Here is a 57,671-nt window from a genome sequence, read left to right on the forward strand (position 1 = left end):
AGATTATGCTGATCCGCTGATGGTGGGTGTGAACACGTTCCGCACTTATGTGGAAGGGTGGTACGACGGTTCGCTGCAAGCGGTCATCTATTACGACAAACCCAACGCCCGTATTAAGCAGATGATCTGTTCGATTCTGGCCGGTTATGCGTGGGACACCAAAAATCCTTATGTGAAAGATTCTCGTCGCCGTTTAAGCAGCTTGGCTGAATTGATTCGCGACGCTCAATAACTCACGATCGCAGCGCTCATTCATCGTCAGTGAGCGCTGACTTCCTTCTTATTGCTGTTTTCCCTTTCTCCCTCTGGCCGTGCGGGCGATGTGCCGCAACTGTGCAGCGCTGACCATCCTAGTGCAACAGGTGATTGCCTTCACAAATCCTGTCATCTGACGAGTGGATCATCACTTTCAATTAGACGCCCATTACACTAAATGTTAAATTTTTGAGTAATTTCTAGCATAAGATTCTATAAATGCAATCTTAGTTAGATGAAATGGCACTTTGGTCTAAGCGTAAGTTGTTCTTTGTTCTAATAATCTGGCCAATAGAACAAGGTTGAAGTATTACGCTGATTATTGAAGTTGGCGCAGAAGATATTCAGTTTTTGCTACAAATTTATGGCAAATTACTTCGATGATTGCTAATGTGTGCCGCACTCTCTGTATGGGTTTAGGTTTTTTTAGTTTAGTTTTTGCACTAAGCAACCTAAGTGCTAGACGCTCCGTTCTAGAAGCTCTTCAGAGAAGTCATGGATGCAAAATGAAAACTTGGAGTTTATGCATGTATAAAAATAAGATCACACAAGCCCTTCTTCTAGGCGCTAGCCTTGCAGTGGCAACCACTTCTTTCTCAACTCTCGCTGCTGTCGTTCCAGCAGGCACTAAACTTGCCGATGTACAGGAATTCGTTCGTGGCAACGGTACTGAAGTGGCGTCTATCGATCCACACAAAACCGAAGGTGTGCCAGAGTCTCACGTGATTCGTGATCTGTTAGAAGGTCTGGTGAACCAGGATGCGAATGGTAATACCATTCCTGGTGTTGCTGAAAGTTGGGAAACGACAGACAACAAAACATTTATTTTCCACCTGCGTAAAAATGCGAAATGGTCGAACGGCGATCCTGTGACGGCGGAAGATTTCGTCTACAGTTTCAAACGTGCAGTCGATCCAGCAACGGCATCTCCGTACTCTTGGTACCTTGAGATGACCACGATGGTGAATGCAGCAGACATCATCGCAGGGAAAAAAGACAAAGAAACTCTGGGTGTGAAAGCATTGGATGCGAACACGCTAGAAGTGAAACTGGAAACGCCAGTACCATACTTTGTGAAAATGATGGGTCACACCACCGTGAAACCTGTTCACCGTGCAACGGTTGAAAAATGGGGCGATCAGTGGACCAAACCTGAACACTTTGTGGGCAACGGTGCTTATGTTGTCGACAAGTGGGTAGTGAACGAGCGACTGGAGCTGAAACGTAACCAGAACTACTGGGATAACGAACACACCGTCATCAACAAAGTGACTTACCTACCGATTGAAAACCAAGTTGCGGAAATGAACCGCTTCCTGTCTGGTGAAATTCAAATGACGTATGAATTGCCGCTTGAGCACTTCAAACGTCTGCAAAAAGAGTACCCAGAGTCAGTGAACGTGAAAGGCAACTTGTGTACCTACTACTACGGTTTCAACAACCAAAAAGCACCGTTTAACGATGTTCGTGTTCGTAAAGCGCTGTCTTACGCGATTGACCGTAACATCATCACCGATGCGATTCTTGCGCAAGGTCAGAAACCTGCGTACTTCATGACGCCTGAAATCACCGCAGGTTTCCACCCAGAAATGCCAGCTTACGGCAAGATGACTCAGAAAGAGCGTGTTGCTGAAGCGAAGAAACTGTTGGCGGAAGCGGGCTATGATAAATCAAACCCGCTGAACTTCACGCTGCTGTACAACACTTCAGAAAACCACAAGAAGATCGCCACGGCGATTCAATCGATGTGGAAAACAACACTGGGTGTCAACATCACGCTTGAAAACCAAGAGTGGAAAACCTTCCTAGATTCTCGTCGTCAAGGAAACTATGACGTCACGCGTGCTGGCTGGTGTGGTGACTACAACGAAGCATCAAGCTTCCTGTCACTGATGCAGTCAAACAACAGCTCAAACGACCAGAAATATCACAATGCAGAATACGATGCAGTGATGGAGAAAGCGTTGACAGCGAAGACGGATGAAGAGCGTGAAGCGTTGTACGTTCAAGCAGAGAAACTGCTGGCGCGTGATATGCCAATCGCACCTATCTATCAATACGTTACTTCTCGTTTGGTGTCACCAACACTTGGCGGTTACCCAGAGAACAACGCAGAAGATAAGATCTTCTCTAAAGATCTTTACATCAAAGCTCAGTAAATCCTGAGCAAATAAAACTATAAATATATAGACACTGTATGTGCAGCGCACATACAGCGTCTTTTCATTTCCTATTGTCACAGACTGAAAGAGTGAGTTTATGATTAAATTCATTGCAAAAAGGATATTTGAAGCGATTCCAACCCTGTTGGTGCTGATCACAATATCTTTCTTTCTGATGCGTTTTGCACCAGGTAACCCATTTTCTTCTGAGCGTCCTTTGCCGCCGGAAGTGATGGCCAACATCAACGCGAAGTACGGCTTGGACAAACCTGTGTCCGAACAGTACCTCACCTATTTGACCAACATCCTGCAAGGTGATTTTGGTCCATCGTTCAAATATAAAGACTATTCAGTGAACGAATTGATCGCCAGCGCACTGCCTGTGTCGGCGAAAGTTGGTTTTGCTGCGTTTGTCTTTACCGTCATCATGGGGGTCGGGGTCGGAACCATTGCCGCTCTGAAACACAATACCTGGGTCGACTACACGATCATGTCGACCGCCATGCTCGGGGTGGTGATGCCATCCTTTGTGTTGGCTCCCGTACTGATTTACATCTTCTCCATCAATCTCGGCTGGTTCCCCGCCGGTGGGTGGCAAGATGGCTCCTTCCAATACATGGCGTTGCCTGTGATTGGGATGTCACTGCTGTACGTTGCAACGTTTGCGCGTATTACCCGTGGTTCAATGATTGAAACCCTGAACAGTAACTTTATTCGTACCGCTCGTGCCAAAGGCTTGAGCTATAGCTACATCGTGATCCGACATGCGTTGAAGCCTGCGCTGCTGCCAGTTGTATCGTACATGGGCCCTGCGTTTGTCGGCATCATTACCGGTTCTGTGGTTATCGAGACGATTTTTGGTCTGCCAGGGATTGGTAAGCTGTTCGTTAACGCTGCATTTAACCGTGACTACTCACTGGTGATGGGTGTAACGATTCTTATCGGTTTCCTTTTCATTCTCTTCAATGCGGTTGTGGATATTCTGCTCGCGTATATCGACCCTAAAATTCGCTACTAATTGGACACGGATATTATGTTAACCAAAAAAGAAAACTTAGAAGCGATCGAAAAGTTCACGGAGAACTTGGAAATTGAAGGTCGCAGCTTATGGCAGGATGCGCGCATTCGTTTTATGCGCAACAAAGCAGCAATGGTTAGCTTGTTCATTCTGACATTAATTACATTGGCCGTGATTTTTGTGCCGATGTTCTCTGCTTACACTTATGAAGACACGGACTGGTACGCCATGCACGCGGCACCAACGGCTGAGCACTGGTTTGGTACCGACGCTTTGGGTCGTGACCTGTTAGTACGAACTCTGGTCGGTGGCCGTATCTCGCTGATGGTGGGGATCATGGGCGCGCTGGTTGCGGTGCTGATTGGTACGCTGTATGGCGCGGCATCGGGTTTCATCGGCGGCCGTACTGACCGCATCATGATGCGTGTGCTGGAAATCCTGTATGCGATTCCGTTTATGTTCCTGGTGATCGTGCTGGTGACTTTCTTCGGTCGTAACATCATTCTGATCTTCGTTGCCATTGGTGCGATTGCGTGGCTGGACATGGCGCGTATCGTGCGTGGTCAGACGCTGAGTTTGCGCAGCAAAGAGTTTATTGAAGCTGCCCACGTTTGTGGTGTGAGCAAATGGCGAATCATTACCCGTCACATCGTGCCAAACGTACTGGGCATCGTCGCAGTGTACTCCACGCTGCTGATCCCAAGCATGATTCTGACTGAATCTTTCCTCTCATTCCTTGGTCTGGGTGTTCAAGAACCGATGACGAGCTGGGGTGCACTGTTGCAAGAAGGTGCAAATACGATGGAAGTGGCCATTTGGCAGCTTCTATTCCCTGCCGCATTCATGATCATTACCCTGTTCTGTTTTAACTACGTCGGTGATGGCCTGCGCGACGCGCTCGATCCAAAAGACAGATAATCAGAAAATTATAAGATTAAGGAAGCAATGATGAGCTTATTAGATGTCAAAGATCTGCGCGTCGAGTTTACCACGCAAGATGGTACCGTCACCGCAGTCAACGATTTGAACTTCTCACTCAATCAAGGTGAGACATTGGGTATCGTGGGTGAATCCGGTTCAGGTAAATCACAAACGGTATTCGCAATCATGGGCCTATTGGCGAAAAACGGGATCATTTCCGGAAGCGCCAAGTTCGAAGGCAAAGAGATTTTGAATCTGCCTGAAAAAGAGCTGAACAAAGTCCGTTCTGAGCAGATTGCCATGATCTTCCAAGACCCTATGACGTCGCTGAACCCGTACATGAAAGTCAGCGATCAGTTGATGGAAGTATTGATGCTGCACAAAGGCATGGGCAAAGCACAAGCCTTTGAAGAGTCGGTCCGCATGTTGGAAGCGGTGAAAATTCCGGAAGCGCGCAAACGTATCACCATGTATCCGCACGAGTTCTCGGGCGGCATGCGTCAGCGTGTGATGATTGCGATGGCCTTGTTGTGCCGTCCGAAACTGCTGATTGCCGATGAACCAACCACCGCACTGGATGTGACCGTTCAAGCGCAGATCATGGATCTGCTGAACGAACTGAAGCGTGAATTCAACACCGCCATCATCATGATCACGCACGATCTGGGCGTGGTTGCGGGATCGTGCGACAAAGTGCTGGTGATGTACGCCGGTCGTACCATGGAGTACGGCAGTGTGAACGACATTTTCTACAACCCAAGTCATCCCTACGCGGAAGGCCTGCTGAAAGCGATTCCTCGATTGGATACCGAAGGCGAAATTTTGCCAACCATCCCGGGCAACCCGCCCAACTTACTGCGTCTGCCGGTGGGCTGCCCTTATCAAGAGCGCTGCCATCGTGTGATGGACCGTTGTAAGCGTGAAGCACCGATTCTGACGCCATTTGGTGACGCGCGTCAGCGTGCTTGTTTTTCTGATTGGGAGGCTTGGACAAAATGAGTGTCAATAAACCTGTATTGTTAGATGTCAAAAACCTCAAGGTTCACTTTAGTATCGCAGCGAAATCCGCGTGGCCATGGACAAAACCATCCACATTGAAAGCTGTTGATGGCGTCAATGTCCGTCTTTATGAAGGCGAAACATTGGGCGTGGTGGGGGAGTCTGGCTGTGGTAAGTCCACCTTTGCTCGCGCGATCATCGGTTTGGTGCAATCGACGGAAGGCGAAGTGGTGTGGCTGGGGCAAGATCTGACCCGCATGCATGAAGTCAAACGCCGCAATACGCGCAAAGAAATTCAGATGATTTTCCAAGATCCCTTGGCGTCACTGAACCCACGTATGACGGTGGGCGACATCATTGCTGAACCGCTGCAAACCTTCTACCCAGAGTTGTCGAAGCAGGAAGTCAAAGATCGCGTGAAAGAGATGATGGCCAAAGTGGGTCTGTTGCCGAACGTGATCAACCGTTATCCGCACGAGTTCTCTGGTGGCCAGTGTCAGCGTATCGGTATTGCGCGCGCGCTGATTTTGAAGCCAAAGATGATCATCTGTGACGAACCGGTCTCGGCACTGGACGTATCGATTCAGGCGCAGGTGGTTAACCTGCTCAAAGAGCTGCAAAAAGAGCTGGGCTTGAGCCTCGTGTTCATTGCGCACGATTTGTCGGTGGTCAAACACATTTCGGATCGTGTCTTGGTGATGTATTTGGGCAATGCGGTGGAATTGGGCGAAGCACACGAACTGTTTGCAAACCCGCTGCATCCGTACACCAAAGCCTTGATGTCGGCGGTGCCGATTCCGGATCCAAACTTAGAGCGCAACAAAACCATTCAGATGTTGGAAGGGGACTTGCCGTCACCGATTAATCCACCATCCGGTTGTGTTTTCCGTACGCGTTGCCCACAAGCGACGGCGGAATGTGCGCAAACCAAGCCACAAATCGAAGGCTCGGATACCCACTCGGTCTCTTGCCTGCACGTCAGTGCCTAAATTCAGCCTGTGACGGGCTTAAGCGCGGCTCTCTTGTGGGGTCGCGCTTTTTTTGTCTCTGTTCATCCTCATTTGGGGGTTAATCTCAGCTTACATTTGCCATTTCTTGAATATCAATAATACTCAGGTTATTGAAAATCATCATGAAAGGTAGATGTGATGCGGCGCAGTGCGTTGTGGCAAACTCTCATCATCAAGCTGACACTGTGGTCGCTGATCATTTTCAGTTTCAATGTGTTCATTCCCCGCAATCAGGTGCTGCTGATTTACGATTCCAAACGTCTGGTCGTCTGTTTGTTGATCATGCTGTTCGCCGTTGGGTTACTGTGTTCGGCACGATTACGGCAATCGGTCATTGCCCTGTATCGATCGCTTGAGCAACCGACTCGAACGTTCGCACTCGGTTTCATCGCATTGAGTCTCATCGCGACGTTACTCAGTGACTATCGCATCAGCGCGCTGACGCACTGGTTTTACCTCGTTGGGTTGTTTTTGCTCCTTAGCGTCTTTTTTGACTACTTTCGCGTGGCACGCGCGAACCTCATGGGCTTGGCGCTGCTGCTCAACGGCCTGCTTTTCTTCAGTGTCGCCAGTGCGTTTTGGTTGCTGCTTTATCATCGTGAGGCGGTCAGTAACTCCACGTTTTTTGGATTTGCCAATCCGCGCTTTATCAATCAAGTGCACGTTTGGCTGGTGCTGCCCATGGCGTATTTGGCCGTGCGCGCTCGCAGACGAAACCGGCGTGCGCTGCTCCCCCTAATATCCGTCGCGATGGCATTTTCAATTGGTTTTACCCTCAATGGTCGCGGGGTCACGCTGGCGCTTATCACCGGTTTTATTTTGATGGCGCTGGTGGACAGGACGTTATGGCGTCAGTGGCTCGCGACTTTGCTCATCACTGGGGGCTTGGGCGCATTGATCTCATTTGCGTTGTTTAATCCGTTGCCTTCTTATCTCTTGGGGATAGACAGCGACGCCATTGCGATTCGAACAACATCATCAGGCAGGTTAATTTTATGGTCACAATCGATCGAATTTGCTTCCTTTTGGGGACAAGGTGGCGGTGCATTCGCTTGTCAACCTTTTGCAAATGGTCGCCCGCATAACTCGGTGCTCAATGTGCTGGTGCATTGGGGATGGGGCGGTGTGCTTTGTTATGTGTCGCTTTGTTTGCTGCTGTTGTACAAGGTGGCCATCTCCAGATCTCGAATCACACAAGTCTTGGGGGCGAGTGTGTTGACTGGGCTGCTGTACAGCTTGGTCTCCGGTGTGCTGGATTCGCCGATGAGTCAACTGCTGGGCATCATGTCGCTGGCTGCTTTTTGGGCGTCGTTAAACCCTTTACGGCGTTCGGAGATGGGGTCATACCGTGTTGGCCTTGTCAGCCACGGCCTTGTCAGCCACGTAGTCGTGTGGATGCTGGCGCTGGGCGCCATCATGGCGTGTGGCTATCGAATTTACGAGCGTGTGTCACATTATCCTCAACAGTTCGATGAGATTGTCGATGTCAGAGCGCTGGGCATGAAAACCCAATTTTGGGTCGGGCACAATTGCTTAGAGAAACCGGAGATGCCTTAAGTGCACAATGTTGGCTAGTTCAAATTTTTCGAATAACTAAGCCAGAACTCTCCGGTTATATCCAATTTTTCAATATCTATAATGGACTTAAATACAGCATGATTTGAATAAAAACGAGGTGATTCATGGGTAAACTGGTCGAAGGCGTGTGGCAAAACGTTTGGTACGACACGAAAAGCAGCGGCGGACGCTTTGTGCGCGAAGATGCGGGCTTTCGAGGTTGGATCGACAATGATGCAGATGCTCAGTTTGCGCCTGAGCCGGGTCGTTATCATCTCTACGTGTCGTTGGCGTGCCCGTGGGCGCACCGCACCTTGATTTTTCGTGCGCTAAAGCAGCTTGAGGCGTACATCGACGTCACCATTGTGTGCCCGGATATGATGAGTGACGGTTGGCAGTTCGGTATTCCTGAGCCGCTGTTTGGCCATACGAAATTGCATCAAGTGTATACGCAAGCCAAAGCCGATTACACTGGTCGTGTGACGGTGCCTGTGCTGTGGGATAAGAAAACCGATACGATAGTCAGCAATGAATCGTCAGAAATTATTCGCATGTTTAACTCAGCGTTTAATGCACTCACGGGGAACGAGGAGGATTACTATCCTGAGCATCTTCGTGCGCTGATTGATGAGTGGAACGAATACATCTATCCCAATATCAATAACGGGGTTTACCGTTGTGGCTTCGCGACCACGCAGGAAGCGTATGAAGAAGCCTACGAATCCTTATTCGCGGCATTGGATAAAGTGGAAAGCCATCTTGCGACGCATCGATACTTGGCGGGCAATGTGATCACTGAAGCCGATTGGCGGTTGTTTACCACCTTGATTCGTTTTGACGCTGTGTATGTTGGTCACTTCAAATGCAATAAAAAACGCATCGCCGATTACCCGCATTTAAATGGCTATTTGAAAGAGCTGTATCAAGTACCGGGCGTGAAGGAGACCACCGACTTTTATCACATTAAACGTCACTACTATTTCAGTCACACCACCATTAACCCAACACAAATTGTGCCGGTTGGCCCAGATCTGGATTTGGAATCTGCGCATGGCCGAGACACACTGTAAGACTTGAACCAACACTCTATTGCAAAGCGCAGTCTGAGGCTGCGCTTTTTTGTGTGCTGATTGAATGCGCTGAAAAATAATCACAATTTCGCTCTGCTCACGGATTCATACGCCAATTCGCATACACTGAAATGAAGCGGGGTGGATGGGAGAGGGCGATGGATTTCAGTGACATCATGGCCGGCCAGAGCGTGATCTGGAATCTATTGGTGGCGCTGCTGTTGGGCGCCATTGTTGGCACGCAGCGCGGTTGGGTGAACCGCAATCATGTGGAAGGCAGCCGAGTGGCTGGCATTCGCACTTTCTCGCTGGTCGGCTTATACGGCGGCTTGTCTGCGGTACTGGCGACCCATTTTTCGCCGCTCATCCTTGGTTTTGCTTTGTTGGCGTTGGTCGCGCTGGCCAGCATTGCGTTCATCATGAAACAGCGAAACAGTCAGGACGTCAGTATTACCGGCGTGGTCAGTTTGTTGGTCACGTTTGTGATGGGCAGTTTGGCGGTTGCCGGAGAACCGGTATTGGCGGCTGCGTCTGCGGTGATCACCGCCGTGGTGCTGGATAACAAGAAAGAGCTTCATCAGGCCTTGCAGAAGTTGCAAGAGTACGAGCTGGATGCAGCGCTGCGGCTGATGTTGATTTCGATTGTGATGCTGCCTTTGTTGCCCAACCAAAGCTTTGGCCCATGGCAGGCATTAAACCCGTACGAAATTTGGTGGATGGTGGTGTTGATTGCCAGCATTTCGTTTTTGGGTTACTTCGCCATCAAGATTGGCGGTGCGAAGCGGGGTGTGCTGTTTACTTCGGTCTTTGCAGGGTTCAGTTCTTCGACGGCACTGACACTGCAATTTTCCAATCTGTCGCGTGAGCAGCCGTCGATCAGTCCGCTCCTGGCTTCTGGCATTCTGCTCTGTTGTGGCACCATGTTCCCCCGTTTGTTGATTGTTGCTTCTCTCATTAATACCGAGTTAACGCCAATTCTTTGGCCGGTGATTGGAGTGATGATGATTGGGCTCTATCTGCCGGCATGGTTTATCTGGCGTACCACCCAAGTTGATTTTACCGAGGAGCAGACGGGCAACCATAAAAACCCGTTGGCCTTGCAGTCGGCGCTCTGGTTTGGGGTGATTCTGGCAGTGATTATGCTGCTCTCTCATGCGTTGTCGGATTGGTTCGGCCAGGTGGGGACCTTGGTATTGTCGGCGATCTCTGGGATCACGGATGTGGATGCAATCACTTTGGCGTTGGGGCGACAAAGCACACACACCTTGGATGCTTATACAGCGGCGATGGGGATCATCATTGCCGCATCGGTGAACACGTTGGTCAAAATGGGCTTAGCTATGGGCATTGGTGGAAAAGCGCTGTGGATTCGCGTCGCGCCAGCGATGTTGCTGTCGGTGGTCGCGGGCTTGTTCACCCTGTGGTGGATGCATTAATTCAGTCACTTGTTTAGGCTGTATTTTCAAGCGATAAAACAGGATTCGGCGCCAATAAAAAAGCCTTCGGAATCCGAAGGCTTTTTGACTCGAACGAAGAGCGATTATTTTTGCTCTTGGTCTGCTTGAATCGCAGTCAGAGCGATGGTGTAGACGATGTCGTCAACCAGCGCGCCGCGAGACAGGTCGTTCACAGGTTTACGCATGCCTTGCAGCATTGGACCGATTGAAACCAAGTCTGCTGAACGTTGTACCGCTTTGTAAGTGGTGTTACCTGTGTTCAGGTCTGGGAATACGAATACAGTTGCTTTACCTGCAACTGGAGAGTTAGGTGCTTTAGAAGCTGCCACGTTCTCCATGATCGCTGCGTCGTATTGCAGTGGACCGTCGATGATCAGATCAGGACGTTTTTCTTGTGCGATACGTGTTGCTTCACGCACTTTATCAACGTCTGCACCTTTACCTGATGTACCGGTAGAGTATGAGATCATCGCTACGCGTGGGTCGATACCGAATGCCGCTGCAGAATCTGCAGATTGGATTGCGATTTCAGCCAGTTGCTCAGCTGTTGGATCTGGGTTGATTGCACAGTCACCGTAAACCAGAACTTGGTCAGGCAGCAGCATGAAGAATACAGACGATACGATCGATGCATTCGGTGCTGTTTTGATGATCTGGAATGGGGGAACGATGGTGTTTGCTGTGGTGTGAACCGCACCAGAAACCAGACCGTCCACTTCGTTCGCTTCCAGCATCATGGTGCCTAGGAAAACGGAGTCTTCCAGTTTTTCACGCGCCACAACCTCAGTCATGCCTTTCGCGCCACGTAGTTCAACTAGGCGAGCCACGTAGTTTTCACGAACTGAATCTGCATCGATGATTTCTACGCCAGCGCCCAGCTCAACACCTTGTTGCGCAGCAACACGGCGGATTTCATCTGGGTTACCTAGGAGCACACAAGTCGCGATACCGCGTTCAGCACAGATGGCTGCCGCTTTAACTGTACGTGGTTCGTCGCCTTCAGGCAGCACGATACGTTTGTTGGCACGACGTGCAAACTCAGTCAGTTGGTAACGGAATGCTGGTGGGCTCAGACGACGCGTACCTTGAGTACCTTCAGTCAGAGTTTCGATCCAAGCGCCTTCGATGTGGCTTGCAACGTGGTCACAAACAAATTCGATACGCTCTTTATCGTCAGCAGGCACTTCTAGGCTGAAGCTTTGCAGGTTCAGCGATGTTTGCCATGTGTTACCTTGTGCTTTGAAGATTGGCAGGCCAGTTTCAAACGCTGGTTTACACAGGCTCACGATTTCTTCTGGAATATCGTAGCCGCCAGTCAGCAGTACGGCACCGATTTCAACGCCGTTCATCGCAGCAAGAGATGCTGCCACGATCACGTCTGGGCGGTCTGCTGAAGTCACCAGCAGTGAACCTGGACGGAAGTGCTCAATCATGTGCGGGATTGAACGCGCACAGAATGTGATGCTCTTGATACGACGTGTGTTGATGTCGCCTTCGTTGACTACGTCAGCATTCAGGTGTTTTGCCATGTCGATCGCACGTGTTGCGATCAGGTCAACATTCCAAGGCACGCACCCCAGAACACGGATTGGGCTTGAGTTGAAGATCTGCATCACTTCGATGTTGGCTTGTTTTGCGCTGTCAGAATCGTCAAAGATTTCAGACAGGTCTGGACGGGTACGGCCAGCTTCATCAACCGGTGCGTTCAGTTTGTTGATGATCACACCAGAAATGTTCTTGTTCTTCGTACCGCCGAAGTTAGAGCATGCCACTTCGATACGCTCTTTCAGCTGCGCAGGGTTGTGCGTGCCAGGCGTTGCGACGAACACAATTTCAGCACCCAAAGTTTTTGCGATTTCCGCGTTCACTTGGTTGGCGAATGGGTGTTTACGAGTTGGAACTAGACCTTCAACCAGCGTCACTTCTGATGAGTTGATTTGGTTGTAACGTTCAACCACTGTTTCCAGCAGAACGTCCATTTTTTCGCCACCGATCAGCGCTTCAGCAGACGACATTGACATTGGCTCACCAATTTTCATGTCGCTGTTGTGACCGACGATCGTTGAAGTCAGGTCGGGTTGGTCGCCACCGCTGCGAGGCTGTGCGATTGGCTTATAGAAAGAAACGCTTACACCTTTACGCTCCATGGCGCGCAAAAGACCCATGCTCACGCTGGTCAAGCCAACGCCAGTACTGATAGGGATAAGCATAATAGTACGGGACATTCGTAAAGTACCTCAACACTATTGATACAATCTAAGGGGTTTAGATTGAAAGGAACAAAGCCCAACGGCGTATTCGAGAAGAATAGGAGTTGAGCCCCTATAAAACACTGGCTAACTTTGCAGTTAGCCAGATGAATTTGATTAGATGTTGGTTAGACGCGCTGTGTCTTCAGCGATAACCAATTCTTCGTTGGTTGAAATGGCCATCGCAGGAATGTTGCTGTCTGCTGAAGTGATCACACCTTCGCCGCCGAAGCGTGCTTTCAGGTTCGCATCGCTATCGACTTTGATACCGAAGATAGACAGACGGTTCAGCACCATTTCACGGATTGGTGCAGAGTTTTCGCCGATACCGCCTGTGAACACGATTGCGTCCAGACGACCGTCCATGCTGGCAGTGTAACCTGCAACATATTTTGCTAGACGGTGACAGAACACGTCCATTGCGCGAGTTGCTTCTTCTTTAGCACCGTAGTTGTCTTCAACGAAACGGCAGTCAGAAGTCACTTCAGTCAGACCCAGAAGGCCAGACTCTTTGGTCAGCATCTTGTTGATGTCTGCCACTGAGTAACCCAGAGTATCGTGCAGGTGGAATACCACAGCAGGATCGATGTCACCACAACGTGTACCCATCACCAGACCTTCAAGCGGTGTCAGACCCATTGATGTATCAACAGATTGGCCGTTCTTGATTGCACAAACCGATGCACCGTTGCCTAGGTGGCAGTTGATGATGTTCAGTTCGTTTGCTGGTTTGCCCAGGCGTTCAGCGGCTTCACGCGCGATGAACAGGTGAGACGTACCGTGTGCGCCGTAGCGACGAACACCGTGCTCTTTGTACAGTTTGTATGGCAGTGCGTACAGGTACGCTTCTTCTGGCATAGTTTGGTGGAAAGCGGTGTCGAATACGGCAACGTTCTGTAGCGCAGGGAATGCTTTTTGTGCTGCTTTAATTCCCACGATGTGCGCTGGGTTGTGCAGTGGTGCGAAGCTTGCTGCGTCTTCGATACCTTTCAGAACGGTTTCGTCGATCAGTGCTGATTGAGTGAACTGCTCACCGCCGTGTACAACACGGTGACCGATGGCTTTCAGTTGCTCTGCCAGTTCTGGCTTAGAAGCAAGAATAGTTTCAACGATAAAAGTTAACGCTTCATCGTGTGCAGCGCCTTCACCCAGTTGTGCTTCGTGCTTGCCATCAAGTTTCCACTTGATTCGTGCTTCTGGAAGGTGTAGACATTCAGCAAGACCTGAAAGAAATTCGTCGCCATTTTGTGCATCAACAATAGCGAACTTGAGTGAAGAACTACCGCAGTTTAAAACTAAAACTAGCTTAGACATGAGTAACTACCTGTAATAGTCGGTTAGGATAAAAATCAACCACAAGAATAGCCGAACTGCCAAAGAGTGCGTACTAATCTTGGTCAATAAAACTTTAATTTCCGTATCGTAAGACGTGACAGTGTTAGTGAAATCGTCGGTGCATTCCGTGCAGCATTCGCCTCGGAGTTGCCTAATTTGTAAATAACGGCAACAATGAGATTGAGAGTTCGCAAAGGATAGCGATAATGGGCCAATATAACAAAAAAAATTTGAAACAATATTAGCTTTTGTCAAATTTTTACGCCATTTGTTGAATCATTCAACTATTTTTTAGGATGAATGTTCGCCAGAGAGTGAGGGGAATGGTATGAGTAATAGAGCCGGAATCGTTCTTAGCTTAAAAGATGGCCAGAGATACATGGATACATGGCCAATGCGCAAAGAATTGAACCTTCTTTTCCCGGAACAGCGCATTATTAAAGCGACGCGCTTTGGGATCAAAGTGATGCCAGCCGTTGCCGCAATCAGCGTGCTGACCCAAATGACATTTCAGAATGTGCAGGCGATGCCTCAAACGATTATCATCGCATTATTCGCCATCAGCTTGCCGTTGCAAGGTATCTGGTGGTTAGGCAACCGCGCCAACACACAACTGCCGCCAGCATTGGCCAGTTGGTATCGCGAGTTGTATCAAAAAATTGTCGAGACTGGATTTGCCTTGGAACCGATCAAATCCAAGCCTCGCTATAAAGAGCTGGCGATGGTGCTTAACCGAGCGTTCCGTCAACTCGACAAAACCGCGCTGGAGCGCTGGTTTTAAACAGCATAAAAAGGCCGTTCTGAGTAGTTCAAGACGGCCTTTTCTTCAAGTGAAAAAGCGTAAATAGTGAACTCCTCTTGATTTTGCGCTAAGTACCATATTCCCATCTCTCTTTTTGTTACTTTCCTGTTAAATCTTGCTTCCCTTTCCCCAAACTTACTGGTAATAATGTCGTTAGCTGCACGTTCCGTGCGCAATAAAAACAAACAACACACAACATCAAAAATAATAATGCTTTAAATCAAGGAGTTAAGATGAAAGCAGGCAAAGCTATAGCTACCGCCGTTCTAGCCGGAGCTGCATTACTCTCTTCCCATACGGTGTTGGCAAATACTGCCAAAGTCGCCGTGTCACAAATCGTTGAACACCCTGCGTTGGATGCAACCCGTCAGGGACTTTTGGATGGCTTGAAAGCAAAAGGCTATGAAGAAGGTAAAAACCTTGAGTTTGATTTCAAAACCGCGCAAGGGAACCCAGCGATTGCAGTACAGATTGCACGTCAATTTGTCGGTGAAAACCCAGACGTATTGGTTGGCATTGCCACGCCAACTGCTCAGGCATTAGTTGCTGCGACCAAATCTATTCCCGTCGTTTTTACAGCAGTAACTGATCCGGTCGGCGCCAAACTGGTGAAGAAGATGGAGCAGCCGGGCAAAAACGTCACAGGCCTGTCCGATCTGTCTCCTGTTGAGCAACATGTTGAGCTGATCAAAGAGCTGATGCCAAACGCCAAATCGATCGGTGTGGTGTACAACCCAGGTGAAGCGAACGCTGTGAGCTTGATGGAACTGCTGAAAGTCTCCGCGAAGAAAAATGGCCTGCAGCTGGTGGAAGCCACGGCGCTGAAAAGTGCGGATGTGCAATCGGCGACTCAAGCGATTGCCGCGAAATCAGACATCATCTACGCACTGATCGATAACACAGTTGCCAGTGCGATTGAAGGCATGATTGTGGCAGCAAACCAAGCGAAAACGCCGGTGTTTGGCGCTGCGACGTCTTACGTTGAACGTGGTGCAGTGGCGAGCTTGGGCTTTGACTACTACCAAATTGGTGTGCAAACCGCAGATTACGTGGCTGCGATTCTTGATGGGGCCAAACCGGGTTCTCTGGACGTGAAAGTCGCGAAAGGGTCGGATTTGGTTATCAACAAAACTGCAGCGGACAAACTGGGTATGACGATTCCTCAATCCGTTTTGGATCGCGCAACCAGCGTAAAATAATAAGGGATTAATTATGCCGGTGTGATCTCGCGCCGGCGTATTTAAGCAGAAAGGGAGTTTGTATGTCTGCTTTTGCGTTTTTTGGGGCACTTGAAGTAGGTCTCATTTATGGGTTGGTCGCGTTGGGGGTTTACCTGACATTCCGCGTCCTTGATTTCCCCGATCTTAGTGTTGATGGTAGTTTCCCCATGGGCGCTGCTGTAGCGGCGACAGCCATTGTTGCCGGGATTAATCCATGGGTTGCGACAGGGATGGCCATTCTTGCGGGTGCTGCCACCGGCTGGGTGACGGCCTTTCTGACGGTACGTTGCGGTATTCTTCATCTTCTTGCGTCGATCTTGACCATGATTGCGGCGTTTTCTATCAATATCCGCATTATGGGGCGTCCTAACTTGGCGCTACTCGGCGAAGACACCATTCTGACCCCATTCGAAGCGATGGGCGATTCAATGTATGTTCGTCCGCTAGTCGTTGCGGTTCTGGTGCTACTCTCTGCGTGGTTTGTGATTCGTCTGCTGAACAGTGATTTTGGTTTGGGCTTGCGTGCGACAGGCGTCAATGCGCGCATGGTTGCGGCACAAGGTGCAAGCACCGCGTTTTACACCTATTTCTGTCTCGCCTTGTCAAATGGCTTCGTCGGCTTTGCGGGCGCACTGTTCGCACAAACCAACAGCTTTGCGGATGTTACCTCCGGTGTCGGCACCATCGTGGTGGGTCTGGCAGCGGTGATTTTGGGGCAAACCCTTATTCCCGGGCGAAAAATTTGGGTCGCCGTGACGGCAGTGATTGTCGGTTCAGTGTTGTACCGTTTAGCGGTCGCATTTGCGCTCAGTACGGGCATGTTTGGTCTGCAAGCGTCGGATCTCAACCTCGTGACGGCCGTGCTGGTGGCACTGGCGCTGATCATGCCGAAAATGAAAAGGAACCTAAAGTTAAAAAAGGGTAATGCACCTGCTCAGAAAACAGTGGTATCTCAGCAGGGGAGTGAAAAAAAGGATAAGCAACAGCGTCAGTCGTCAGGAGAAGCCGTATGATCCGTTTAGAAGATATTCAAGTTACGTTTAACCCTGGCACGATTCTGGAAAACCGAGCGCTGAAAAGCGTCTGTTTGGAAGTGCCGGAGCATCAATTCTTAACGGTGATTGGCTCGAACGGCGCGGGTAAATCGACTTTGCTGGGCGCGGTGACCGGTGAAACCCCAATGGTGGGCGGTCAAGTGCTGATTGATGACATCGACGTGACGCGCCAAAGTGTCGATCAGCGCGCCAATGTGTGTGCGCGCGTATTCCAAGACCCGCTGGCGGGCACGTGCGGTGCATTGACGATTGAAGAAAATATGGCGCTGGCGTACATGCGCGGCAAACGTCGCAGTTGGACGCATGCACTCTCTTCCAGCCGTCGTAAACTGTTTCAAGAGCGAATCAGCATCCTGGGACTTGGTTTAGAAGACCGTTTGGGCGATAACATCGGATTGCTATCTGGCGGTCAACGGCAGGCTGTGAGCTTGGTGATGGCGACCTTATCGGACAGCAAACTGTTGCTACTCGATGAACATACGGCGGCGCTGGATCCACGTATGGCCGCGTTTATCATTGACCTCACCAAAACGATCGTCAATGAATTCAATTTGACGGTCATGATGGTGACCCACTCGATGAAAGATGCGCTGGCATGTGGCGATCGCACTGTCATGTTGCACCAAGGGCAAATTGTTCTTGATGTCGCGGGTGAGCAGCGTGCGACCATGCAAGTGCCCGACTTGCTGGAAATGTTCTCTAAAGTGCGTGGTGAAGAATTAAGCGACGACAGTCTTTTGTTAAGTTAAGTCTGTATAAACGCTCTAAAACCTCCTGTTTGAAATTCAACCTACAGGAGGTTTTTTTATGTCTTTGGCTTTTGACTTTATCAATATCATGTCAACAAATCGTCGGTTTGGTTAGGATTTAGCGAAATCTAATGTACATAACGCAGTCAGGATTAGCTTGTGTTATGGATTTTTTGGCATAATCTTTCTGGTACACTCATACGCCTGCATATCACAAGGCGCAAAGTCACCTTAATTCACGTTGATACTGATTAATGAAAAAGCATTACAACACCAAAACGGTCTTTCTAGCCCCTTTGTTTGTTGCCCTCATTCTGCTGATCGCGATGATCTCTTCCTACATGCGGATCTTGAACAGTGATATCGATGATGAGTACCGTAACGCCAACACCATGATGATGCGTGCCGGCAAGATTGTGGTTGCACTCGATTACGGTTTCACCAATTACTTTGAATCACCATCCATCATGTCGACCGGGTTTGTAAAGTCAGTGGCAGACGGGTTATGTCGCATTGTGCCCAAAGAGTCGATGTTACTGACTAACAAGAAAGCCAGCTCTTCGCCGCCGATCAGCATCAGCTACATGATGGTGGGCGATGAGTCCCTGTGTGATGAAGCGCATCCACTGTATGACTTGATGCGCCGTAAAGTGTCGTTGGCCCCCATCATCTCGTTTCTCAATGATTTAGATAACTACATTATCGGTGTGCACTACATCGACAATGCGGGCTATATCATTTCTGCGCCCGATTCGGTGCTCAAAGACGTCACCAAAGAACGCTTGATGACGGTCAAGTTGCGAGAGTTTTGGCAAAAAGCCGCAGATAACCCAGACATTATTACCGTGACTGGCCCAAGCGCATTCAGCGAAGTCCTGCATCAAAAGAACACCATGACGTTGGCGATGCCGGTGTATATGGAATCGAATTTCATTGGCGTGGTGGCGCTGGATATTAGTGTTGATCGCTTGATTGATGATTCGTCACGCCTGACCGATAAAATTCGTCTGGTGCGTTCAGAAGAGCTACCAAAAGATGGCAGTGTGTACCGTCCGCACAAGTTGGATATCAGCTACACCAAAATGGATCACTACTTGTATTACCAATGGAACTGGGCCGCTGAAATCAGTCGCTTCGTCAAAGAGAAGCAAACCAGTGTGTATGCCTTGGTACTGGCTTATCTGGTCTCCGTGGTCGGTATGTTCTACTTCAACACCCGCATCGAAAAATCCTATTACGAAAACCTCGCGTCTCGAGATCCAATGACGGGCCTGCTCAATCGCCGAGGGATGGAAGAGTTTCTGCAAGTGAAGCAACACAGCCGCTATTTGTCGGTGGCGGTGTTAGATATTGATAACTTCAAGTCGATTAATGACACCTACGGGCATGATGTCGGGGATGACGTGATCTGCTATGTGGGCGATCAGATTGAATGCAATATCCGTGAAACCGATGCCGTCGCTCGCTTTGGTGGGGAAGAGTTCGTGGTGTATTTGACCAGCCCGGATCCGCTCCAAATCGAAGCGGTGATGCAACGGGTCAAAGAGGCCATTACGCGCGATTCAACCCGTGTGGTACCGAATGGCTTTACGATTTCTGGCGGTATTCAAGTGATTGAAAGCCATCAGGAATGGGACTTTGATAAGCAATTCAAACTGGCGGATGAAAAACTGTATCTCGCGAAAACAACTGGGAAAGATAAGCTGGTGTTTTAACACCAGCGCTTCACTTTAGGCTAGGGAATCGCGGTAGCGCTGAAAATGACTCACGATCGGGTCGACTTCCGTCATGGTACGAATCTCGCGGAACAGGTCGGCCGCTTGTGGATATGCTTGGCGTAAATACGCAAACCACTGTTTGACGCGGTTCGGGTAGTATTTACCTTTGTCACCGCGCACTTCATACGCTGAGTATTCCAGCAGCAAATCGACCACCTCATGCCAAGGCATGGCGCTGTGGTTGTGTTTGACGATATTGCCCAAGTTCGGCACATTCAATGCGCCGCGGCATACCATCAACGAGTCTATGCCCGTGGTATCGATACAGGCTTGCCCATCGGCATAATTCCAGATCTCGCCATTGGCAATCAGGGGAATGTGAGTCTTTTGGCGAATTTGGTTAATGTAATCCCATTTGATTTCACTGGCTTTGTAGCCGCCCGCTTTGGTGCGCGCGTGGACCGTTAATTCATCGGCACCGGCTTGCTGCACGGCATCGACAATTTCAAAACAGTCGTCGGGATTCTCCCACCCCAAGCGAATTTTGGCGCTGACCGGAATGTCTGCTGGCACCGCGTCGCGACACGCTTTGATCACCTGATAAATCAGCTCAGGATGTTGCAGCAGCGCCGCACCGCCTTTGCTTTGGTTCACCATTTTCGCCGGGCAACCAAAGTTGAGGTCGACACCGCATGCGCCCAGTTCTGCGGCGCGAACTGCATTCTCTGCCATCCAGTGCGGCTCTTGACCCAGCAACTGAACTTTCACCGGAACGCCAGCTTTGGTGCGCGAGCCTTGTTTCAGCTCCGGGCAAAGACGGTAAAACACATGGTCCGGAAGGGGCAAGTTGATCACACGGACAAACTCTGTCACACAGAAATCGTAATCGTTAATCTGTGTCAGCATCTCACGCATCAGGTGATCCAGCACGCCCTCCATCGGGCCTAAAATGACTCGCATACTCTGTTCTTGTCTTCGCCAAATAAAATTGAGGCGAGATTGTAGATGGAAGTCGGCGCGATGTCTCGAGGGCTTATTGCGCGAATGTCGGGCTTTCCGTGGTCACGCGAGTCTCACCGGTGAGCGGCGCGTAATAGAGGATGGGCAGCTTGTCTGTGGTGCTGTAACCGGCGGTGTAGTAGTAATAGCACTCGTTGCTGCTGGTGTACCAACTGACGATATCGCTCTCGGAAGGCAATACGTACCCGGTATCCATCTGCGATTGAATGGTGAGATCCGTCGTGAGAAGGGCTGGCCACAGCGCCACGCAGTCTTCACCGCGAATCGCGTTGCCGTCTTGATACGGGATTTGGTCGACCGACATCGGGTAACCTGCCGCCGACGGATAAATGTTCCCTTGTCCATAACCGACGGCTTGGGAAATCACCGGTTCGCCATCGACAAGCCAACGCGTGTTGTAGAGCGTCACCGCTGAGCGAAAACTTGCAAATGCCGCGGCAGCACGCTTTTCATGCGCATCGCGTTGAAGATTAAAAAAGCGAGGTGCAGCCGTAACGGCGAGAATGCCCAGAATAACGATGACGACAACTAACTCGATTAAAGTAAAGCCAAAGTTACGTTTCATAGTGATTATTCGTAGTGATGTGATTTTGGCTGAAATAATGCTCCAGTGAATAAGTTTTTTAAAGCGAAATCTATCACAGTTATGATTTTTGCCAGCAAACTCGCCAAATCGACAGGCTGGGGTATAATGGCCGGCTAATCTGTCGTATTGATAAAGAGATTTCATGAGTTACCCGCTAGTGAATTTGGCTCAGATTGAGTGCAATGAATCCCCGTTGTTTATCGAAGGTGCGGTATATGCCGCCAACTTGGCGACCCAACCTTTGGAACCCGAAGCGTGGATTTCAGAGGTGTTTGGCGAGCATGCAGCGGCGCTTGAGCCGTTGATCGTGGCTCAAATCCATGCGCAGTATCATCAACTCAAACGCAGCGAATATGCGTTGCTGGCACTGCTTGCTGAATCTTCCATGCCGCGCGAAGACGCGCTGGCCGATTTCGCCGAAGGTTTCATGAGTGTATGGCCGCAGGTAGAATCGCAGTGGCAGTCGGTGACACTTTCTGATGGCTCGATGCGAATGCTTCAAGCGTTGCTCACGACGTTGATGCTGGCGATTGATGAAGAACAAACGCATGCCCAAATGAAAGCGGCTGGATACGACGCTCTGCCAACACTGGCGGCGATGATTGACCAACTGGATCTGATGGTGCAAGAAGTGGCGCTGGCGGCCGATGAAGCAATGCTGGGTAACAAAGCGCAAAGCGTGAACCCGTTTAAAGACATTGGCCGCAATGACGCGTGCCCATGTGGCAGCGGCAAAAAGTTCAAACAGTGTTGCGGGCAGTAACTTTCGCGCCAAATTATCGAACTTTTCCCACACAGGATTGACACACTTAGGAAGTGAACAGCCTATAACTTCCTTAACCCCAATTGCTAGGAGCAGTAACAGAATGAAGAAATGGTTCGCACTGTTTTTTTGTAGCTTTTCCGTATTCGCGACGCCAAAAGAGACGCTGAGCGAACGTTTGGCGCTGACCGATGGTTTCAGCGCGAAGTTTGAGCAGCAAGTGATTAGCCCTGATGGCGATGTCGTCATGGAAGGCAATGGCGTGGTCGATATTGCTCGCCCGAGTCTGTTCCGCTGGGAGACACTGGCCCCAGATGAAAACCTGCTGGTGTCGGATGGTCAATCCCTGTGGTATTACAGCCCATTTATCGAACAAGTCACGATTTACAACCAAGAGCAAGCGACAGAGCAAACGCCGTTTGTCCTCCTGACTCGTAATCGCGCCAGTGACTGGGATGCCTACCAGGTTGAAGAGAAAGGCGATGTTTTTACTCTGACGCCAACAGCAGTCGATTCGAATCAGGGTCAGTTCCAGATCACCATCGACAGCAAAGGTGTGGTAAAAGGTTTTAATGTTATTGAGCAGGATGGACAGAAGAGTCTGTTCACGTTTAATGATGTGAAACAACAAAAGCCGCAGGCAAGCCGCTTTAAGTTCGATGTTCCTGACGGTGTGGAAGTCGACGACCAACGTAATTAAATCGGGTTACACATACCCGGTAAGTGAGTACCGTGAGCAACTACAGTTTTGATTTTGCCGGGGACGAAGATTTTCGTCCCCTTGCTGCGCGAATGCGCCCACAAACCGTTGAACAATATATTGGTCAGCAACACGTTCTTGGCCCGGGTAAACCGCTGCGCCGGGCGCTGGAAGCTGGTCACATTCATTCGATGATTCTGTGGGGCCCACCCGGCACCGGTAAAACCACACTGGCTGAAGTTGCCGCGAACTACGCCAATGCGGAAGTGGAGCGCGTCTCGGCAGTCACTTCAGGCGTGAAAGAGATACGCGCCGCGATAGAGAAAGCACGTGAAAACAAGCTTGCTGGCCGACGCACCATACTGTTTGTCGATGAGGTCCACCGCTTCAACAAATCGCAGCAGGATGCTTTTCTGCCACACATCGAAGACGGCACGGTGACCTTCATTGGTGCCACAACTGAAAACCCCTCTTTTGAACTCAATAACGCACTGCTGTCCCGTGCGCGCGTGTACAAACTGACGTCACTCAGCCAGACGGAAATTCGTCAGGCGTTGGATCAGGCCATTGAAGACACCGAGCGGGGTTTGGGTAAACAAGTCGCGCAGTTTCATGACAATGTTCTGGATCGCCTGTCCGAGTTGGTCAATGGTGATGCGCGCATGTCGCTCAACTATCTTGAACTGCTGTATGACATGGCAGAAGAGAACGAGCAGGGCGAAAAGCAGATTACGCTCAGCCTGCTGGCGGAAGTTGCGGGCGAAAAAGTGGCGCGTTTTGATAACAAAGGCGACATTTGGTACGACTTAATCTCAGCGGTACACAAATCGATTCGTGGTTCGAACCCGGATGGTGCACTGTATTGGGCCGCGCGCATGATCTCAGCGGGCTGCGATCCGCTCTATATCGCTCGTCGTCTGCTGGCGATTGCCTCTGAAGATGTCGGCAATGCCGATCCTCGCGCTATGCAGGTGGCGATGTCGGCGTGGGACTGTTTCACTCGGGTTGGTCCGGCAGAAGGCAATCGCGCGATTGCCCAGGCAATTGTCTATCTCGCTTGCGCGCCAAAAAGCAATGCGGTGTATACCGCTTGGAAGCAGGCATTGAGTGATGCACAGAATTTGCCCGAGTATGAAGTGCCCGTGCACCTGCGTAATGCGCCAACCAGTTTGATGAAAGATCTTGGCTATGGCGCAGAGTATCGTTATGCCCATGATGAACCCGGCGCGTATGCGGCGGGTGAACGCTATCTCCCACCTGAAATGACCGGAACTCGCTATTATCAGCCGACGAATCGGGGCTTAGAAACCAAGATTGGTGAAAAGTTAGATTATCTGGCGGATTTAGACGCAAAAAGCCCACAAAAGCGCTATGAAAATTAGCGGCTTTTCGTTATCGTTGACGGGTTAAATTTCTATACGCGTGGCTTTGATTAAAAAGGAAGCACACGCGTTTTTTCGCAACTCTTAAAGCATAGGATTAGCAATGCTGGATTCTAAATTACTTCGTACTGAGCTGGATGAAACAGCTGCAAAACTGGCGCGTCGCGGTTTTAAACTCGACGTGGACACAATTCGTACACTTGAAGAACAACGTAAGTCCATTCAAGTAGAAGTTGAAAATTTACAATCCACGCGTAACTCCATCTCCAAGCAAATTGGCCAACTGATGTCGAAAGGCGACAAAGAAGGCGCGGAAGAAGTGAAGAAGCAGATCGGTACTCTGGGTGACGATCTGGACGCGAAGAAAGTGGAACTGGATGCGATTCAAAGCCAGCTTGACGCGATCACTCAAAGCGTGCCAAACCTGCCTGACGATTCTGTGCCAGACGGTAAAGACGAAAACGACAACGTTGAAGTGTCTCGTTGGGGTACACCCAAAGAGTACGATTTCGATGTGAAAGATCACGTTGACCTGGGTGAAATGGGCGACGGTCTGGACTTTGCGAGTGCAACCAAAATTACTGGTGCACGTTTTGTGATCATGAAAGGTCAGTTCGCTCGTCTGCACCGTGCTATCGCGCAGTTCATGTTGGATCTGCATACTGAGCAACACGGTTACACTGAATTGTACGTGCCTTATCTGGTCAACTCAGACACGCTGTTTGGTACTGGCCAGCTACCAAAATTTGGTAAAGATCTGTTCCATACTGAACCTCTGGCAGAAAAAGCCAGCGATGAAGAACCTCGTCGTCTGTCTCTGATCCCAACTGCTGAAGTGCCGGTAACGAACCTGGTTCGTGACACCATCACGGAAGAAGCGGATTTGCCACTGAAAATGACCGCGCACACACCATGTTTCCGTTCTGAAGCGGGTTCATACGGTCGTGACACGCGTGGTTTGATTCGTATGCACCAGTTTGACAAAGTGGAATTGGTTCAGATCACTAAGCCTGAAGACTCAATGGCGGCACTGGAAGAACTGACGGGCCATGCTGAGAAAGTTCTTCAGCTGCTTGAGCTACCATACCGCAAAGTGGTTCTGTGTACTGGCGACATGGGCTTTGGCGCATGCAAGACTTACGACTTGGAAGTTTGGGTTCCGGCTCAGAAGACTTACCGTGAAATCTCTTCTTGTTCAAATATGTGGGATTTCCAGGCTCGTCGCATGCAAGCACGCTTCCGTCGTAAAGGCGAGAAAAAACCTGAACTGGTTCACACGCTGAACGGCTCTGGTCTGGCGGTTGGTCGTACCATGGTTGCGATTCTGGAAAACTACCAGCAAGCTGACGGTCGCATCGCAATCCCAGCGGTACTGCAAAAGTACATGGGCGGCGTGACTCACATCGGCTAAGCCAATCTGAGTGAACAGGTACAAAAAAACGGAGTGTGTAAACACTCCGTTTTTTTATGTGCTGAACACAGCAAGGCAACGTTACTTTCAGCCGCGTTGCCCAATCAATGGTCGGGCAGGCGGGGCAGAGAGCGCTTGTTAGCTCTCTGCTTTCACTGTGGCTTGTCGCGGCTGGTGTTTGAGGAACACGGCAACAATGGCAGCAATGGCCAGTGCAAAACAGTAGTACGAGTTTGCGACGATTTCCAGCGGTGACAGCTTAAACACAGAGCCAAGCAGCAGCACCTGAGCGCCATAAGGCAGAATGCCTTGTACCACGCACGAGAAGATATCCAACAAACTGGCAGAGCGGCGAGGTGAGACATTGTTCTCCTCAGCTAACTGACGAGCCACGCTGCCTGAGACAATAATCGCGACGGTATTGTTCGCGGTGCAGCCGTTCACCAGCGAAACCAGTCCGGCAATACCCAGTTCACTCGCACGGCTGTTCGCGTGTTTTGAGTGGCGTGAGCCAAAGGTATTGATCAAACGGCTGACCAGATTAGTCAGAAAAGCCAGTCCGCCTTGACGACGCATCAGTTCGCTCAATCCACCGATCAGCATAGACAGCAGGAAGATCTCCTGCATGTTGCCAAATCCGGCGTAGATATCCTGAGCCAGATTGGTGAGCGCGTAGCCATCGACCGACGCCAGACCCACACCGCCTGCAAGCAAAATACCGATAGTCAGGACCACAAAGACGTTCATCCCAGAGACAGCCAGCACCAGAATCGTGATGTACGGCAGCACTTTCAGCCACTCAATCGGGCCGGCTTGCGGCACTTGTGTCGCGGTGCTGTGGTAAGCGAACACGACCAAGGCAATCAGCGCGGCCGGCAATGCGATGCGAACGTTCTCTTTGAACTTGTCTTTCATTTCGCAGCCTTGCGAGCGCGTTGCCGCAATCGTGGTGTCCGAGATGATCGACAGGTTGTCACCAAACATCGCGCCGCTCAGGACGACGCCGGCAGTCAGTGGTAAGCTCATTCCGGCCGATTGCGCAATGCCGAGTGCGACCGGTGCCACCGCAGCGATGGTCCCCATCGAGGTACCCATTGAGGTGGCGATGAAGGCGGAGATCAGAAACAAACCAGGCAGAATCATGTTGGTTGGAATGGCTGACAAACCGAGGTTGACGGTCGCATCCACACCACCAGAAGCCTTAGCAACGGCGGCAAAGGCACCCGCCAGTAAATAGATCATGCACATCGCGATGATGTCTTGATGGCCGACGCCATGCATAAAGTGCTCGATAGAGCGGCTGAGCTTATCTTTGCTCAACAGAAAAGCGATGATGATAGCGGGCAGAATCGCAATCGGTGCAGGTAATTGATAAAAGGCGAACTCAACGCCTTGCAAGGACAAGTAAGTCCCTACACCAATAAACAGTGCAAGAAAGATAATCAGTGGGATCAGCGCGACCGCAGACGGTGCAACTGTTTTCGTAGTGTGCTGGGAACCGGACATGTAAACGACAAACTTAAAAATAGAAAGGCGTGAAGACTAATCGCCTCGCTGATGAATGTCAACGTCTAGACGTCTAAATGGCTGGTCAAGGTTTGTCCGTTGTTGTCAAACCTGTGGTTAGTTGGTTGCTCGAATTGGTGTTGAATTTCAGGGCAGTCTGCACTTCACTGGTGCAACGAAAACAGACGTATGTTGCTAACTTATTGAAAAATAAAAGCGCAAAAGTTGGTATAAGGTTTGCTCTGTCTATATCGATTAAAGATATTTGTTAATACCTAGGCAAAGGCGCCTTACTTCTCGGAAGTAAGGCGCTTTTTATTTGCCTTGAGCACAAGGAAGTGATGATGACTCAAGCCAATATTCTCACAACGTGTCCATACTGTGGCGTCGGGTGTGGCGTGTCAGCCAACCGCGAGACGATCGTTGGGGACAAAACACACCCGGCGAATCAGGGCGCGCTGTGTGTCAAAGGTTCTGCATTAGCTGAAAGCCTCAATATGCCCAGTCGTTTGCTGTATCCCAAACTCAGAGGCCAAGAAATCCAGTGGGATGCGGCAATTGACGATATTGCCACTCGTATTCATCAGGCAATTGAGCAGCACGGACCGGATTCGGTGGCGATGTATGTCTCAGGTCAGATCCTGACTGAGGATTACTACGTCGCCAACAAGCTGATGAAAGGCTACGTTGGCAGCGCCAACATCGATACCAACTCCCGCCTGTGCATGTCGTCGGCGGTGGCCGCGCATGTTCGCGCTTTTGGCGAAGATGTGGTTCCCGTTAATTACGATGACATCGATCAAACGGACCTACTGGTGCTGGTGGGCGCCAACACTGCCTGGACGCATCCGGTGCTGTTTCGTCGTATTCAGCAGGCCCGTGAACAAAACCCCAGACTCAAGCTGGTGGTGATTGACCCGCGGCGCACCGTCACCGCTGAGCAGGCCGATTTGCATCTGGCGATCGCAAATGATGGTGATGTCTTGCTGTATAACGGCCTGCTGCGCTTTATGAAAGACAGCGGCACACTTAATCAGACCTATATTGACGAGCACACGCAGGGTTTTGAGGCGTTATTGACGGAAATTTCCGATGAGCGTTACCAGCTCAGTCACGTCAGCCGAGCGCTGGATGTTGACGAAGAGGCGCTGCGCACGTTTTACCGCTGGTTTGCTTCAAGCCCGACGGCGTTGACGCTGTTTTGCCAAGGCGTGAACCAGTCTGTATCGGGGGTGGATAAAGGCAACGCTATCATCAACGCACATCTGGCGAGCGGTAAAATCGGTTGCAAAGGCTGCGGGCCATTCTCGCTCACTGGTCAGCCCAATGCGATGGGTGGACGCGAAGTCGGCGGGCTGGCGAATCAACTCGCTGTGCACCGCGGTTTTGATGACACCTCCTGCCAGCAAGTGCAGACGTTCTGGCAATCGCCAACCATTGCGGATAAACCGGGTCTGAAAGCTCTGGATCTGTTTGATGCCGTCGAAGCAGGGCACATTAAGGTGCTGTGGATCATGGCCACCAACCCGGTTGTCTCGTTGCCAGACAGCGATCGTATTCGCAATGCTTTGAAACACTGCGACTTTGTGATTGTTTCGGATATTACCGCCAGCAGCGATGTCGCCGAGTATGCGGATTTGTTGCTGCCTGCGGCAGGTTGGGGTGAAAAACAGGGCATGGTCACCAACTCAGAGCGCCGTTTGTCGCGTCAGCGCGCCTTTCTTACCGCGCCCGGAGAAGCCAAACCGGATTGGTGGGCGGTGAGCCAAGTCGGGAGCGCGTTATGTTCACGCCTGAACATCGCTGACGGGTTTGCGTTTCAAAGCGTAGCGGATGTGTTTCGCGAATACGCGGGGCTGACGGGCATCAACCGGGGTACGCCCTATCTGCTCGATCTGTCGATGTTTGCCACGATGAGTGACGATGAGTATGAGCGCTGGACGCCGGTGCAATGGCCGCTGACACGCAGTGCGCCATATCGCGACGGCCAGTTTTCAACCCCATCCGGACGTGCCAATTTTATCGCCGTTGAGCCTCATGAGGTGCCAAGCGGTGAGTGGTGGCTCAATACCGGGCGTCAGCGCGATCAATGGCACACCATGACCCGCACCGGACACATTGCCAAACTGGCAGCGGCAGAAGTCGAACCGACGCTCTACATCAACAAACTTGCGGGCCAGTCGATTGGCCTCAAGGAAGGGGAAATCGCCGCGCTGCGCAGTGACAGCCAAACTCAGTGCGTGTTCGCGCGCGTGGCGTTTGATGAGGGACTGAAAGGAAAGCAGCTGTTTATGTCCATGCACTGGGCCGGGCGTTACAGCGCGCACTCTCAGGTGAATCGTGCCGTGCTGCGCGCGGCCGATCCCATCTCCGGTCAGCCTGCGTTTAAGTCGGCTCACGTGCATCTTGCGCCCGTCACCATGCGAAGTTACGGCCTGTATGTCGGCGCGTCCCGCACGCTACCGGAGTGTGATTATGTCAGCTATCAGCAGGAAGAACGCCTGGGGGTGACGCGGTTTGCCTCACTGACAGAACTGGGCAAAGGTCAGTTTGAATTGCTCAGCGGCGAGCAGGTGCTGCGTTGGGATCTGCCGCAAGGCTGGATGATGGTCATCGGGCGCGCAAAAGCTGATACGCCTGCGATGGAAGTGACTGGCATTCTGATGGTCTCCGCCCAACCCGTCGAGCAGGACTACACCGCGATGGTGGCGCTGATTGGCAAGCCTCTGCAGCTGGGTTCAGTGCTTGCGCTTGCGGGGGAAACTGCGACCAGCCAGTTGGTGTGCAGCTGCTTTCGCGTCACGGACAAGCAGATTCAACACGCGATGGCGCAGGATGGCTGCGTGACGCTCAATCAGTTACAGAGCAAATTGAAGTGCGGCACGAACTGCGGTTCCTGCCTGCCGGAAGTCAACCAATTGCTGGCCAGCCGTTCTGTGCTGGTGATGGCGAAACCTTAATCTCAGGAGTCGAGCCATGAAAACCGATTCAACCCCACGATTTGCGCGCAGCATCCGCTCTGACGCGACCTCCTTTACGGCGCATGACCGCTTCTATCAGCACAGCCCAAGCGCGCCGAAGATAAGCCAACCTGAGAGCCAAAAAGGCTTTGTGTTTCTGGTCGGTGCGGGGCCGAGCGATCCGGATTTACTCACGGTCAAAGCCGTGAAAGTCCTGCAACACGCTGATGTGGTGGTCTATGATCGCTTGGTCGGCCGCGATATTCTCGAACTCGCCAATCCCGATGCGCAGATGGTGTATGTGGGCAAGCGTTGCGGACAGCCGAGTATGAAACAGGAAGCCATCAGCGCGCTGCTGGTCGATTTTGCTCAGCAAGGTAAACAGGTGGTGCGTCTGAAAGGCGGCGATCCGTTCATCTTTGGCCGCGGTGGTGAAGAGGCGCTGGCGCTGGTCAAACACAACATTGCTTATCAAGTGGTGCCGGGCATTACTGCCGCTATCGGTTGTGCGTCAAGCGCGTTGATTCCGCTGACACATCGAGAGCTCTCGCGCAGCGTGACGTTAATCACCGGCCAAGTCGTCACGGGGGCATTGCCTGCCTGGGCGGGTTTGGTGAGCAGCGGTCAGACGCTGGTGTTCTACATGGGGCTGGAAAAAGCAGACGCGATTGAACAGGGTTTAATGTCCGCGGGTCTCAGTGGTTCAACGCCGGTTGCTGTGGTCGGCCAAGGCTGTTCTGAGCAGCAAACGGTCGTGACCTTTGAGCTCAATCAGCTCACACAAACAGCAAATGCGCTCAAAGGTCTCAGTCCGGCATTGATCATTATGGGAGACGTGGTAAAACTTCGGGAGCAACTGATGCAAACGGCGCATGCGGTGACCCAGTCACATTCGCAACCTGCACGCGCCACGGCTTACTAAGAGGACTCAATGAGCACAATTCTGGACTGTATTCGTACTGTCGGCCGCGGTGAACGCGGCCGCAAACCGCTCTGTTTTGAGCAGGCATTTCAGGTAATGGATGACTACCTGAACGGAGACGTGGGCGATGATCAGATGGCGATGCTGCTGATGCTGATCCGAGTGCAAAACGAAACCAATGCTGAAATCGCCGGATTTGTGAAAGCGTTTCAGTCCCGTGTGCCGAGTATTGGCGCGGAAATTGACTGGCCGTGTTACGCTGGAAAACGTGCCGCAGCGGGTCAGCCCTGGCATCTGCTGGCTGCCAAAATCATGGCTGACAACGGACACAAAATACTGATGCACGGCTACAACGACAAACCCGCGTCACGTGAGCATGCAGAAGCTTATTTGGCCGCGTGTGAGGTTCCGCTTGCCAAGGATGCAGCGCAGGCCAAAGCGCTGCTGCAAGAAGGCAACATTGCGTATTTGCCGCTGCGTCATTTTGCGCCGCAGGCCGAGGTGATGATTGGCTGGAAAAACCGCTACGGCCTGCGCACACCGATCAACACGGTCGTGCGGGCGCTGAATCCTGGAGGCGGTGAAATTGGTCTGCGAGGCAGTTTCCATCCGGGTTTTCAACAACTGCACGCCGAAGTTGAGCACGTGATTGGCAAAACCGCCCATGCGGTGATCTCATTTAAAGGCCAGTCCGGCGAGTCGGAGTACAACCCGAAGGTGAGCCAGACAGTGTGGCTCAGCCAGACCGATGGCGTGCACTCTTACTACTGGCCTGAGCAGTTTGTCTCAGACATCGCGCAGCCTAACGCTTGCCCACTGGGTACGCCGCAAGAAGAGTGGGTCCAGATGGCGAACAGTGTCGTTGCGACCATGACCGCTGTCCTGTTTGCAAAAACGCTCGATCGCGATACCGCGATGGCGACGGCCTTTCGCTATTGGCAAGCCTATGTCGAGACGCACTGATTCACCCCCGCGTTTTTCTCCTCTGCCACATCAAACGGCGAATTGACGCAACCAAGCGACCAAGTCATTAAATATCACATCGTGAAGTCAACATGCGTCACCGTTCCTGAGCGCTCCTCTGCAATAAGAGGGCGCCGGGAAGGTCGTGAGCGCTTTTGGGTGCACCGACCAATCTAGCCCTAAAGAGTTATAAATTCACAAATATTGATTTTATCTTATTGTTTTTATTGAATTAAATTGCATATCTTCAACATGGCGCACTCTTTGCAAATTCATTCCATAGAGTTTGAACACAACAAGGAATGACTATGTCTCTCTCTCACTCTTCTCAATCCATTGTGGTGTGCTGTGACAGCGTCAGCGATCAGGCCGGGATCAGTGCCAAACTTGCGTTGCACTATGATCAGATCCTGCTCTGCCAACTGGCTCAGTTGGAGCGCATGATCGACAAAGAATCTTCACCCACTGTGGTGGTGTCGTGGCGCCAACCGAGTGCAGAGCTGCGGCTCATTGTCGAGTTTTGTTCCCAGCGTAAGGTGCCGCTTTTGGTGATTCTTAAACAGCTTCAGGTGAATGATATCAATCGCTTACCTCAACATCACGATTTCGTTTTATTGCCTTTTGACTCGGCGTTTGAGCTCAAGCCCTGGATTGATTATGCCAAGCAGGTGCGTGAGACAAGTATGGCGATGGTGCAGGAAATCGAGTCGTTGACGCAAAAACTGGAAGAGCGTAAATGGGTCGAAAAGGCCAAAGGGATACTGATGCGTCTGCATGGTTTGGATGAAGATAAAGCGTATCGCGCACTGCGCAGTAGCGCGATGCAATCGAGCCTGTCACTGGCACAGGTGGCGAAGAACGTGATCCACACTATGGAAGGTCTCGGCGTCTGATAATACTTTGGGGTTAGGTGCAAATCTTGCCACTGGTGCACTTTGCACATAAACAAAGCACGAAAACAGTAAATATCTCAGGTATTAAACTTAACTTATTGATAAATAATGATTATAAAAACTGGCATGTAACTTGGATTGTCATCTTCAGTAACGGAAATGAAGTACATCCGACAATTTGGAATAAGCCGCAAGGCTGCTGACCCACATCATCAACGGCGGTGATGACGGAAATAGCAAAGGCGCTACTGCTCTGAGAAGCAGTAGCGCCTTTTTTGTGGCTTTTTGAATCAAGCACGTTTTGGAATCAAACAGGATTGGTAATCAAGGAAAGGGAGTATTGCGATGCAATCGAAAACACCATGGATGCGCAGCTTACTGTTGAGCGCTTCACTGCTGAGCGCCGGAGCCTATGCTCAGGTGGGTGAGCCAGAGTTGGAAGATTTGAAGTTCGGCTTTATCAAACTGACGGATATGGCACCACTTGCCGTCGCTTATGAAAAAGGCTTTTTTGAAGACGAAGGACTGTACGTCACGCTCGAAGCACAGGCGAACTGGAAAGTGCTGCTTGATCGCGTGATTGACGGCGAGCTGGATGGCGCACATATGCTGGCGGGCCAGCCGCTGGGTGCGACGATTGGTATCGGCACCAAAGCAGAAGTCATCACGGCGTTCAGTATGGATCTTAACGGCAACGCCATCACCGTTTCCAATGATACCTGGGAGCAGATGAAGCCGTTTTTGAGCAAAGAGAGCGACGGCAAAATCGTTCACCCCATTAAAGCGGATGCTCTGAAACCTGTGGTGCAGAAATATCGCGACCAAGGCAAACCTTTCAACATGGGCATGGTGTTTCCGGTCTCGACGCACAACTACGAGCTGCGTTACTGGCTGGCGGCAGGCGGTATCAATCCGGGTTACTACGCACCGCAATCGGGGGACAACAGCGGCCAGTTGAAAGCCGACGTCCTGCTCAGCGTCACCCCACCACCACAAATGCCAGCGACCATGGAAGCGGGCACCATCAAAGGCTACTGCGTGGGTGAACCGTGGAACCAGCAGGCGGTGTTCAAAGGCATCGGCGTTCCGGTGGTCACGGATTACGAGATCTGGAAAAACAACCCGGAAAAAGTGTTTGGCGTATCAAAAGCGTGGGCGGAGAAATATCCGAATACGCACATTCGCGTGGTGAAAGCCTTGATTCGTGCTGCGCACTGGCTGGATGAAAACAACAACGCCAACCGCAGCGAAGCTGTCGCGATGCTGTCGAAAAGTCAGTATGTCGGTGCCGATAAAGAGGTGATTGCCAACTCCATGACAGGCACCTTTGAGTACGAAAAAGGTGACAAACGTGAGGTGCCGGATTTCAACGTGTTCTTCCGTCATAACGCAACCTATCCGTACTACAGCGATGCGATTTGGTATCTGACTCAGATGCGCCGCTGGGGGCAGATTGCGGATGCCAAATCGGACGACTGGTACATGAATATCGCCAAAGAGGTCTACCGTCCGGATATCTATCAGCAGGCGGCGGAATCTCTGATTGAAGACGGTGTGATGAGCGCAAAAGACTTTCCGGATTTCAACCATGAAGACGGTTTCCGTGCACCACAGAAACACTTCATCGATGACATCGTCTACGACGGCCATCAACCGAACGCTTACCTCAACAAGTTCGCTATCGGTCTGAAGGGTAACGACAAAGTATAAAACACGGGGTCTGGTGCTTTGGGTCAATGCCACACGGCTGCACCAGACCTGCCTTCACAGGGACGAGACGCAGTAGCGCAAGGAGTTTGCTATGTCGAGCAATGTAATTTCACTGATCCCCAGTCGCGAAAAAGTGGTCAGCCGCAGCAAAGTGATGCTGATGCCACTGATTGGAATCCTTATCTTTCTGATGTTCTGGCACCTCGCCGCCAGACAGGTCGAAACGTCACTCGGTACGCTGCCAGGACCAGTGCAGACGTTCGCCCAGTTCAGCAATTTGGTGAATGAACACTTCAAAGAGCGAGAAAAAGAGCACGCTTTTATTGAACGCCAAGAGAAGCGTAACGCTGCCAAACTGGCCAAAGACCCCAATGCGGATGTCCGCATTCGTCCGTACACCGGTAAACCGACATTCTTTGATCAGATCGGGACCAGCCTGGTCACGGTGGCGGCGGGGTTTGCGCTGGCGTCTTTGATTGCGATACCGCTCGGTATTGTTCTGGGGCTCAACCACGGACTGTATCAGGCATTCAACCCCATCATTCAACTGCTGAAACCGGTATCGCCACTGGCTTGGCTACCGATTGTCACCATGGTGGTGAGTGCGACTTACGTCAGCGATGACCCTATGTTTGCCAAATCGTTCGTCAACTCGCTGTTTACCGTGGCGCTGTGCAGCTTGTGGCCCACGCTGATCAATACTGCGGTTGGCGTCACCAGTGTGGATAAAGACCTGATTAACGTGAGCAAGGTACTGCGCCTGTCGTGGTGGCAACATATCCGCACCATCGTGTTGCCCTCAGCGATTCCGATGATCTTCACCGGGCTGCGGTTGTCGCTCGGGATTGCCTGGATGGTGCTGATTGCTGCAGAGATGCTGGCGCAGAACCCGGGCCTTGGCAAGTTCGTGTGGGATGAATTCCAGAATGGCAGCTCTGCGTCACTGGGGCGAATTATGGTGGCGGTGATTGCGATTGGCTTTATCGGGCTGCTGTTGGATCGCGGCATGCTGCAACTGCAAAAACATCTGTCTTGGAACAAACAGCAAGCGCTGCGTTAAGGAGAACGGCATATGTCCAAAGCATTTTTAGATTTAACCCAACTCGGCATGCGCTTTCCCACGCCACAAGGTGAGTTTGTCGCGCTGAAAAACGTCGACCTGCAGATCCAAAAAGGCGAGTTCATCTCACTGATTGGCCACTCAGGTTGCGGCAAGTCAACCGTGCTTAACCTGGTCGCGGGCCTTTACATGCCCACCGACGGCGGGGTGATTGTGGATGGACGCGAAGTCGATGGCCCTGGGCCAGAGCGCGCGGTGGTGTTTCAGAACCATTCACTGCTGCCGTGGCTGACGGTGTACCAAAACGTTGAACTGGCGGTGAAACAGGTCGCCAAAGGACAAAGCAAAGCCCAAATTAAACAACAGGTTGAACATTATCTCGACCTGATCCAGATGGCGCACGCCTCGGATAAGAAACCGGATGAGATCTCGGGTGGGATGAAGCAGCGCGTCGGTATTGCCCGCGCGCTGGCACTGCAACCGAAAGTGCTGCTGATGGATGAACCGTTCGGTGCGCTCGACGCCTTAACTCGTGCTCGCTTGCAGGATGCGCTGATGGAGATTCAGGCCGAGCTGAATAACACAGTCATCATGATCACCCATGACGTGGACGAAGCGGTACTGCTGTCGGACAAAATCGTCATGATGACCAACGGTCCGGCTGCGACGGTCGGCGAAGTGCTCAACATTGAACTGCCGCGCCCACGCAATCGCGTTCAACTGGCGGATGACCCGACGTATCAGAAATATCGTCAGTCGGTACTGCGCTTTTTGTATGAGAAACAATCGAAATCTGAAGGTCGTCAACCTGCCGCTGCAACGGTCGCCAAAACTGCATAAGGAAACGCAAAATGATGGAACATATTGTCATTATCGGCAACGGAATGGTCGGTCACCATCTGGTTGCTAAGCTGGTGGAAAAACAAGCCCACCTCGAAAAACGCATTACCGTGATTGGCGAAGAGCGTTTTATCGCTTACGACCGCGTACAACTGTCGTCGCTGTTCTCCGGTAAATCGCATGATGATCTGATGCTGAGCAGCGAAGAGTGGTATCAAAAACACGGGATCAATCTGATCCTGGGTAGCCAGGTCACGGCCATTAACCGAGTGCAGAAAAGCATCATTCTGGATGACGAAGATGTGCTGGGTTACGACTCCCTCGTGCTGGCAACCGGTTCTTATCCGTTTGTGCCACCCGTGCCGGGTTCAGAGCGTGACAACGTCTTTGTCTATCGTACTTTGGACGACCTCTCTGCGATTCGCAATGCGTGTGAGCATGCTCGCACGGGGGCGGTCATCGGTGGTGGTCTGCTGGGATTAGAAGCGGCCAACGCGCTGCGCCTGCTGGGATTAGAAACGCATGTGATCGAATTCGCGCCGCGACTCATGCCGGTTCAGCTCGATGATGGTGCGGGTGGTGTGCTGAAACAGAAAATTGAACAGCTTGGCCTGACGGTGCATACCTCAACGGGTACTGAGCGCATCATTGATGGCGAAAGCGCCAAGCATCGCATGGTATTCAAAGATGCAGAGCCGCTGGAAGTGGATGTGATTGTGTTTTCTGCCGGCATTCGCCCGCAGGATGCGTTGGCGCGTCAGTCCGGTTTAGCGGTGGGCGAACGTGGCGGCATTGTCATTTCCGACAGTTGCCAAACCAGCGACGAGAACATCTACGCCATTGGCGAATGTGCGCTGTGGCAACAACGGATTTTTGGCCTGGTAGCACCGGGTTACGCGATGGCGCGCGCCGTGGCTGACCAGTTGATGGGACACTGCGGCAGTTTCACGGGGGCGGACATGAGTACCAAACTCAAACTGTTGGGGGTGGATGTGGCATCGATTGGTGACGCGCAGATGCAAACCGCGGGCGCGCAGGAACTGGTGTTGCAGGACACGGTACAGGGAACCTACAAAAAACTGATAGTCGATGCGAGTGGCACCCGATTACTCGGCGCGATTCTGGTGGGTGACAACAGCGACTACGATGCGTTGCTGCAGGCGTATCTCAACCAAACCGTGCTGCCCGATCATCCGGCGCATCTGTTGTTTGATACGTCGATGCTGAGCGGTGAAGTGTCGGACGACACCATGATCTGTTCGTGCCACAACGTCACTAAAGGCGCACTGGTGGCTGCGATTCATGCTGGCGCGACCGAGCTGAATGAACTCAAATCCGTCACCAAAGCGGGCACGGGCTGTGGCGGCTGTTCCAGCATGGTGAAATCGGTGCTGGACGCTGAACTGGTGGCCATGGGCGTGGAAGTGACCAATCATATTTGTGAACACTTTGAGTACTCCCGTCAGGAGCTGTTCCACATTTGCCAGGTAGAAGAAATCAAAGACTTCGACACCTTGCTGGAGAAACACGGCCACGGCTTGGGTTGTGATTTGTGTAAACCGACCGCGGCTTCGGTCTTTGCCTCTTTGTGGAACGAGCACATTATGGAACCGAAGCTGAGTGCGCTGCAGGACTCTAACGATGCCTTTATGGCGAATCTGCAAAAAGACGGCTCTTATTCTGTGGTGCCACGCGTGCCGGGCGGCGAAATTACGCCGGACAAACTGATCGTGCTGGGGGAAGTGGCGAAGCAGTACGATCTGTACACCAAGATCACCGGTGGTCAGCGGGTCGACTTGTTCGGCGCGCAAATGGAGCAACTTCCTGAGATCTGGCGCACCTTGATTAACGCCGGCTTTGAGACCGGCCATGCGTACGGTAAATCGGTGCGAACGGTGAAATCGTGTGTCGGTTCAACCTGGTGCCGCTATGGCGTGGATGACTCGGTTGGGCTGGCGATTGAGCTGGAGAATCGCTACAAAGGTTTGCGCGCGCCGCACAAACTCAAGTTTGCCGTCTCGGGTTGTACACGCGAATGTGCTGAAGCGCAGAGCAAAGATATCGGTGTCATTGCGACCGAAAAGGGTTGGAACCTGTATGTGTGCGGTAATGGCGGCATGCGCCCCCGTCATGCCGACCTGCTGGCTGCTGATTTAACCAAGTCGCAGCTTATCCACTTGATTGATCGCGTGTTGATGTTCTATGTCCGCACCGCCGACAAGCTGCAACGTACATCGGTATGGCTCGACAATCTGGAAGGCGGTCTGGATTATCTCAAACAGGTGGTACTGGACGATTCGCTCGGACTGTGCGAGCAACTGGAAAGTCAGATGCAACGAGTGGTCGATACCTATCAATGCGAATGGAAAAGCACGCTTGAAAATGAGGACAAACTGCGGAAGTTCCGTCCGTTCATTAATCACGAACAGGGCAGCGTGAGCTTGCCATATCAGCGCCTGCGTGGGCAGCGTATTCCGGTTAGCGAGGAGGTCTCATCATGAAACAACGACTGTGTCATCTGAGTGAGCTGACGCCATTTCAAGGGTGTGGCGCGTGGATTGGCGATCAACAAGCGGCGCTATTCTATCTGCCCGGTGATGAGCCGCACGTGTATGCGCTGCAACACTGGGATCCTATTGGCAAGGCCTATGTGATGGCTCGCGGTATCGTCGGCGATGTAAAAGGAGAGCCGTGCGTTGCCTCGCCGCTCTACAAACAACATTTCAGTTTACTGACAGGGCAGTGTGTGGAAAAACCGGATGTGGCGCTGAAGACCTGGCGTGTGCTGGTGGAAGCCGAGCAAGTGTACGTGCTGCTAAGCGAAACGGCGCTCGCTTAACTCCGCCAATGACATCACTCAAAAACCTGGCCTCAGTCGCCAGGTTTTTGTTGTCTCTACGAATGACGGGACCTTTTTTCAATAACACGGCGCAAACGCGTCATTGAATCTGACTCAATCAGTTGGCATCACTCAAAAAGCATTCCGGGGATTGGAGCGCCGCTTCCACCGCTTGAATCAGTTGATCCAGATGCTGTGGCTCACTGATAAATGGCGGCATCATGTAAATCAAGCGACCAAATGGACGAATCCACACGCCATGCTGCACAAACAGCGCCTGAATCACTTCCATATTGACCGGTTGATGCGTCTCAACCACACCAATTGCCCCGAGCCAGCGCGTGGCTTTGACTTGCGGGTAGCGATTGAGCAGCGGCAAGCGCTCAGCAAAGCCCAACTCAATCTGCTTCACCTGTTGCTGCCAATGCCCTTCTTCAATCAAGCTCAGGCTGGCTGAGGCGACCGCACACGCCAGTGGGTTGCCCATAAAGGTTGGGCCATGCATAAAACAACCCGCTTCGCCGCCGCAGACCGTATCGGCAACTTCCTTGGTGGTCAGTGCGGCCGATAAGGTCATGTAGCCGCTGGTGAGTGCTTTCCCGACACACAAAATGTCCGGCTGAATGTTCGCATGTTCACACGCAAACAATTTGCCGGTGCGACCAAAACCCGTGGCGATCTCATCGAGGATCAGCAGCACGCCAAACTCATCACACAGCGCGCGTACCTGACGCAAAAACTCTGGGTGATAAATGCGCATACCACCCGCACCCTGCACAATCGGTTCAAGAATGACGGCTGCGATCTGGCGATGATTCTCGGTGAGTTGATGGCGAAAATCTGCGATATCGCGCTCATCCCACGCTTCCCAGAAGCCGGTATTGGGCGATTCGGCAAACAGATGCTCAGGTAGAAATCCTTTGTACAGCGTGTGCATTGAGTTATCCGGATCAGTGACCGACATCGCAGCAAAGGTATCCCCATGATAGCCGTGGCGCAGGGTGAGGAATTTCGGGCGCTGTTCGCCTTTGGCGTGCCAGTATTGCAGCGCCATTTTCAAACTCACTTCCACTGCCACGGAACCGGAATCGGCGAGAAACACATGTTCAAGATTATTCGGCACCAGAGAGAGCAAGCGCTGGCACACCTCAATGGCTGGCTGGTGGGTGATGCCGCCAAACATGACGTGAGACATCTTATCGATCTGCTGATGCGCTGCGGCATTCAGACGGGGATGATTGTATCCGTGAATGGCGGACCACCAAGAGGACATGCCATCGACCAGTGCTTTTCCATCTTCGAGATAGATGAAAACACCATCAGCATGCGTGACCGGATAGCAGGTCAGAGGTGTAAGGGTTGAAGTGTAGGGATGCCAGATGTGCTGGCGATCGAAGGCTAAATCCATGACAATTCCGCGATAAAAATAAGATTAAAAAATAACCAAGTGTAAACTTGTGATCGTTCTTGTTGTTGACAGTCTACCGTGTGTCAGTAGACTAGCCAAGCATAATCCCCATGTCACAGGGCGTTGCGAGGCATCGGCGACCTCGGTTCGCTGGCCTGAAACGCTCGGTCACTTGGGCATAAAACTAATAACGCCAACAAGGATTACACGTGGAAATTCGTCATAACTGGACAGTGGCTGAAGTCAAAGCACTGCTTGAAAAACCGTTTATGGATCTGCTGTTCGACGCTCAACTCGTCCACCGTCAGCATCATCCGCACAACCATGTTCAGGTGAGCACATTACTCTCCATCAAAACCGGCGCGTGTCCGGAAGATTGCAAATACTGCCCGCAGAGCGCGCACTACCGCACCGATGTCGATAAAGAGCGTCTGATGGAAGTGGAACGCGTGCTGGATGCTGCGCAAAAAGCCAAAAGTTCAGGCTCAACCCGTTTCTGCATGGGCGCGGCGTGGAAAAACCCGAAAGCGCGCGACATGCCGCTGCTCAAAGAGATGATTTCCGGCGTAAAAGGCATGGGGCTGGAAACTTGTATGACGCTGGGCATGTTGACTTCTGATCAGGCGCAAGAGCTAGCGGATGCGGGCCTCGATTACTACAACCATAACCTGGATACCTCGCCGGAGTTTTACGGCAACATCATCACCACGCGGACGTATCAGGATCGTCTCGATACGCTGTCTCATGTGCGTGATGCGGGCATGAAAATCTGTTCGGGCGGCATCATCGGTATGGGCGAAAGCACCAACGACCGGGCTGGTCTGTTGGTCGAGCTGGCGAACCTGTCTGTGCATCCAGAAAGCGTGCCGATCAACATGCTAGTGAAAGTCAAAGGCACGCCGCTGGAACAAGTGGACGATGTCGAACCGTTTGATTTTGTTCGCCTGATTGCCGTCGCACGCATCATGATGCCGCAGTCGGCGGTGCGCCTGTCTGCGGGTCGTGAAAAGATGAATGAACAGATGCAAGCGCTGTGTTTTATGGCGGGTGCGAACTCAATTTTCTACGGTTGCAAACTGCTGACGACGCCAAACCCGGCGGAAGACAGCGACATGCTGCTGTTCAAAAAACTGGGCATCAACAGCCAACAAGTGGCGCAAAAACCTGACGAAATTACTGAAAATGAACTGCTGGACCGCGTGGTCGAACGTGTGGCCGCGCGTCCAACAGCGGATGATATGTTCTACGATGCCAGCCTTTAATTCGCGCATTCATCAAGCCCTTGCTGACCGCGAACAGCAGGGGCTGCGTCGCTCGCTACAAGTGCTGGAGCGCAGCAATCAAACGCTGTTGGCGCAGCGCGGGCAACGATATATCAATTTTTCCAGTAACGACTATCTTGGGCTGGCGAGTGATACGGCCTTGGCTCACGCTTGGCAGCAAGGGCTTAGCCTGTATGGTTGCGGCAGTGGCGCGTCCCCCTTGGTGACTGGCTTTAGCGAGGCGCACCAAACTTTAGAGCGCACTTTGTGTGAGTGGCTGGGGTTTGAACGCGCGGTGCTGTTCAGCTCTGGATTCAGTGCCAACCAAGCGCTGCTGTTTACCCTGCTGCAAAAAGGCGATTTGCTGCTGCAAGATAAGCTCAATCACGCCTCGCTGATGGAAGCGGGCCTGTTGTCTTCGGCGCAGATGAAGCGTTTTCAGCATAATGATGTCGCTCATTTGGCCCGTTTGCTCGATGAGCAGGTCACCACATTGGTGGTCACCGAAGGTGTGTTCAGCATGGATGGCGATCAAGCGCCGCTGGCGGAGATTCAAGCCGCATTAGGCAGCAATGCTTGGCTTGCCGTGGATGATGCGCACGGTGTGGGGGTGTTGGGTGAGCGCGGTGCGGGCAGTTGTCAGGCGGCCGGAATCAAGCCGCAGGTGCTGGTGGTGACGTTTGGCAAAGCGTTTGGTTTGTCAGGCGCCGCGATTTTGAGCGACGCCGCACTGGGAGATTACCTCACTCAGTTTGCTCGTCATCATGTCTATTCCACGGCGATGCCTCCGGCGCAGGCGCATGCGTTAACGCACGCTGCAGGCATGATTCAAAGCGAGGCATGGCGGCGGGACAAACTGACCGAGCTGTCTGCGCTTTATCACGAATTGCTGTGCGACGTGCCGGGATTTGTCGCGACGCAAACGCCCATCAAACCGTTCGTGCTCGGTTCGGCGCAGCGTGCGTTGCATGTCGCCAGCGTGATGCGTGATGCGGGGTTATGGATGACGGCGATTCGGCCGCCCACGGTGCCAAGTGGCAGTGCGCGGCTGCGCATTACGCTGACAGCCCATCACACACTGCAACACATTCAGCAGATGGCCGACACCTTAAAGCAATGTGTGGAGGCATCTCATGAGTGAAATGGCGCAAGCCTTCAGCGCAGTCGTCAGTGACAAAGCCGCGATCGCTCAAGCCTTTGGCAAAGCGGCGCAAAGTTATGATCGCCACGCAGCATTTCAACGCGATGTTGCCCAGCGTCTGTTGGCAAAATTGCCGGATGATTTAAGCGGCTGGCACATTCTCGATTTGGGCTGCGGCACCGGCTATTGCTCGCAGGAGCTGCAACGCCGAGGCGCGCGAGTGACGTGCGCTGACCTGTCTCCGGCGATGTTAGCGCAAGCCAAACAGCGCTGCGGAAGCGACAACATGCGCTATGTCGAAGCGGATGCCGAGGCGCTGCCGTTTGCGGATGCAACGTTTGATTGCGTGTTTTCCAGCTTGGCATTGCAGTGGTGTGATGACCTCTCGTTACCACTAAAAGAGATGCGTCGTGTTTTAAAACCCAGTGCAAGTGCTTATTTTTCAACACTTCTTGATGGTTCTTTGTTTGAATTGCAGCGTGCATGGATGAAAATTGATGCACATCAACACGTCAACCGATTCATCACACTCAAACAGGTAAAAATTGCGTTAGCGCAAGCTCATTGTGGGAAACATCACATAGACTTACCCACGATAACAGTCTGGTATGACACGGCGTTCTCTTTAATGCGCGATCTCAAAGGGATTGGTGCGAATCATGTGAATGGTCGCTCGCAAGGGCTTACCAGCCGTCGAATACTCGCACAGGTTGAGCGGGAGTATCAGCTATTTCGCAACCATCAAGGTCTTCTGCCTGCAACGTATCAGGTTTGTTTAGGGGTTATACATCGATGATAGATGCTTTTTTTATTGCGGGTACGGATACCGATGTGGGCAAAACGGTCGCCTCAAAAGCGATCCTGCAAGCTTTAGCTGCCAAGGATGTGTCGACAATTGGTTACAAACCAGTTGCCGCGGGATGTGACAAAACCGAACACGGTTTTCGTAACTCGGATGCGCTGCACTTATTGCAAGCTGCAACCCAAAAAATGGATTATGAAGACATCAATCCATACGCGCTGGAGATGCCAGCGTCGCCGCACATTGCGGCGAAACATGAACATGTCACCATTGAATACAGTGTCCTGAGTGAAAAATTGGCGAAACTCAAAGCCAATGCAGACGTGGTGCTGGTTGAAGGTGCGGGCGGTTGGCGAGTCCCTGTGTCTGACGATGATTGTTTGTCAACATGGGTGAAACAAGAGCAACTGCCTGTGGTGTTAGTGGTGGGGATTAAGCTTGGGTGCCTCAGCCATGCGCAACTGACCGTTGAAAGCATTCGTGCCGATGGTCTGAATGTTGTGGGCTGGGTGGCGAACCGCATTAACCCGGGAACCGAACATTACGCCGATATTATTGAAATGTTGGAAGCGCGTATTGGCGCGCCGAAGTTGGGTGAAATTCCGTATATGCCAAGCGCGAAACGTCGCGAACTGGGTAAATACATTGACGTGACCCCTTTGATTGGGGAAGTCGTTCCGGCTTAATTGATCCGTTCATTTCGAACCAAGCAAAAGGGCTGCATTTCTGCAGCCCTTTTTTCATTCTCGCGATTAGTTCTCTCGGCCAATACCCATCAGCGATTGCTGAGTATCTGCGATCTGTTTTTGAATCACTTGTTCCGAACTGATACCCAGTTGCTTCTTAGCCTCTTCTTCGGTCAAACCTAAGTGACAGCAAAGTAAATCAATCGCCATTTGGTAGCTATGCGCTTCAGCCATGATGGTTTTCCTTTCATTGCACGTTGAATTCCTTCGACCCATGGAATGTAGATGCTTTAACGCGCTGCCTCAATAAGACCAAAGTCTAAAACGAGACTCATCGGATCTGTCGAATTTCAGGACATCACAACAGACATTAAATGTTTCAATTTACCGCTTAACCTTGAATATTAAATCTAAGACACTATGTATTAGAAAACCTTCGAAGCCATAGACGGTCGCGTTTAAAGGCTTCGAGATAACAAAAAAAGATTCCGATCGGAGAAAGGTAATGAAGCGAGTATTTTTATTCCTGGCAACCAACTTAGCCGTTGTGCTGGTGTTGAGTGTTGTTTTGAATATTGTGTATGCCGTGACAGGGATGCAGCCGGGCAGTTTGTCTGGTCTGCTGGTGATGGCGGCGGTGTTCGGTTTCGGCGGTTCATTCATTTCGCTTCTGATGTCGAAAGGCATGGCACTGCGCTCTGTGGGCGGTGTGGTGATTGAAAATCCGCGCAATGAAATGGAACATTGGTTGCTGCAAACAGTGAGCCGTCAAGCGCAGCAAGCAGGCATTGGCATGCCCACAGTGGCGATTTATGACTCACCGGACATGAACGCGTTTGCGACAGGTGCGAAGCGCGATGATTCATTGGTTGCGGTGTCAACGGGTCTGCTACACAACATGACACGTGATGAAGCGGAAGCTGTGCTGGCGCACGAAGTGAGCCACATTGCTAACGGTGACATGGTCACCATGACGCTGATGCAAGGCGTGGTAAACACCTTTGTTATCTTCCTGTCGCGTTTTATCGCCAACTTGGTGGCGTCTCGTGATTCTGAAGAGGGCGAAGGCAGCAACATGATGGTTTACTTTGGCGTGTCGATGGCGCTGGAACTGGTGTTTGGTTTCCTCGCCAGCTTTATCACCATGTGGTACAGCCGTCATCGTGAATTCCATGCCGATGCCGGTGCCGCGCAACTGGTTGGTAAGCACAAGATGATTGCAGCGCTAGAGCGATTGAAAATGAGCTACGAGCCACAACTGGAAGGTTCGATGATGGCATTCGGCATCAATGGTAAACGCACCATGACCGAGCTACTGATGAGCCACCCACCGCTGGACAAACGCATCGCAGCCCTGCGTAACGCTTAATCCAACCTATGATGTTGCCGAATTGATCAGTCATCAGTTTCGTCGATAAATGAAAAGCCAGCCTTCGAGCTGGCTTTTTTTGTGCCGATATCTCTTGCTTCCTCTCCTTCGATATTGATCGATTTTCCCGTCACGCGCGTAAACCATTTTTACCAAAGTTGTACAAAAATAATTTTGTACAACTTTTCAAAGTGCACTATCTTATGCTTAAAGTTGTACGAAAATATTTTTTGTACAATAACAATGAGGTCAACACATGGATGTACACACGGTTGCGCAGTTCTATTCCCAGCTCAACAAACACAATCTTGAAACGCTGCAGGAGATCTATCATCCGAATATCGTGTTTGAAGACGCAGCCCATCGTATCGAAGGGTTTGTGTCTCTGGCTGACTACTTTGCCAACCTCTATCAAAATGTCGACCGATGCGATTTCACCATTCATGAACAGCATCAAAATCAGAGCAATGCCTTTCTGACCTGGACGATGCATTTGCAGCATCCCAAGCTCGGCAATGGCAAATTGGTCAACGTGCAAGGTGTCAGTCATCTACGCTTTCACGAGGGCAAAGTGATTTATCATCGCGACTATTTTGATTTGGGCGAAATGTTGTACGAACAATTGCCGCTCCTGGGTAGCGTGATTCGTTCAATTAAGCGGAGGCTCGGGCAATGAACGGCGTGCTCATCACTGGCGCGACCTCCGGCATTGGCCGCCAGTTGGCGCAAGATTACGCTCGGCTCGGTTGGCAGGTGATTGCCTGTGGCCGCAATGAAACCGTGTTGCGTGAATTGAGTTCGCTGTATGCGTCGATTACGCCACGGCAATTTGATTTGACGGACTTGCAGGCCACAGTGGCGTCGCTCGAATCACTGCCTTTTACGCCGACATTGTGGATTTTGAATGCTGGTGATTGTGAGTACATCGACGACGGCAAGATGGATGCGACACTCATGGCGCGGGTGATGACAATTAACGTGGTGGGCATGGCCAACGCCATTGAGGCGATTCAACCGCACCTCGCTCACGGTCATCGGGTCGCGTTAGTCGGTTCGATTGCCAGCGAATTGGCCTTGCCGCGCGCTGAAGCGTACGGCGCTTCGAAAGCAGCCGTGGCGTATTTGGCGCGTGCGTTGCGACTGGATTGGGCCAGCCGGGGCATTGCGGTGAGTTGCGTATTTCCTGGTTTTGTTGCGACGCCACTGACGCAAAAAAATACCTTTGAGATGCCGATGATCATTTCCGTTGAACGGGCATCTCGTTCGATTCGCCAAGGGTTAGCGCAGGGCAAGGCGAATCTCTACTTTCCGGCTCGTTTTACTGGGTTGATTCGGGTGTTGGGCATGTTGCCTTACGCTTGGCAACACCACATTGTCAGCCGGCTTTTTCGCACAAAGAACGAGAAGGAACACTCATGAAAATTGCGATTATCGGAACGGGAATTTCGGGCCTGACGTGTGGCCATTATTTACATCAGCAGCATGACATCACGTTGTTTGAGGCCAACGATTATATTGGTGGTCACACCGCGACGGTGGACGTGGTGGTCGGCGGCAAATCGTATTCGGTCGACACGGGATTCATCGTGTACAACGACCGAACCTATCCCAACTTCATTCGCATGATGAACGAAATCGGCGTGAAAGGCATTCCGTCGCAAATGAGTTTTAGTGTTCGCAACGACGCCAATGGTTTGGAATATAACGGGCACACAGTGGCCACGTTGTTTGCTCAAAAACGGAATCTATTGAAGCCGAGTTTCTACCGCTTTATTCGCGAGATCCTGCGTTTCAATGCACTCGCCAAGGCGGAAGCCGACAACACGCAAGCCAGTGTGCAAACCTTGGGGCAGTTTCTCGCGCACCATCAGTTTTCCGATTATTTTTGCCATAACTACATTTTGCCGATGGGCGCGGCGATTTGGTCGTCGTCTTTGGCAGACATGCGCGCGTTTCCGCTGATGTTTTTCCTGCGCTTTTTCGTTAACCACGGTTTGCTGGATGTCACGGACAGGCCGCAATGGTACGTGATTGAAGGCGGTTCGCGGGCATACATTGAACCATTGACGCACGGGTATGCTGATCGCATTCGTCTCAACTCGCCAGTGAAACGTGTTACACGTTCTCTGTTTGGGGTGGATGTGGAAACGCCACACGGCATTGAAACATTTGATGAAGTCATTTTCGCCTGTCATAGCGACCAAGCGCTGGCCATGCTCGACGACCCAAGTCAGAGCGAAACGGCGGTGCTGTCGTCGATGGCTTATCAAGCCAACGAAGTCGTACTACATACCGACACGCGCGTATTGCCTAAACGTAAAGCGGCGTGGGCGTCGTGGAACTATTGGTTGAGTGGCCAAAGCGGTGAAGAGCTGAAGTTGCCGTCGCTGACTTACAACATGAATATTTTGCAGCACATCGACAGTGAGGAAACGTTTTGTGTGACGCTCAACAGTACGGAAAGCATCGACCCTGACAAGATTCTCCGTCGCTTTGTCTATCACCATCCGGTCTTTACTGAACAATCGATTCGCGCCCAGCAGCGCAAAGCGGAAATCAGCGGGGTGAATCACACTTGGTTTTGTGGCGCTTATTGGCACAACGGTTTCCATGAAGACGGCGTGAAAAGCGCGCTGGATGTGGTGACTCAGTTGCAGTCGAAAGCCGCTCGGGTCGACAAGGGCGTGGCATGATGGGCGCGCGCGCAAGGTTAGAAGGCAGTGCGCTGATGGTTGGGCGGGTTCGCCATCGCCGTTTTACGCCAGTAACACATGCGCTCGACTACCCTTTGTTTATGCCGTGTATTGATTTGGACGACTGGCCTGCGTTGCAAACACGGGTGTGGGGCTTGGGTGAGCGCTGGTGGCATTGGGCGCGCTTTCGCCGTGAGGATTATCTTGGTACCGGTGATTTGAAAACTGCGGTTCAGGACAAAGTGTTTGAGCTGACCGGCGAGCAGATAGGGGGCAGAGTGCAAGCTGTGGTGCATCTGCGTTATCTCGGCCTCTATTTCAGCCCGGTCAATTTCTACTATCTTTATGATCAGCAAGGCGTTTGGCGCTACCTGCTTGCGGAGGTCAGCAACACGCCCTGGAATGAGCGGCATTATTACGCCATTCCGGCAGAACGCGGTGATCAGGGATTGAACTGGACGCATGACAAAGCCTTTCATGTGTCACCGTTTAACCCGGTTGAGCAGGTGTATCAATGGAAGCTCAAACCGCTGACGGATGCGTTGATGGTGCATCTGGAGTGCCATCGCAATCAAAAGGAATTTGATGCCACGCTGGCGTTGAAAGCGCAGCCATTTACGTCACGAGGTCTGATTCGGTTGTTGATCCGAACCCCGATCATGACGGTAAAAGTGTTGACCGGGATCTATTGGCATGCGCTGAAGTTGTGGGTGAAAGGCGCACCATTCTATGCGCATCCCAAGTCTCGCCAGCATGAGGCAGAGAACAATAACAAGGAGAACTCTCAATGCTAAATTCGTCTTCATTAGAGATGCCCAAATCACTCACGGCATTGCAGAAGGGTGCGCGTGCCATGGCCTTCAAATCGTTGCAGCTTCTGCACATCGGGCACTTAACCATCGAAGAAGCTTACGACGACCAAGATAGCGTCATCGAACAGTTTGGTTTCGCCCATGAAGGGCAGCCTCAGGCGTACATTCGCATCACGCATCCGGGATTTTATGGCCGAGTGCTGAAAGGCGGCAGTATTGCCGCTGCTGAAGCGTACATGGATGGCTGGTGGGATAGCCCGAATTTGACTGCTGTGACGGAACTGATGGCGCGTAACTTGAGCGCGCTGGATCAGTTGGAAGCGCAAAGCAGCTGGATGACCCGAGCCATGAACAAAGTCGGCCATTGGCTCAAACGCAACTCCATCGTCCGTGCCAAGCAAAACATCGAAGCGCATTACGACTTAGGCAATGATCTGTACCAGACGTTTCTGGATGAACGCATGCTCTATTCTAGTGCTTTATATCTCAATACCAGTGATTCGTTAGAGCAGGCGCAGATTCAAAAGATGGACCGTTTGTGTCAGCAATTGCAGCTCACCGAACACGACCGGGTGATTGAAATCGGCACCGGGTGGGGCGCAATGGCGATCTATATGGCGCAGCACTATGGCTGCCATGTGACCACGACCACCATCTCTGAAGAGCAGTATGCGTATGCTCAAGCCGAGGTGGCCCGTTTAGGGCTTGAAGCGCGTATTACGTTACTCAAACAAGATTATCGCCTGCTGGATGGTCAGTTTGATAAATTGGTGTCGATCGAAATGATTGAAGCGGTGGGGAAGGCGTATTTGCCATCCTACATTGCCAAGTGCCAGTCGTTATTGAAACCGGGTGGCCTGATGGCGATTCAGGCGATCACCATCGCTGATCAGCGTTATGACTACTACAGCAACAACGTCGATTTCATTCAGAAATATATTTTCCCCGGCGGATTCTTGCCCTCGATTACTGTGCTGACGCAGATGGCGACGCGACACACCGATTTTATTGTGCGCGATGTGTTTGATCTCGGGATGGATTACGCCAAAACGCTCGCTGATTGGCGCTTGCGTTTTGAAGCGGCCATCAACACGGTTGAAGCGTTGGGCTACGATCAGCGCTTTGTCCGCATGTGGCGCTACTATTTGTGCTACTGCGAAGGTGGCTTCAATGCGCGCACCATCAGCACCATTCACATGACGTTGCAGCGAGGCCAATGATGCGTCGTTTCCTGCTGATTTCACTGTGGTTTGAGTTCATCTGGCTCCTGGCAGTGTTGGGGCAGGAGCGATTGGAGTGGGTGACGGTGGGCGTGGTTACTGCGACCTTGGCGTTGACTGCGTTGCGGCGACCCGTTGCCCTTGAACGCGTGATTCTGATTGCCGCTTGCGGCATTGCGCTTGATTACGCGAATCTGCACGTTGGGCTATTTTCCTTTACTTATCTGCACCTTCCGATTTGGTTGATGGGCTTGTGGTTCGCCTTTGCCTGGTTTGCCAGTTTTGCCGTTCCTGCAGTGAACCATTTGCCGCGATGGCTCGTACTCATCTGTACTGCATTGGGGGGCGCGCTAAGTTATTGGGCGGGTTATCGTTTTGGTGCAGTGCAATTTGGGTTGTCTGTTTTTTGGTCAGTGTTGGCACTGTTCTTGGAATGGTTTTTGTTGTCTTTGTTACTGATGAAGGTATTTAGGAATGAAAACATCACTCGTAACCGCTCAACTTTACCTGATGGCCGTCCTTTGGGCCGCGACCGCGAATAGTGCAGAAGTTCACGCCAAGTCGTCGGCGCAATGGACGGATTGGCCCGTGGTGGGGCAGGCGACCTTGTCTTGGTTTTGGCTCGATATCTACGCGTCGCAACTGCGCACGCCCGATGGGCACTATCAGCAAGACAGCGATGTGACCCCGCATCCGGTGGCACTGGAAATCAGATATTTGCGCGACATCAGCCGCGAGCAATTGCTGGAAGCGACGCAAGATCAATGGCACAAGCTGGGGTATGACGCATCTCGCAGTGAAGCATGGTTGGATGCATTGACTCGCATGATGCCGAATGTCAAAGCTGGTGAACGCTTGGTTTATGTGTCGGATGGCGTCACGGGGCAAATGTACTATTTCACGCAGCAGGGGAAACAGCGTTTGCTCGGTACGGTTGCAGATGAAGCGATGAATGACGCGTTCTTGTCCATTTGGTTGTCGCCGAAAACCGAATATCCCAAATTACGGAATCAGTTAATAGGAATGAATCGATGAGATACACGCTGAAAACGTGGTTGCTGGCGACGGTGCTGCTGCTTGCGGGTTGTTCGGCAGAGCTAAAAGAGTATCAGGCGACTCAGCCAGCGTTTGATCTGTTTGGCTATTTTCACGGTGAAACCCGTGCTTGGGGCATGGTGCAAGATTACAGCGACAAACAGACTCGGCGTTTTCAAGTCGTGATTCAAGGCCAAGTCGCCGATGATACGTTGACGTTGGTTGAGGATTTTGTGTTTGATGATGGCGAGCAGAGCCAACGCGTGTGGACGATTACGCGAACCGCTGACGGCCATTATCAAGGCACGGCAGATGATGTGATTGGCATTGCGACCGGACAAGAGATTGGCAATGCGCTGCAATGGCAATACGATTTTCTGCTCAAGACGGATGACAGCGAAGTGACGGTCAGCTTTGATGATTGGTTGTTCCGTCAAGATGACAAGCGTTTATTTAATGTCACCACCATTCGCAAATTTGGTCTGGAAGTGGGCAAAGTGACGCTGTTTTTTGAAAAAGATTAAACGCGATTTTTTAAAAAAGAGTAGACGCGAGTTTTTGAAAAAGAATCGATGTCAGCTGTGCGTTTAAGATTTGCCGTAAACAAAAAAGGGAGCGGAGGCTCCCTTTTCAATTTTTGGTGCTTTCACCGCGAAGGCATTACAGCTGATCAGTTAGCTCAATGGCGTAACCGATGTAGCTTGCTGGCGTCATCTCTTTCAGACGAGCTTTCTCGTCTTCAGGCAGTTCCAGACCATCGATGAAGTGACGCATCGCTTCGCCGTCGACACGTTTACCACGAGTCAGCTCTTTCAGCTTCTCATAAGGTTTCTCAATGCCGTAACGACGCATCACTGTTTGTACTGGCTCTGCCAGAACTTCCCAGTTTTTGTCTAGCTCAGCCAGCAGGGCATCACGGTTCACTTCCAGCTTGCTGATACCTTTCATGGTTGAAGCATAAGCGATGATGGCATAGCCCACGCCCACACCCAAGTTACGCAGAACGGTTGAATCCGTCAGGTCACGTTGCCAGCGAGAGATCGGCAGTTTTTGCGCCAAGTGACCAAAGACTGCGTTTGCCAGGCCCAAGTTACCTTCTGAGTTTTCGAAGTCGATTGGGTTTACTTTGTGCGGCATGGTTGAAGAACCGATTTCGCCAGCAATGGTTTTTTGCTTGAAGTGGCCCAGTGCGATGTAACCCCAAACGTCACGGTCGAAGTCGATCAGAATGGTGTTGAAACGAGCCACGGCATCAAACAGCTCAGCGATGTAATCGTGCGGTTCGATCTGCGTGGTGTATGGGTTCCAAGTGACGCCCAGAGATTCGGTCACGAACTCTTCGCTGAATGAGTGCCAATCCACGGTTGGGTACGCTGACAGGTGAGCGTTGTAGTTACCGACTGCGCCGTTGATTTTCGCCAGAATCTCAACGTTTTCGATTTGCTTGTACTGACGTTCCATGCGGTACGCCACGTTCGCCATCTCTTTACCCATGGTGGATGGGGACGCTGGCTGACCGTGAGTCCGTGATAGTAGTGGAATATCGCGGTATTCCACAGACAGCGCTTTGATCGCATCAATCAGGTTACGAATTTCTGGCAGAATTACGGTTTCGCGTGCTTCTTTTAGCATCAGCGCGTGAGAGGTGTTGTTGATGTCTTCAGACGTACACGCAAAGTGAATGAATTCGTTGACAGCGTGTAGTTCAGGAACGCCCGCAACTTTTTCTTTCAGGAAGTATTCAACCGCTTTCACGTCGTGGTTGGTGGTGCGTTCAATCTCTTTGATGCGCAGCGCATCTTCTTCACTGAAGTTGGCGGCGAGGTCGTCCAGGAACTGGTTTGCTTCTGCACTGAATGCTGGTACTTCCTTAATCGCATCGGTGGCTGCTAATTTTTGTAGCCAACGGATTTCAACGATAGAGCGGTACTTTAGTAGGCCAAACTCGCTAAAGATGCTGCGTAGTGCAATAGTTTTACTTCCGTAACGGCCGTCTACTGGTGAAACAGCAGTCAATGCTGACAGTTCCATGGTGTTCTCCTGAATTGAGTTTCTAAATTTCGTGTGCTTTATACCAATAACAGTGGCAATTGTCACGAATATTGCGCAAACGTTTGCGCTAACGTTGTTTGGGTCAAAGAATCAGAATTGGGCGCAAAAAAGTAGCTCGCGACGGATCGCGAGCTAACGAGGACTTGATTACAGTCTGGCTAACAGGATTTTCGCCTGTTCAATCATCTTTTTGCGACCAAAAATTAAGTGGCGTCGTTTGCCGCCAACCTGCCGCCACAGCACAGCACAGCGAATACCCGACAGCAGCAGTGCACGCACTTTTTGCTGGTTGGTGGTTTGCTGCAGGACTGCGGGCGTGCCCGTCACCTGAATGCGTGGGCCGATTGGGCTAATCACATCGAGGTAAACACTGGCGAGGTTGCTGATCATCTGATCATCAAACAGGTCGAAATGTTCGACCTGACGTTCAATCATTTGAATGCGATCGCCAAGCTGCGACATCGCGTCGCGACGGCCGGTAAGTTTACGTTCTAAAGCCATCAGGCTGATGATGTAGCGAGTCACTTCGCTGCCAGCCGGGGTACTGTCGATGCCATTGACCAAGCATTCGAGGCCCACTTTGAGGTTGGCCTCGCTGCCGAATACATTCAGCGTATTCGATGGATTTGTCGACAGAATTGCTTTTAGTGAAGTTTCAAACGCGTCTGAATCACAGTAACCGTTTTTCGCCACTTGCTGAACCAAAGCAACAGCTTGGCAGATCCCGGCGAAAGCGATGGTACGGTCATAGTTTGTGTTAGCCACGTATATACTCCTAAAATTGACGAGCTGAATCGACTTAAGAAAGTCGTTCTTCGATGATGCCGCCACCAAGACATACTTCGCCTTGATAGAATACGGCTGACTGACCTGGGGTCACCGCCACTTGTGGTTCATCAAACATCACTTTGATGGTGTTCTCATCCACAGGTGTCACGGTGCATTGGATGTCCGTTTGGCGATAACGTGTTTTCACCGTGCAACGCATCGGTTCTGTCATTGGCATGCGGTCAACCCAGTGCAACTGAGATGCGATCAGGCCATTGGATTTCAGCAATGGGTGATCGGCACCTTGCACGGCAATGAGCACGTTACGTTTCAGATCTTTCTCAGCCACGTACCATGGATCTTCCGAGCCGTCTTTCATCCCACCAATGTGCAGACCTTTACGCTGACCCAGCGTGTGATACATCAGACCCTGATGCTCACCAATGACTTTCCCTTCAGGTGTTTCGATTTTACCCGGTTGCGCTGGCAAATAGCGAGACAAGAAATCGGTAAATTTGCGCTCACCGATGAAACAAATCCCGGTCGAATCTTTTTTCTTCGCTGTGATAAGTCCTTGTTCTTCCGCAATTCGGCGGACTTCCGGTTTCTCAAGTTCACCCACAGGGAACAGGCTGCGAGCAACTTGCTCATGGCCCAGTGTATAAAGGAAGTAACTCTGATCTTTGTTGCCATCCAGACCACGTAGCATTTGCGGTTTTTCACCGTGTTCTGGAAACGTACGACGCACATAGTGACCCATGGCAATGTAGTCAGCATCGAGCACTTCATCAGCAAATTCGAGGAAGGCTTTGAACTTAATTTCTTTGTTACAAAGGATGTCTGGGTTTGGCGTACGACCGGCTTTGTATTCTGCGAGGAAATACTCGAACACGTTGTCCCAGTATTCTGCGGCAAAGTTGATGGTATGCAGATGGATACCCAGTTTGTCACAGACTGCCTGAGCATCGGCCAGATCTTCCGCTGCGGTGCAGTATTCTTCGTTGTCATCTTCTTCCCAGTTCTTCATGAACAGGCCTTCGACCTGATACCCCTGTTGCTGAAGAAGATAAGCTGAAACGGATGAATCAACGCCACCTGACATACCGACTATGACTTTCTTTTGGCTGTTTGCGTTGCGGTTCTCTGACATGACTAAACACCACTTGATTAACTAGGAGGCAGATTCTAACAGAAAGATTTTTTTGAGGACAGATCCGCGACCGCAATCACACTTCCTTGCCGTGTTATTTGCTGGAGTTTACGTCAGCGGTGAAATAATCAACAACCGTTGAGCAGAAATCACCGAAACAGGTGAGGGGGATGCTGAACCTTGAAATGATGCGATGTTGCAACGGTGAAAACTAAAGGGCAAATGAGGCCATATTAATAACGATGCATGATGTAATCGTTCTTATTTATCATGCTGATAAAAATATCCGCTTTGCAATCGTTTGCTATAATTGTGTGAGTTGCCGCCGTATAGGGTGCAAGGTAGAATCCCGCATCCTTTCATTCCAAGCCCAAATTGACGTTATGAAATTTCCTGGCCAACGCAAATCAAAGCACTATTTTCCTGTACACGCGCGTGACCCTCTTGTGATTCAAGCACAAGAAAGCAAAAAGATGTCGCGCACTCATATTATTGGTATCGACCAAACTTTGGTGGATATTGAAGCGAAAGTCGATACCGACTTGATTGAGCGTTATGGTTTGAGTAAAGGACATTCGCTGGTCATTAATGATGACGCCGCGGAAGCGTTATACAACGAATTAAAGTCTGAAAAACTGATCACCAATGAATATGCCGGTGGCACCATCGGAAACACGCTGCACAACTATTCGGTTCTGGCAGATGACCGTTCGACCTTATTAGGGGTGATGAGTCAGGACATTAAAATCGGCAGCTACGGTTACCGTTATCTGTGTAATACCTCCAGCCGTATGGATCTGAATTATCTGCAAGGTGTGGACGGTGCCATTGGCCGCTGTTTTGCATTGATCACTGAAGATGGCGAACGGACATTTGCGATTAGCGAAGGTCAGATGAACCAGCTAAGCCCGGAAAATATTCCTGAGAAGATTTTCCAAAGTGCCTCGGCTTTGGTGATCACCGCTTATTTAGTGCGTTGTAAAGCTGGCGACCCAATGCCGGATGCCACCATGCGCGCGATCGAATTTGCCAAGAAATACGATGTGCCTGTGGTGCTGACTTTGGGCACCAAGTTCGTGATTCAAGACGATCCAACTTTCTGGCAGGAATTCCTGCGTGACCATGTCACGGTTGTCGCAATGAACGAAGATGAAGCAGAAGCGTTAACCGGCGAGCGCGACCCACTGGCGGCGTCGAACAAAGCGTTGGATTGGGTGGACTTGGTGCTGTGTACTGCAGGTCCTGTGGGGCTGTTCATGGCCGGTTATACTGAAGATACCGTGAAACGTGAAACCTCTCTGCCGCTGCTACCGGGCTCGATTCCAGAATTCAACCGTTTTGAATTTAGCCGTCCGGCGAGCAAAGCGAGCTGCATCAACCCCGTGCGTGTGTATTCTCATATTGCGCCTTACATGGGCGGCCCTGAGAAGATTAAAAATACCAATGGTGCGGGCGATGCGGCTTTGTCGGCACTGTTGCACGATATGGCAGCGAATAAATACCACAAAGAAAACGTACCGAATTCCAGTAAACACCAGCACGAGTTTCTAACTTATTCTTCATTTTCTCAGGTTTGTAAATATTCAAACCGCGTGAGTTATGAGGTATTGGTTCAACATTCACCACGTTTGTCGCGTGGTTTGCCTGAGCGGGAAGACAGCTTGGAAGAAGCCTACTGGGAACGCTAATCAGTTGTTATTTAAAAACGTCACTCCAAAGGGTGGCGTTTTTTTATTGGCCAATGATTGGTAATAATTAGCGTATGCTATGCGTTGAAATTTGTTGATGTAGAAATTTACATATAGAAAATGTAGAAATGTGTCAGAATAATGCAACATGTAAGTCAGTATACACAATGAGATGATCATCAATTGGGAGTATATCGATTTGCTACAACATCCACGGTTATTTATTTCTGCGATTAATAAAAAAGGCTCCTTTCGGAGCCTTTTTTCATTCGTTTGCTTAACATGCGTTATAGCGCGAACTCTTCAAGAGATTTGCCTTCATCCAGTGCTTTTTGGATAACAGAAGGTGTACGACCTTGACCAGTCCAAGTTTTCTCTACACCGTTGTCCATGTATTTGTATTTCGCAGGACGAGGCGCGCGTTTGCCTTTTACTTTTGTTTTTGTTTCGCCA

Annotated in this window: 52 protein-coding genes (2 of these 52 only partly in view); 41 read left to right on the forward strand and 11 right to left on the reverse strand. The window is 51.2% G+C overall.

The window, feature by feature from the left end:
- The 9 genes from VFA_RS05100 to VFA_RS05140 form a co-directional block, all read left to right on the forward strand.
- Positions 1–232 carry the 3' portion of an NAD(P)/FAD-dependent oxidoreductase gene (locus tag VFA_RS05100; RefSeq protein ID WP_038151401.1) on the forward strand. Its footprint begins 1,010 nt before the window's first position, so 232 of the gene's 1,242 nt are visible here — the last part of the coding sequence; the start codon falls outside the window, past its left edge; it ends in the stop codon at positions 230–232.
- Positions 233–782: 550 nt separating this feature from the next.
- Entirely contained in the window at positions 783–2,414 is a 1,632-nt protein-coding gene (locus tag VFA_RS05105; protein WP_014204847.1) for an ABC transporter substrate-binding protein, read from the forward strand.
- A 100-nt stretch (positions 2,415–2,514) separates the two neighbouring features.
- Entirely contained in the window at positions 2,515–3,435 is a 921-nt protein-coding gene (gene oppB / locus VFA_RS05110; RefSeq protein WP_004725271.1) for an oligopeptide ABC transporter permease OppB, read from the forward strand.
- Between the two features lie 15 nt (positions 3,436–3,450).
- Complete coding sequence (gene oppC / locus VFA_RS05115; protein ID WP_004725273.1) at positions 3,451–4,353, forward strand: oligopeptide ABC transporter permease OppC; 903 nt, start codon at positions 3,451–3,453, stop codon at positions 4,351–4,353.
- Positions 4,354–4,383: 30 nt separating this feature from the next.
- Complete coding sequence (gene oppD, locus VFA_RS05120; protein WP_004725277.1) at positions 4,384–5,355, forward strand: ABC transporter ATP-binding protein; 972 nt, start codon at positions 4,384–4,386, stop codon at positions 5,353–5,355.
- Positions 5,352–6,344 carry a murein tripeptide/oligopeptide ABC transporter ATP binding protein OppF gene (gene oppF / locus VFA_RS05125; protein WP_004725280.1) on the forward strand — a complete coding sequence of 331 codons (993 nt, stop codon included), beginning with the start codon at positions 5,352–5,354 and terminating at the stop codon, positions 6,342–6,344. Before oppD ends, oppF begins: the two co-directional genes overlap by 4 nt.
- 159 nt (positions 6,345–6,503) lie before the next feature.
- A complete protein-coding gene (locus tag VFA_RS05130) occupies positions 6,504–7,922 on the forward strand; it encodes an O-antigen ligase family protein (RefSeq protein ID WP_004725281.1) in 1,419 nt (472 codons plus the stop codon).
- Positions 7,923–8,047: 125 nt separating this feature from the next.
- On the forward strand, positions 8,048–8,992 hold the full coding sequence (locus tag VFA_RS05135; RefSeq protein ID WP_004725285.1) for a glutathione S-transferase family protein: 945 nt from the start codon (positions 8,048–8,050) through the stop codon (positions 8,990–8,992).
- Between the two features lie 158 nt (positions 8,993–9,150).
- Positions 9,151–10,428 carry an MgtC/SapB family protein gene (locus VFA_RS05140; RefSeq protein WP_004725288.1) on the forward strand — a complete coding sequence of 426 codons (1,278 nt, stop codon included), beginning with the start codon at positions 9,151–9,153 and terminating at the stop codon, positions 10,426–10,428.
- A 104-nt stretch (positions 10,429–10,532) separates the two neighbouring features.
- Here VFA_RS05140 and pta read toward each other — a convergent pair whose 3' ends face one another.
- Together pta and VFA_RS05150 are read right to left on the reverse strand one after the other, a co-directional pair.
- Positions 10,533–12,674 (reverse strand): phosphate acetyltransferase, encoded by a 2,142-nt coding sequence (gene pta / locus VFA_RS05145; RefSeq protein WP_038150995.1) that lies wholly within the window; start codon positions 12,672–12,674, stop codon positions 10,533–10,535.
- A gap of 141 nt (positions 12,675–12,815) precedes the next feature.
- A complete protein-coding gene (locus tag VFA_RS05150) occupies positions 12,816–14,012 on the reverse strand; it encodes an acetate kinase (protein WP_004725294.1) in 1,197 nt (398 codons plus the stop codon).
- Positions 14,013–14,361: 349 nt separating this feature from the next.
- Here VFA_RS05150 and yfbV point away from each other — a divergent pair, with 349 nt between their 5' ends.
- The 5 genes from yfbV to VFA_RS05175 all read left to right on the forward strand — a co-directional run bounded on the left by yfbV (position 14,362) and on the right by VFA_RS05175 (position 19,574).
- On the forward strand, positions 14,362–14,814 hold the full coding sequence (gene yfbV / locus VFA_RS05155; RefSeq protein WP_038150998.1) for a terminus macrodomain insulation protein YfbV: 453 nt from the start codon (positions 14,362–14,364) through the stop codon (positions 14,812–14,814).
- 254 nt (positions 14,815–15,068) lie between these two features.
- Positions 15,069–16,034 carry an ABC transporter substrate-binding protein gene (locus tag VFA_RS05160; RefSeq protein ID WP_004725299.1) on the forward strand — a complete coding sequence of 322 codons (966 nt, stop codon included), beginning with the start codon at positions 15,069–15,071 and terminating at the stop codon, positions 16,032–16,034.
- A gap of 62 nt (positions 16,035–16,096) precedes the next feature.
- Positions 16,097–17,068 carry an ABC transporter permease gene (locus tag VFA_RS05165; protein ID WP_004725301.1) on the forward strand — a complete coding sequence of 324 codons (972 nt, stop codon included), beginning with the start codon at positions 16,097–16,099 and terminating at the stop codon, positions 17,066–17,068.
- Positions 17,065–17,859: an ABC transporter ATP-binding protein gene (locus VFA_RS05170; protein WP_004725302.1), complete on the forward strand. Its 795-nt coding sequence runs from the start codon at positions 17,065–17,067 to the stop codon at positions 17,857–17,859. Before VFA_RS05165 ends, VFA_RS05170 begins: the two co-directional genes overlap by 4 nt.
- Before the next feature lie 254 nt (positions 17,860–18,113).
- Complete coding sequence (locus tag VFA_RS05175; protein WP_004725304.1) at positions 18,114–19,574, forward strand: sensor domain-containing diguanylate cyclase; 1,461 nt, start codon at positions 18,114–18,116, stop codon at positions 19,572–19,574.
- A 15-nt stretch (positions 19,575–19,589) separates the two neighbouring features.
- Here VFA_RS05175 and dusC read toward each other — a convergent pair whose 3' ends face one another.
- Positions 19,590–20,537 carry a tRNA dihydrouridine(16) synthase DusC gene (dusC, locus tag VFA_RS05180; RefSeq protein WP_038151001.1) on the reverse strand — a complete coding sequence of 316 codons (948 nt, stop codon included), beginning with the start codon at positions 20,535–20,537 and terminating at the stop codon, positions 19,590–19,592.
- A 73-nt stretch (positions 20,538–20,610) separates the two neighbouring features.
- On the reverse strand, positions 20,611–21,162 hold the full coding sequence (locus tag VFA_RS05185; protein WP_004725308.1) for a type II secretion system protein: 552 nt from the start codon (positions 21,160–21,162) through the stop codon (positions 20,611–20,613).
- A 163-nt stretch (positions 21,163–21,325) separates the two neighbouring features.
- Between VFA_RS05185 and VFA_RS05190 the strand changes: the two genes are divergently transcribed.
- From VFA_RS05190 to serS, 4 genes are all read left to right on the forward strand, one after another.
- The gene (locus VFA_RS05190; protein WP_004725310.1) at positions 21,326–21,946 is read left to right on the forward strand and encodes a YecA/YgfB family protein; all 621 of its coding nucleotides are present in this window, start codon (positions 21,326–21,328) and stop codon (positions 21,944–21,946) included.
- A 103-nt stretch (positions 21,947–22,049) separates the two neighbouring features.
- Entirely contained in the window at positions 22,050–22,646 is a 597-nt protein-coding gene (lolA, locus tag VFA_RS05195; protein ID WP_004725312.1) for an outer membrane lipoprotein periplasmic chaperone LolA, read from the forward strand.
- Between the two features lie 32 nt (positions 22,647–22,678).
- Entirely contained in the window at positions 22,679–24,028 is a 1,350-nt protein-coding gene (locus tag VFA_RS05200; protein ID WP_004725314.1) for a replication-associated recombination protein A, read from the forward strand.
- A 103-nt stretch (positions 24,029–24,131) separates the two neighbouring features.
- Entirely contained in the window at positions 24,132–25,439 is a 1,308-nt protein-coding gene (gene serS, locus VFA_RS05205; protein WP_004725316.1) for a serine--tRNA ligase, read from the forward strand.
- A gap of 138 nt (positions 25,440–25,577) precedes the next feature.
- Here the strand turns inward: serS and VFA_RS05210 are convergent, their stop codons facing one another.
- On the reverse strand, positions 25,578–26,945 hold the full coding sequence (locus tag VFA_RS05210) for a Na+/H+ antiporter NhaC family protein (RefSeq protein WP_004725319.1): 1,368 nt from the start codon (positions 26,943–26,945) through the stop codon (positions 25,578–25,580).
- 344 nt (positions 26,946–27,289) lie between these two features.
- Between VFA_RS05210 and VFA_RS05215 the strand changes: the two genes are divergently transcribed.
- The 9 genes from VFA_RS05215 (at position 27,290) to nirD (ending at position 39,132) form a co-directional block, all read left to right on the forward strand.
- A complete protein-coding gene (locus tag VFA_RS05215; RefSeq protein ID WP_004725322.1) occupies positions 27,290–29,905 on the forward strand; it encodes a nitrate reductase in 2,616 nt (871 codons plus the stop codon).
- 16 nt (positions 29,906–29,921) lie between these two features.
- Positions 29,922–30,827 (forward strand): uroporphyrinogen-III C-methyltransferase, encoded by a 906-nt coding sequence (gene cobA / locus VFA_RS05220; RefSeq protein ID WP_004725323.1) that lies wholly within the window; start codon positions 29,922–29,924, stop codon positions 30,825–30,827.
- Between the two features lie 9 nt (positions 30,828–30,836).
- The gene (locus tag VFA_RS05225; protein WP_004725325.1) at positions 30,837–31,790 is read left to right on the forward strand and encodes a glycosyl transferase family protein; all 954 of its coding nucleotides are present in this window, start codon (positions 30,837–30,839) and stop codon (positions 31,788–31,790) included.
- A 308-nt stretch (positions 31,791–32,098) separates the two neighbouring features.
- Positions 32,099–32,683, forward strand: a complete 585-nt coding sequence (locus tag VFA_RS05230) for an ANTAR domain-containing response regulator (protein ID WP_004725327.1) — start codon at positions 32,099–32,101, stop codon at positions 32,681–32,683.
- Positions 32,684–33,049: 366 nt separating this feature from the next.
- Positions 33,050–34,393 carry a CmpA/NrtA family ABC transporter substrate-binding protein gene (locus VFA_RS05235; RefSeq protein ID WP_086027287.1) on the forward strand — a complete coding sequence of 448 codons (1,344 nt, stop codon included), beginning with the start codon at positions 33,050–33,052 and terminating at the stop codon, positions 34,391–34,393.
- Between the two features lie 91 nt (positions 34,394–34,484).
- Entirely contained in the window at positions 34,485–35,453 is a 969-nt protein-coding gene (locus VFA_RS05240) for an ABC transporter permease (RefSeq protein WP_004725329.1), read from the forward strand.
- A 12-nt stretch (positions 35,454–35,465) separates the two neighbouring features.
- Complete coding sequence (locus tag VFA_RS05245; protein ID WP_004725332.1) at positions 35,466–36,293, forward strand: ABC transporter ATP-binding protein; 828 nt, start codon at positions 35,466–35,468, stop codon at positions 36,291–36,293.
- A 14-nt stretch (positions 36,294–36,307) separates the two neighbouring features.
- Positions 36,308–38,794, forward strand: a complete 2,487-nt coding sequence (gene nirB / locus VFA_RS05250) for a nitrite reductase large subunit NirB (RefSeq protein WP_038151403.1) — start codon at positions 36,308–36,310, stop codon at positions 38,792–38,794.
- Positions 38,791–39,132, forward strand: coding sequence for a nitrite reductase small subunit NirD (gene nirD, locus VFA_RS05255; RefSeq protein ID WP_004725335.1), 342 nt, complete (start codon positions 38,791–38,793; stop codon positions 39,130–39,132). Before nirB ends, nirD begins: the two co-directional genes overlap by 4 nt.
- Positions 39,133–39,250: 118 nt before the next feature.
- On the opposite strand, the gene bioA is transcribed toward nirD, so the two are convergent.
- On the reverse strand, positions 39,251–40,540 hold the full coding sequence (gene bioA, locus VFA_RS05260) for an adenosylmethionine--8-amino-7-oxononanoate transaminase (protein WP_004725337.1): 1,290 nt from the start codon (positions 40,538–40,540) through the stop codon (positions 39,251–39,253).
- A 209-nt stretch (positions 40,541–40,749) separates the two neighbouring features.
- Between bioA and bioB the strand changes: the two genes are divergently transcribed.
- Genes bioB through bioD form a run of 4 tightly spaced genes read left to right on the forward strand, consistent with a single transcriptional unit; the run spans position 40,750 to position 44,431 of the window.
- Positions 40,750–41,802 carry a biotin synthase BioB gene (gene bioB / locus VFA_RS05265; protein WP_004725339.1) on the forward strand — a complete coding sequence of 351 codons (1,053 nt, stop codon included), beginning with the start codon at positions 40,750–40,752 and terminating at the stop codon, positions 41,800–41,802.
- Positions 41,789–42,943 (forward strand): 8-amino-7-oxononanoate synthase, encoded by a 1,155-nt coding sequence (gene bioF / locus VFA_RS05270; protein ID WP_004725341.1) that lies wholly within the window; start codon positions 41,789–41,791, stop codon positions 42,941–42,943. Before bioB ends, bioF begins: the two co-directional genes overlap by 14 nt.
- Positions 42,936–43,739 (forward strand): malonyl-ACP O-methyltransferase BioC, encoded by an 804-nt coding sequence (gene bioC, locus VFA_RS05275; RefSeq protein WP_004725343.1) that lies wholly within the window; start codon positions 42,936–42,938, stop codon positions 43,737–43,739. The genes bioF and bioC overlap by 8 nt, the downstream gene beginning before the upstream one ends.
- Positions 43,736–44,431 carry a dethiobiotin synthase gene (gene bioD / locus VFA_RS05280; RefSeq protein WP_004725346.1) on the forward strand — a complete coding sequence of 232 codons (696 nt, stop codon included), beginning with the start codon at positions 43,736–43,738 and terminating at the stop codon, positions 44,429–44,431. Before bioC ends, bioD begins: the two co-directional genes overlap by 4 nt.
- 66 nt (positions 44,432–44,497) lie before the next feature.
- Here the strand turns inward: bioD and VFA_RS23880 are convergent, their stop codons facing one another.
- Positions 44,498–44,665 (reverse strand): hypothetical protein, encoded by a 168-nt coding sequence (locus VFA_RS23880; RefSeq protein WP_004725348.1) that lies wholly within the window; start codon positions 44,663–44,665, stop codon positions 44,498–44,500.
- A 271-nt stretch (positions 44,666–44,936) separates the two neighbouring features.
- On the opposite strand from VFA_RS23880, the gene htpX reads away from it, so the two are divergent.
- From htpX to VFA_RS05325, 9 genes are all read left to right on the forward strand, one after another.
- Complete coding sequence (gene htpX / locus VFA_RS05285) at positions 44,937–45,800, forward strand: protease HtpX (RefSeq protein WP_004725350.1); 864 nt, start codon at positions 44,937–44,939, stop codon at positions 45,798–45,800.
- 256 nt (positions 45,801–46,056) lie between these two features.
- On the forward strand, positions 46,057–46,476 hold the full coding sequence (locus tag VFA_RS05290) for a nuclear transport factor 2 family protein (RefSeq protein ID WP_004725352.1): 420 nt from the start codon (positions 46,057–46,059) through the stop codon (positions 46,474–46,476).
- Positions 46,473–47,219: an SDR family oxidoreductase gene (locus tag VFA_RS05295; RefSeq protein ID WP_004725354.1), complete on the forward strand. Its 747-nt coding sequence runs from the start codon at positions 46,473–46,475 to the stop codon at positions 47,217–47,219. Before VFA_RS05290 ends, VFA_RS05295 begins: the two co-directional genes overlap by 4 nt.
- A complete protein-coding gene (locus VFA_RS05300; protein ID WP_004725356.1) occupies positions 47,216–48,493 on the forward strand; it encodes an NAD(P)/FAD-dependent oxidoreductase in 1,278 nt (425 codons plus the stop codon). The genes VFA_RS05295 and VFA_RS05300 overlap by 4 nt, the downstream gene beginning before the upstream one ends.
- Positions 48,490–49,287: a DUF1365 domain-containing protein gene (locus VFA_RS05305; protein ID WP_004725358.1), complete on the forward strand. Its 798-nt coding sequence runs from the start codon at positions 48,490–48,492 to the stop codon at positions 49,285–49,287. The genes VFA_RS05300 and VFA_RS05305 overlap by 4 nt, the downstream gene beginning before the upstream one ends.
- Positions 49,281–50,525, forward strand: a complete 1,245-nt coding sequence (locus tag VFA_RS05310) for an SAM-dependent methyltransferase (protein ID WP_004725360.1) — start codon at positions 49,281–49,283, stop codon at positions 50,523–50,525. The genes VFA_RS05305 and VFA_RS05310 overlap by 7 nt, the downstream gene beginning before the upstream one ends.
- On the forward strand, positions 50,522–51,067 hold the full coding sequence (locus VFA_RS05315; protein ID WP_004725362.1) for a DUF2878 domain-containing protein: 546 nt from the start codon (positions 50,522–50,524) through the stop codon (positions 51,065–51,067). The genes VFA_RS05310 and VFA_RS05315 overlap by 4 nt, the downstream gene beginning before the upstream one ends.
- Positions 51,000–51,560 carry a chalcone isomerase family protein gene (locus VFA_RS05320; RefSeq protein ID WP_172475409.1) on the forward strand — a complete coding sequence of 187 codons (561 nt, stop codon included), beginning with the start codon at positions 51,000–51,002 and terminating at the stop codon, positions 51,558–51,560. The genes VFA_RS05315 and VFA_RS05320 overlap by 68 nt, the downstream gene beginning before the upstream one ends.
- Positions 51,557–52,084: a DUF3833 domain-containing protein gene (locus VFA_RS05325; RefSeq protein ID WP_004725367.1), complete on the forward strand. Its 528-nt coding sequence runs from the start codon at positions 51,557–51,559 to the stop codon at positions 52,082–52,084. Before VFA_RS05320 ends, VFA_RS05325 begins: the two co-directional genes overlap by 4 nt.
- Before the next feature lie 136 nt (positions 52,085–52,220).
- Here the strand turns inward: VFA_RS05325 and purB are convergent, their stop codons facing one another.
- From purB to mnmA, 3 genes are all read right to left on the reverse strand, one after another.
- Positions 52,221–53,591 carry an adenylosuccinate lyase gene (gene purB / locus VFA_RS05330; protein WP_004725369.1) on the reverse strand — a complete coding sequence of 457 codons (1,371 nt, stop codon included), beginning with the start codon at positions 53,589–53,591 and terminating at the stop codon, positions 52,221–52,223.
- Between the two features lie 168 nt (positions 53,592–53,759).
- Positions 53,760–54,377, reverse strand: coding sequence for a high frequency lysogenization protein HflD (gene hflD / locus VFA_RS05335; RefSeq protein ID WP_004725371.1), 618 nt, complete (start codon positions 54,375–54,377; stop codon positions 53,760–53,762).
- Positions 54,378–54,411: 34 nt separating this feature from the next.
- Entirely contained in the window at positions 54,412–55,530 is a 1,119-nt protein-coding gene (gene mnmA / locus VFA_RS05340; protein ID WP_004725373.1) for a tRNA 2-thiouridine(34) synthase MnmA, read from the reverse strand.
- Positions 55,531–55,913: 383 nt separating this feature from the next.
- On the opposite strand from mnmA, the gene VFA_RS05345 reads away from it, so the two are divergent.
- Positions 55,914–57,218, forward strand: a complete 1,305-nt coding sequence (locus tag VFA_RS05345; RefSeq protein WP_004725375.1) for an inosine/guanosine kinase — start codon at positions 55,914–55,916, stop codon at positions 57,216–57,218.
- Between the two features lie 287 nt (positions 57,219–57,505).
- Here VFA_RS05345 and VFA_RS05350 read toward each other — a convergent pair whose 3' ends face one another.
- On the reverse strand, positions 57,506–57,671 hold the 3' portion of the coding sequence (locus VFA_RS05350) for an H-NS family histone-like protein (protein WP_004725377.1). The gene runs 239 nt beyond the window's last position; 166 of the gene's 405 nt are visible here — the last part of the coding sequence; the start codon falls outside the window, past its right edge; the stop codon is at positions 57,506–57,508.

Source organism: Vibrio furnissii CIP 102972 (genome assembly GCF_000176175.1).
Classification (GTDB): domain Bacteria; phylum Pseudomonadota; class Gammaproteobacteria; order Enterobacterales; family Vibrionaceae; genus Vibrio; species Vibrio furnissii.

Coding starts and splice junctions, on each gene's coding strand:
- VFA_RS05105 (WP_014204847.1), top strand. CDS start 783: ATGTATAAAAATAAGATCACACAAGCCCTTCTTCTAGGCGCTAGCCTT.
- oppB (WP_004725271.1), top strand. CDS start 2,515: ATGATTAAATTCATTGCAAAAAGGATATTTGAAGCGATTCCAACCCTG.
- oppC (WP_004725273.1), top strand. CDS start 3,451: ATGTTAACCAAAAAAGAAAACTTAGAAGCGATCGAAAAGTTCACGGAG.
- oppD (WP_004725277.1), top strand. CDS start 4,384: ATGAGCTTATTAGATGTCAAAGATCTGCGCGTCGAGTTTACCACGCAA.
- oppF (WP_004725280.1), top strand. CDS start 5,352: ATGAGTGTCAATAAACCTGTATTGTTAGATGTCAAAAACCTCAAGGTT.
- VFA_RS05130 (WP_004725281.1), top strand. CDS start 6,504: ATGCGGCGCAGTGCGTTGTGGCAAACTCTCATCATCAAGCTGACACTG.
- VFA_RS05135 (WP_004725285.1), top strand. CDS start 8,048: ATGGGTAAACTGGTCGAAGGCGTGTGGCAAAACGTTTGGTACGACACG.
- VFA_RS05140 (WP_004725288.1), top strand. CDS start 9,151: ATGGATTTCAGTGACATCATGGCCGGCCAGAGCGTGATCTGGAATCTA.
- pta (WP_038150995.1), bottom strand. CDS start 12,674: ATGTCCCGTACTATTATGCTTATCCCTATCAGTACTGGCGTTGGCTTG.
- VFA_RS05150 (WP_004725294.1), bottom strand. CDS start 14,012: ATGTCTAAGCTAGTTTTAGTTTTAAACTGCGGTAGTTCTTCACTCAAG.
- yfbV (WP_038150998.1), top strand. CDS start 14,362: ATGAGTAATAGAGCCGGAATCGTTCTTAGCTTAAAAGATGGCCAGAGA.
- VFA_RS05160 (WP_004725299.1), top strand. CDS start 15,069: ATGAAAGCAGGCAAAGCTATAGCTACCGCCGTTCTAGCCGGAGCTGCA.
- VFA_RS05165 (WP_004725301.1), top strand. CDS start 16,097: ATGTCTGCTTTTGCGTTTTTTGGGGCACTTGAAGTAGGTCTCATTTAT.
- VFA_RS05170 (WP_004725302.1), top strand. CDS start 17,065: ATGATCCGTTTAGAAGATATTCAAGTTACGTTTAACCCTGGCACGATT.
- VFA_RS05175 (WP_004725304.1), top strand. CDS start 18,114: ATGAAAAAGCATTACAACACCAAAACGGTCTTTCTAGCCCCTTTGTTT.
- dusC (WP_038151001.1), bottom strand. CDS start 20,537: ATGCGAGTCATTTTAGGCCCGATGGAGGGCGTGCTGGATCACCTGATG.
- VFA_RS05185 (WP_004725308.1), bottom strand. CDS start 21,162: ATGAAACGTAACTTTGGCTTTACTTTAATCGAGTTAGTTGTCGTCATC.
- VFA_RS05190 (WP_004725310.1), top strand. CDS start 21,326: ATGAGTTACCCGCTAGTGAATTTGGCTCAGATTGAGTGCAATGAATCC.
- lolA (WP_004725312.1), top strand. CDS start 22,050: ATGAAGAAATGGTTCGCACTGTTTTTTTGTAGCTTTTCCGTATTCGCG.
- serS (WP_004725316.1), top strand. CDS start 24,132: ATGCTGGATTCTAAATTACTTCGTACTGAGCTGGATGAAACAGCTGCA.
- VFA_RS05210 (WP_004725319.1), bottom strand. CDS start 26,945: ATGTCCGGTTCCCAGCACACTACGAAAACAGTTGCACCGTCTGCGGTC.
- VFA_RS05215 (WP_004725322.1), top strand. CDS start 27,290: ATGACTCAAGCCAATATTCTCACAACGTGTCCATACTGTGGCGTCGGG.
- cobA (WP_004725323.1), top strand. CDS start 29,922: ATGAAAACCGATTCAACCCCACGATTTGCGCGCAGCATCCGCTCTGAC.
- VFA_RS05225 (WP_004725325.1), top strand. CDS start 30,837: ATGAGCACAATTCTGGACTGTATTCGTACTGTCGGCCGCGGTGAACGC.
- VFA_RS05230 (WP_004725327.1), top strand. CDS start 32,099: ATGTCTCTCTCTCACTCTTCTCAATCCATTGTGGTGTGCTGTGACAGC.
- VFA_RS05235 (WP_086027287.1), top strand. CDS start 33,050: ATGCGCAGCTTACTGTTGAGCGCTTCACTGCTGAGCGCCGGAGCCTAT.
- VFA_RS05240 (WP_004725329.1), top strand. CDS start 34,485: ATGTCGAGCAATGTAATTTCACTGATCCCCAGTCGCGAAAAAGTGGTC.
- VFA_RS05245 (WP_004725332.1), top strand. CDS start 35,466: ATGTCCAAAGCATTTTTAGATTTAACCCAACTCGGCATGCGCTTTCCC.
- nirB (WP_038151403.1), top strand. CDS start 36,308: ATGGAACATATTGTCATTATCGGCAACGGAATGGTCGGTCACCATCTG.
- nirD (WP_004725335.1), top strand. CDS start 38,791: ATGAAACAACGACTGTGTCATCTGAGTGAGCTGACGCCATTTCAAGGG.
- bioA (WP_004725337.1), bottom strand. CDS start 40,540: ATGGATTTAGCCTTCGATCGCCAGCACATCTGGCATCCCTACACTTCA.
- bioF (WP_004725341.1), top strand. CDS start 41,789: ATGCCAGCCTTTAATTCGCGCATTCATCAAGCCCTTGCTGACCGCGAA.
- bioC (WP_004725343.1), top strand. CDS start 42,936: ATGAGTGAAATGGCGCAAGCCTTCAGCGCAGTCGTCAGTGACAAAGCC.
- bioD (WP_004725346.1), top strand. CDS start 43,736: ATGATAGATGCTTTTTTTATTGCGGGTACGGATACCGATGTGGGCAAA.
- VFA_RS23880 (WP_004725348.1), bottom strand. CDS start 44,665: ATGGCTGAAGCGCATAGCTACCAAATGGCGATTGATTTACTTTGCTGT.
- htpX (WP_004725350.1), top strand. CDS start 44,937: ATGAAGCGAGTATTTTTATTCCTGGCAACCAACTTAGCCGTTGTGCTG.
- VFA_RS05290 (WP_004725352.1), top strand. CDS start 46,057: ATGGATGTACACACGGTTGCGCAGTTCTATTCCCAGCTCAACAAACAC.
- VFA_RS05295 (WP_004725354.1), top strand. CDS start 46,473: ATGAACGGCGTGCTCATCACTGGCGCGACCTCCGGCATTGGCCGCCAG.
- VFA_RS05300 (WP_004725356.1), top strand. CDS start 47,216: ATGAAAATTGCGATTATCGGAACGGGAATTTCGGGCCTGACGTGTGGC.
- VFA_RS05305 (WP_004725358.1), top strand. CDS start 48,490: ATGATGGGCGCGCGCGCAAGGTTAGAAGGCAGTGCGCTGATGGTTGGG.
- VFA_RS05310 (WP_004725360.1), top strand. CDS start 49,281: ATGCTAAATTCGTCTTCATTAGAGATGCCCAAATCACTCACGGCATTG.
- VFA_RS05315 (WP_004725362.1), top strand. CDS start 50,522: ATGATGCGTCGTTTCCTGCTGATTTCACTGTGGTTTGAGTTCATCTGG.
- VFA_RS05320 (WP_172475409.1), top strand. CDS start 51,000: ATGAAAACATCACTCGTAACCGCTCAACTTTACCTGATGGCCGTCCTT.
- VFA_RS05325 (WP_004725367.1), top strand. CDS start 51,557: ATGAGATACACGCTGAAAACGTGGTTGCTGGCGACGGTGCTGCTGCTT.
- purB (WP_004725369.1), bottom strand. CDS start 53,591: ATGGAACTGTCAGCATTGACTGCTGTTTCACCAGTAGACGGCCGTTAC.
- mnmA (WP_004725373.1), bottom strand. CDS start 55,530: ATGTCAGAGAACCGCAACGCAAACAGCCAAAAGAAAGTCATAGTCGGT.
- VFA_RS05345 (WP_004725375.1), top strand. CDS start 55,914: ATGAAATTTCCTGGCCAACGCAAATCAAAGCACTATTTTCCTGTACAC.